The organism is Caenimonas sp. SL110, assembly GCF_001044395.1.
Taxonomy (GTDB): domain Bacteria; phylum Pseudomonadota; class Gammaproteobacteria; order Burkholderiales; family Burkholderiaceae_C; genus Ramlibacter.
Window position 1 is genome coordinate 166818 of record NZ_JANU01000006.1, and the last position, 57671, is coordinate 224488.

The following is a 57671-nucleotide window of genomic DNA, read 5'->3' on the forward strand; positions in this document are numbered from 1 at the left end:
GTAGCTTTCGGGCACCGTCTTGATGATGTCGCTCGGCCCCGCCGTCTGCAGCCACTTCAGGCCGTGGACGATGGCGTTGGTCAACGCCTGGCAGGTGTTGGGATTCTTTTGCACGAAGTCGGCGTGGGAATAGAAACACGCAGCAGGCATGGGCCCGCCGAACACATCGAGCGTGCCCTTGAGCGTGCGCGTGTCGCTGATGATGCGGATATCGCCCTTTTGTTCGAGCATGGTCATGACCGGGTCGATATTGCTCATCGCATCGATCTGGCCCGAGCGCAGCGCAGCCAGCGCGCCGGCCGATGTGCCCACGCCCACGAAACTCACTTCGCTGGCCTTCACGCCCGCGCGCGACAGCACGAGGTTGGCAACCATGTTGGTGGACGAGCCCGGTGCGCTGACGCCGATCTTCTTGCCGCGCAGGTCAGCCGGCGTCTTGTAGCCGGGCATGCCCTTGGTCGAAATGCCCATGGCGATCTGCGGCGCGCGGCCCATCAGGACGAACTCCTGGATGAACTGGTTTTTCGACTGCATGTTGATCGTGTGCTCGTAGGCACCGGCGACCACATCGGCGGAACCGCCGACAAGCGCTTGCAGCGAGCGTGAGCCGCCTGCAAAGTCAGAGATCTCGACGTCGAGTCCCTCGGCCTTGAAGAACCCGAGCTGCTCGGAAATCGTCAGGGGAAGGTAGTAGAAGCCGGCCTTGCCACCGACGGCAATGGCGATCTTTGACTTCTCGAGTTTGGGTTGGGCGCGTAGCGCTGGCGCAGCGATGACGGCTGCGCCGAGCGCGGCGGCCGAAGCGAAAGTGCGGCGCGACATCAGGGTCGTGCGCAGGGCCGTGTGGATGGGAGCGTTGTTGGTCTTGTTCATGGGTATGGCCTTCCTGCTAACGCATTCGAGGTTAGCCACAGGGGGTAGAGACCGCATCGGGAACATCCCGTGCGGGTTTCCACGTAAGTTAATCAGCGATAGCCGATGAACAGGATGCCGATATTCACGAAGAGCGCGATCGCCCAGATCGCCGAGCGGATGGTCGAAAAGCCCGCCACATACATCGCGACATAAATGATGCGAAACGTAACGAAGATCAGCGCCAGGATATCGAGCGTGGCCTGTGGGGCACCCAGCTGGTGGGCGATGATGACTGCGCCTATAAAAAACGGCAGCGACTCAAACGTGTTCGCCTGAGCCGAATTGGCGCGCCGCTGCCAGTCGGACTGCTTCGCAAGCCAGGCGCGCGGATCATCGTTGTCGTAGCCGCCCACCTTGCGCGACTTGCCGAAACCGGGGCCCTTGGCAATCCACGCACAGACGAAAGGCAAGATGGCCATGAAAAAGACGCACCAGTAGGCAATGGTGAACTTCGCGATCTGCATGTCGTAGCTGCTTTCGTGTCTGATATTTTTTCAGCGCCGGTCCACCAGCGCGTGGGCGATCGTACCCAGATCGACGTATTCAAGTTCGCTGCCCGCAGGAACGCCCCTGGCCAGGCGCGTGACGCTCAGGCCACGTTTTTTCAGTGCCTCGCCAATGACATGCGCAGTCGCTTCGCCTTCGGCGGTGAAATTGGTGGCCAATATCACTTCGTGCACCGTGCCATTGGTCGCGCGATCAAACAGCTTGGCCAGACCGATGTCGTTGGGGCCGATGCCGTCCAGCGGGCTCAGCTTGCCCATGAGCACGAAATACAGGCCGTGGAATGCGCCCGTGCGCTCCAGCGCCGCCTGGTCGGCAGGCGTTTCCACCACACACAGCTTGGTCGCATCGCGCCGGGGGTCCAGGCATGTCGCGCAGACCTCGCCCTCGGTGAAGGTGTGGCAGCGCTCGCAATGACGGATGTGGGTGGACGCCTGTTGCAGGGCCTGCGCCAGCAACTGGGCGCCGGCCCTGTCGTGCTGCAACAGGTGAAATGCCATGCGCGAAGCCGACTTGACGCCCACGCCGGGAAGGCGGCGCAGGCCTTCGATCAAGGCGTTGAGCGAGCTGTTGTCAGCCATCAGGCGTGATGAAGATGCGCGACTAGAACGGGAATTTGCCGGCCATGCCCGGCATGCCGGCGGTGATCTTGCCGAGCTTTTCTTCGGAGGTCTCTGCGACCTTGCGCACAGCAGCGTTGAACGCGGCAGCGACCAGGTCTTCGAGCATGTCCTTGTCGTCGGCGAGCAGGCTGGGGTCGATCTGCACGCGCTTGGTCTCGTGCTTGCAGGTCATCGTGACCTTGACGAGGCCTGCGCCCGATTCACCGGTGACTTCGATGAACGCGAGTTCGTCCTGCGCCTTCTTCAGGTTGTCCTGCATGGCTTGCGCCTGCTTCATGAGTCCTGCGAGCTGTCCCTTGTTGAACATGAGAGATCCTTTCGATGTGCTTGTGCTGCGACTGGTGGGGGTCTGCCCCGCTAGGCGGGCTTGATACTGCCAGGCACGATTTTCGCGCCGAAGTCGCGCATCATCGCCTGAACAAAGGGGTCGCCGTGAATGACTTCCTCGGCGGCCTTCTGTTTTTTCTCTGCTGCGGCTGCGTTGCGGCGTGCGGGGCTGTCCGTGACCGGGCCGACCTCGACGCTCAGGCTCACGGCATGGCCCGCCGCATTCAAGGCCGTCGTGAGCCGCTCGCGGCTGGCCGGCTGGTTGAGCGATTCGCGCTCGACGCGCAGCATCCAGTGACCTTCGTCACGCGCCATCAGCTGCGACTGGAGCGCGAGTTCGCGCACGAGCGCCGTCACGGCCTCGCGCGCTACCAGGTCGCCAACCACACTGAACCAGAACTCGCCTTCTTCGGTCGGGGCCAGTGCAGCAGGGGCCGCTGCTTCGCGAGGGGTGTCGGCTTGAACGCGCACCGGCACGCCGACGACTTCGCCGGAGGGTCGGTTGCTGGATGCGGGTGGGCGCGCTGGGGGCTTGTCACCCTGGGACTCCACGACGGATAACACCCTACCGGGTGGAGCGGCAACAGGAGCGGCAACAGGAGCTGTGACTGGCGCTGTGACTGGCGCGACCCGGGCGACCGTCGTGTGGGCCGGAGGTGGAGCAGCCAGGGCGGCGGATGCGGGGACTGGTGCTGGTTGCGGCGCTGGTTGAGGTGACGCCTGCGGCGCTCGTGCTAGCGCTGGAGCAACCGGCACTGCAGCCGGTCGCGTTTCACTCAGAGTTTTTTTTTCCTTGATGGCGCCCGCGCCCTGCGGTTTGAACGCCAGCAATCGCAAGAGCACCATCGTGAGCGCCGCGTATTCGTCGGGCGCGAGGCCCAGCTCGGTGCGGCCATGCAGGCACATGCTGTAGAGCAGCTGCGTCTCGTCGGCGGGCATCATCGATGCGAGCCGTGCAACCTCAGCACCTTCAGGGTCTGATTCGTCAGCCGAACCCGGCACGGCCTGGTTCACGGCCATTCGCTGCAGCACGGCGCTCATTTCTTCGAGTGTCGACGCGGCGCTCAGGCCCAGCACGCGCAAGGCATCGACGGTCTCCACCACGGTCTTGCCATCGCCCTGCGCGAGCGCCTCGATGATGCGAACCACATGCGCGCGATCGGCGCTGCCCAGCATCTGGCGCACGGCGGCTTCTTCGAGCTTGCCCGCGCCGAAAGCAATGGCCTGATCGGTGAGCGACAGCGCATCGCGCATCGAGCCGCGAGCCGCGCGTGACAGCAAGCGCAGGGCCTGCGCATCGGCCGGGACGTTTTCTGCGGCAAGCACGTGGGTGAGGTGCCCGTGCACCGTCTCGGGCGCCATCGGCCGCAGGTTGAACTGCAGGCAGCGCGACAAAATCGTGACCGGCACCTTCTGCGGATCGGTGGTGGCCAGGACGAATTTCAGGTACTCGGGCGGCTCTTCGAGCGTCTTGAGCATGGTGTTGAACGCATGCCCCGTGAGCATGTGTACTTCGTCGATCATGAAGACCTTGAAGCGCCCCTGCACCGGCTTGTACACCGCCTGCTCCAGCAGCGACTGCATGTCGTCCACGCCGCGATTGGAGGCGGCGTCGAGCTCGGTGTAATCGACGAAACGGCCGCTGTCGATATCGACGCAGGCCTGGCACACACCGCACGGCGTGGCCGTGATGCCGCCGTTGCCGTCCGCGCCCTGGCAGTTGAGCGACTTGGCCAGGATGCGCGAAACGGTCGTCTTGCCGACGCCGCGGGTGCCGGTGAAAAGGTAGGCGTGGTGCAGGCGCTGCTGCTCAAGCGCGTTGCTGAGGGCCTGCACCACGTGCTCCTGGCCCACCATCTCCGCGAAGTTGCGCGGACGGTATTTGCGGGCGAGCACGACATAAGACATGCGGTCGATTCTACGGGGCCGGACGGTGGGGTTTTTGCGATGGTGCGGGCTAAATCACTGCGGCCGCTCCACTACAATACGCGCTGACGGGCCTCCCCGCATGGTGAAGCGGCCAACCGGGTCAGGTGGGGAACCAAGCAGCCCTAACTGTGGAGCCAGTGCCGGGGGTAAGGCTCGTCAACCTTTTCCAAGCTTTTTGAGGTCCTTCGTGCATGCTTTGATCGATCAGAGACGAGCCGAAATATCCCATATCTGCGAAGCGCATCACGTGCGCAAGCTGGAGGTTTTCGGATCGGCCGCACGAGGCACGGACTTCGATCCGGCCAAGAGCGATGCAGACTTTCTGATCGAGTTCGAGCCGAGGACTACTCGACGTCTGGAGCTTTATCTGCAAGTCAAGGAAGCTCTTGAAGTTCTTTTGCAACGCAGCGTTGATCTGGTAGAGCCGGGAGCTTTGAAGAATCCATTTGTGCTCGCCTCGATCAACCGGAATCGCGAAGTTGTCTATGGAGCGTGATCCGCGCAGCTGGCTTTGGGATGTGCAAACGGCTGCCTCTGACATTGAATCGTTCGTCGCCGGACTCGACGCCGCAGGATATGCGGCTTCCGCCATCGCTCATTCTGCAGTCGAACGCAAATTCGAGATCATCGGCGAGGCACTCAATCAACTGAGCAAGGCTAACCCTGCACTCGCAAATCGAATACAGGACCTTCCCCAAATTGTCGCGTTCCGCAATCAGCTGATTCATCGCTACGCCGTGGTCGATCATGCGACCGTCTGGGATGTGATCGAGCTTTCGTTGCCACAGCTCAAAGAATCGGTGAGCAAGCTTTTGGGCGAACTCGGCTCCTGAGGCAATGAGTCTGCATCGAGCGCTCGCGCGCCTTGCCAAGCCAGCTGCGGCTGTTGGCGCCGCTGTCGCCACCATCATCTACCTCGCGGCACAGCCCGATACACCGGCGCAAGCGACCAGGACACAGGCGCCTGTACCTGCAGAGGTGTCCCTTGTTGCGGCGCCCGCAGCTTCAGCGCAGACCACAGCCGCGAGCCTGGCGCCGGTAGCACGGGCAGCATCCGGCCCTTCCAGCAAGCTCGTCGCCGAACTGCGCTCGGCCCGGGACTGGCGAGCGTTCGCGTTGAACGCACGGACACGTCCCGAGGAGGGCGGCTACTTCTACGCCATGTACGTGTCCAACATCTGCGGCATGCCCATTGCGAGCATGCCGGAGGAAGCTCAGGCGGCAAATGCGCAGGCCGTTGCCAAGCACGGAACCATCAGTACTGTGAGGATGGAACTGGCGGCAAAACTCAGCGGCCGATGCAGCTCGTTTTCAGCAGACGAGGCGAGCAGTCTTTACGACGAGACGAGGCGAGCCTCCGAGAACGGGCGCGACCCGCTGATGGCAGCGACCCGCAAGTTGCGGGGAGCGCTCAACGCCAGCAGCGATGAAAAACAGGAGGCTCTGAAGTCGCTACTGGCGCTGGATGATCCGCTTGCCCTCTTCGACGGCAACCTGCTCATGCTCGTCATGGCAAGGTCCGCTGAAACAAAGGGCGAACTGTGGTTCAACGGAACGTCATACGGGTCTGATCCGGTGAAGTATTCGACGCTTCAGGTGGCAATGGCCGTGGCCGGCTGCAGCAGTCAGGCTCCATGCGAAGTCGACACCCACATGATGCTGGCCTGCCTCGGCGGTCAGTTCTGTACAGACTCTCGGGAAGACTACTTGCGAAACCAGTTCACTGCCCAAGGCGGGATGACCGAAGCCCAGTACGCTGAGGGCTTGAACCTGGCTGCGCAGATGACTCGCGCCATCTCGAACAAGCAGGTCAGCGCATTCGTGCGCTAACACTCCCTCCCCTCGCCGACCCCATCCACCGGCGGCGTCTGACAAACTTCTCACGGCCGCGCTCCTAAAGTTCAATCACCTTACGACAGGGGTGAGTCATGAACACAACCACAGAGCGCGAAACGGCTGAACCAGAGGTCATTCACCGGGTCTGGCCGCGTATCGTCATTCCGGTTGTGTTGCTGTTCTTTGGCACGGATGGCTTTTCGCAGGTCGCTGCCGTCGCGGTTGCGAACACCCCTCAACTCGAAATCTCCACCTCATCCCTGCCCCGCTTCGAAAACATCGACGGCGCCAGCCGCACTTCGCGTATCGACATGAGCCTCATGCCAGCCGGCCGATCAGGCTTCGGCGTAGCAGTCGGTGTCAATGGCACGGACAGCCCCGGCTTTGCTCCGACCGGCGTCTCGGGCTCGGCGCCCAGCAGTGTCGATCTGGGCGTGAAATGGCGGTACACCACAGACAGCAACAACCAGGTCGACGTCGCTGCATGGCGTCGCATCGAGCAGCCCAACGCGCTCAACCTGATCCAGAGCCGCGAACCCACCTACGGCGCACGCGTGGAGATGCGCGTGCAACCGGGCCTTCAGCGCGGCCTCGTCGCAGACAAAGGCTTCGTCGGCATGCAACTGGAAAGCGGTGCCCGCATCGGCCTGCGTCGCAGCGGCGGCAAGCCAATGATGTATTACCGCACCAAGTTCTAGGCCGCGGGCTCGCCCCGCTGCAACCACTGCAGAGCGCCATTGGCCGCGACCCGGGCGCTCGCAAAGCTGGCGGTCAGCAGGTAGCCGCCGGTCGGTGCCTCCCAATCCAGCATTTCCCCCGCGCAAAAGACGCCCGGCGCATGGTTGAGCATGAGCTGGTCGTCCATCGCCGCAAAGGTGACGCCGCCCGCCGTGCTGATCGCCTCCTGCACGGGCCTCGCAGCAACTACCGTGATGGGCAGCGACTTGATCGCTGCAGCGAGTCGCGCCGGATTCTGGATTTCATCTTTGGAGAGCAGCTCGTGCAGCACCGCCAGCTTGATGCCGTCCAGGCTCAGCCTTCCCTTCAGGTGGCTCGCCAGTGACCGCGACCCACGCGGATGAGCTACCTCTGCAGCAACCTGTTCCGGTGTTCGTGAAGGCAACAGGTCCAGCTCGAAGGTCGCGCTGCCATTGGCGATGACCTCGTCGCGCAACAACGCAGATGCCGCATAAACAAGGCTGCCTTCGACACCGGTTGCCGTCGCAACAAACTCGCCCTGCCGATGGAATGAGCCGACGCGGATCGCGACGGACTTGAACGGCTGCCCCTCGTAGCGCGTGCGGAAATAGTCGCTCCAGCCGCCCCGCACATCGAAACCGCAGTTGGCCGGCAGCAGTGGCGCGACCTGGACGCCCCGCTGTGCGAGCAACGGTGCCCATGCACCATCGGACCCCAGTTGCGGCCAGCTGGCACCACCCATCGCAAGGATGGTGGCGTCCGCGTTCACTTCCACCTCGCCCGAAGGGCCAGCAAAGCGCAATTGCCCGCTATCGGTCCAGCCCCGGAAACGGTGACGCATATGAAATTGGACGCCCTGGCCACGCAGGCGATGCAGCCATGCTCGCAGCAGCGGCGCGGCTTTCATGTCCGAAGGAAAGACGCGGCCCGATGTTCCCACGAAGGTCGTCACGCCAAGCGCACCGGCCCACTCGCGCAATTGCTCCGCGCCGAACGACCGCAGCCACGGCGCTACGCTTTCCACTCGCGAGCCGTAGCGCGACAGGAAGGGATCGAACGGCTCCGAGTGCGTGAGGTTCAATCCGCCCTTGCCCGCCAGCAAAAACTTGCGTCCCACCGAAGGCATCGCGTCATACAGATCGACCTTGACGCCAGCCTGGGCCAGCACTTCTGCCGCCATCAGGCCCGCCGGTCCACCGCCGATAACCACCACCTGTGAAGTACTCATTGCCTTAGCGCTTTCAATTGCTGCGATAGAGCGTCCCAGGTGTAGATGCCCCGCGCCTCGTAAAACATGGCGCCTTGATACGGCCGCGAATCAAGGCGTTCGATCGTCACTGCTTGCGTCTGTTGCCGGCCACCCAACAGGTAATGCAGCGTCACGAACGGAAACAGACCCAGCCAGGTTTTTTTCTGGGAGGGGTATGACAGGCAGTAGCGCAGGAACCTCAAGCGGTTGCGCCACGGAACCGGTGTAGCAGTGACCGGGCCGTTCTCGGGGATCGGCTTCAGCACGCGAAAGAACGGCGCACTGCAGTGCCACGCGTTGTAGAGCGCAAACTGCCGCGTCACACCGAGCAGTCCCAGTTTAGCCAACGCAATCACGGCCAGCGCATGAAGCGCATCGTGGTCGTGATGACCGCCTTCCCATGCCAGCACATGAATAGCCTCGGGGCGCGGCAGGCCGGCTAGCCAGTCGGCAAGCCATGAAGAAGCGGCCCGCAGGTTGTGCGGCAGCGCACCGTCCGCAATACCGAGCGCCTCACCGGCGAACACCACGTCTGCGCGCGCTACGCCCAGGTCGCCCAGCACCCGGAGCGACTCCGCATTGCGCTGCGCCGATGTCACCGTGCCCACTGCCCCATTGGTCAGGTAGGCGCACACCACGCGCCGCCCTGCGGCCTGCTCGTCAAGGATCTGCTGGAAAACGCCGAACTCGTCGTCCTGGTGCGCAAAGAGAAACAGCGCAAGGCGTGTGGCGTCAGGGGCCATCTTCAATACGCGTCGAAGTCCAGGAACGAGAAGGCCACGCGGTCTTTTTCGATCGCGGCGACCCGGCCCGAAAGCGGCCGGTAGATCAGGTTCAGCGGCGACGGCCTCATGCGGTCCGGGATGCGGACATAGGTCGCGCTGATGTGCCTGGTTGCCGGAACCAGCCCGAGAAACAAGCGTACCAGCGGTGGTCCCGACCGGGTCACATGCTCTGCCTGCGCGCCCGCAAACTCATCGGCATCAAACTCGTGGTACGCCGCGATCAGGTTCCCGCGCGCCGAGGCAAAGCACTGCGTCACGCCGTGATCCGTGCGCACCCGCACCGCGTTGTGCGGATTGCTGCAACGCCACTGCACGGCCTGCGCAGAACGCATCCGGCGAAAGCTCGAATTCATGTCCTGCGAATCCTGGCGCGACAGGAGCCCGCCCACGCCGATGCGCGCTTCAAGCGGCGTGACCAGCTGGAAGCCCAGCTTGCGCACGAACCCCGGAGTGCTGTTGGCGTTGGCCACGCCATAGACAGCGTCAAATCCTGCGGCATGGCCCGCCTCGTAGGTTCTTTCGGCCAGCTTGGTGAACAGGCCCTTGCCCTGGAACTTCGGGTGCGTCGCGGTGTTGAGCGACAGCATGACCTTCACCTGCGCGCCTTCGACCAGCGCCATGGCCGGGATGCACGCGTAGTGCGCGGCCAGCTCGTCGCCTTCGAACGCGTCATAGCCCATGACTTGCCCATCGGGATTGTCCGCATAGAGCCATTGCAGGTAGGCCAGGTCGAACTTGTCCGCGCCGGGAAAGCACACCTTCATGAGCTGTGCATAGGCGCCCAGGCGATCCGCGTCTGCGCAAGAGGGTATGAAGTGCAAGGGGTGCTTTCTTTGCGCGAAGTTTCAGGTGGGGCCGCTGCCCTTGCGCGGCACGAAAACCCATGTGCGCGACAGCGTGAACCCGAGGGCGAGCACCGGCGGCAGCGACAGGAGCTTGCCAGCCAGGGGGCTCATGCCCAGTTGCTGGGTCGCGATCCACACAGCCGCCTCCGTCACCGCCAGGTTGATCGCCACCACGATGAAGTATCGGACGACCTGGTAGCCATGCAGGCGCGCGGAATCGCGGAAGGTAAAAAACTTGTGCATGACCAGGTTGACGCCGACGCCGACGAGGAAAGCAACGGCCACCGCAATTTCCTGCGCGATACCGGCTGTGAGCATCAGGTGCAGCACACCCAGGTCCACCAGCAGGCTCGTCACGCCCGTGACGATGAAGCGCACGAATTGGCCGAACGCCTTCATGGGGCCAGCGCACGCACGCGCGCGACCTGTAGCGTGACCGGCAGTTCGCCGTAGGACGCAATGCGGATCCACAGCGCGTCGGCCTTGGGCGGCGCTGTCATGCGGTAGCGGATGGCAAAAGTCCCGCCGGGCTGACCCTCGACCGGCATGCACGCCTCGATGCGGCCGGTGGAACCCAGCCCCTTGCCGTTGCGCGACCAGAACACATCCACGCCGGGACGCGCTTCGAGCTTGTCGCAAGTGCCCTGCACTTCAACCAGGATGGTCTGGCCGCCTTTGACCGGACTGTTTCCTCCGACGATGACCTTGGGGTCGACTTGCGTTCCAACCTTGTCGGCGCCCATGCGCCACAGTTCGCGCGACCAGACGATGTCGTCGTTGAGCGCAATCAAGGCGTCGTTGGCTGAATGCGCAATGACCTTGCCGTGAAGCATTCCGAACTTCATCAATTCATCGACTGGTTTCTGCACACTGGGGTGAACCTTGGCAAGTGGCTTCACAACCATGTGCGTGATCCGTTCCTTGCGCATGAATTCGCCTGCCGAAGCCTGATCGGTCACGGCCCTCATCGCTCCCAGCGCGCGAGGGTTGTACCAGTTGGCATAGACCGGCGTGCCATGCAGATCGGCGCCGTACGGATCGACCGAATACAGCACGCGCGAATGGATGCCCATGTCGGCGTTGGCCGCGCGCGTGAGCTCTCGCTCGGGCGCGTACTGGCCCAGATATGCGGTTCGACCGCGTGGCGTCAAGGCCGAATCGATCATCTCCCTGGGCTTGGTCTGCCAGAACACGCCCGGCATCCAGTACAGGTTCATCAAGATGGCCAGACCCAGCAGCGCCGACCACCAGTATTGCCACATGCGAGCCAGCTTCCGGTCGTCGGTGGGCAGCGGGTCCCATACGCGGGAGACAGCGAACATGCCAATGGCCATCACCGGGAAGAGATAGCGCAGGTACTGCTGCGAGGACAGCAGGATCAGCGAATAGACCAGCACCGCGCCCATCGCCACGCGCCGCTCGATGTCGCCCTTCCAGGCCAGCAGGATGACGGCAGCCGGCACCAGGAAGTACAGGCTCATGCCGCCGGCCGAAGCGATGGCCGTTTCCAGATGGCGCTGTCCGTCCAGGAACAGGTTGGCAAACAGGCTGCCGTTGAACTTGCCGGCATAGCCGTCGTTCTTGAAGTTGACCGCCTCGAAATACGGCGACTTGAAGACTGCGTTGAAGAGCGGCAGCACCGGGTTTCCGCTGCGAATCCACGAGGTCACGTAAGGCGTGATCACTGTGGCGAGCGCCGCCAGAATCGCCAGGCCCATCAACGGCCTGGCACGCGCATGGCGCCAGAAGGTCGGCAGCCAGACCAGTCCCAGCACCAGGCACATGACCAGGTTGCTGGACTTGGATGCGCCCAGGCTGGCCAGCATCAGGGCAGCGCCAATGGCCGGACCCGGCGACTGCGAGTCGCGCGCCAACGCCCACAGCGTAAAGATACCGATGACCAGGGCCGCGGAGATGCCTTCGGTGTGCAAGGTGTGGTTGATCGCCAGCACCAGCGGAATCGACAGGTAACCCACCAGGCACAGCACGGCCGGCCAGGGGCGCGTGCGCCTGAGCAGCAAGCCGGCCAGCAGCACGGCGCAGGCCAGGTGGTAACTGCCGTTCACCCACGCCTTGACACCTTCAGCGCCCTGCGAGATGACATACGCAATGGCGTAAGCGAGGTCCGATGCCAGGGGCGCTGCCGACCAGATCTGGTGATCGACATCGAAGGCGTAGAAATGCCGCACGAGCAGCTCGGTGGGCAGCCGCAGATGGAAAGCCAGGTCGTCGTAAGAGGCAACCGGCGTCAGCGTGCCGAGCGCGCCGTAGCCCCAGGCCAGCATCGCAAGGAAGATCGCGGCAGCTAGCGCGAACGATGGCTTGCCGCCCCGCCATTGCCGCCATTGCATGTGCAGGTCTTGCAGCAGTGCCCAGAGCGCGCCGCGTTGCCAGAACACGAGCAGCAGGCAGGCTGCGGCGTAGCTGCTGGGATAGTGGATCGCAACCGCGAGCACCGGGCTCAGCACCGCGATCATCAACGACAGGCCGACCAGGTAAGCCAGCACCGCACGTTCGATGGCCGTGAGGGAGCCCGCTCGCCCGACGATGGCAGCACCGACTGCCATCGCGCCTGCCCCAAACAGCACAAAGGCCAGTGCGGCTGACACACCGCCCGCATGAATTGCAATGAAGATCCACACCGCGACAAGCACTGCCGCAATGCGCGACACGCGCACAAAGAACGAGGCAATACCCAGCATGAGCGCAAAAGCTATTCCAGCCACCACCACTTTGGACTGGAAATCCCACGCCATCGGCACAGGCGCGGGCCACCACACGCCGATGCAAAAGAGGCTGGCAATGAATGCCGCAGTAGTTAGAAGTCGGGAAGCTGTGGTTGACATTGCAGGGGTGAAGAAGCACGGGTGAAGCGCGGGTAGGTAGGCCGGTGGTGCCAATGAAAATGTTCTCTGCCCCCGCGAAGCGCCGATTATGGCCGAGCGCCTTTGCGCAACTGGCGCTCAGGCGATGGTGACCATCCGTCCGCTGCCCGTGAGAAACGCGCTGCAAACGACTTCGCCCGGTCGGGCGGCTTGAACGGCTGCGCGGTAACTGCTCATCTGTTCGACAAGCGCCTTGTCGTCTTCGGGCCGCGAGTGCGATTTGTAATCCAGCACCCACCACTGGCCCGTGTCCCTGCGACGCACAAGTCGATCGATCCGCATGGCAATGCCCCCATGCTGCATCGGCACTTCATTGGCCTGCCAGTCGACAACGCTTGCATCCCATGCCCAGGCGCCCTCGCCCGACAGGATCGCCTGCGCTTTGGCAGCGGCAGCGTCGGCCTGCTGCGGATTCAGGCGGAACTCGCGAGCGACCCGCCGGATCGCGGTCTGGCTGAAGGTGGCGCCCTCTCCGCTCCAGCGTTCGAGCAGTCGGTGCACGGCTTCACCGAAGCGGGAGGCTTCGGACGCAGGGTCGGCCTCAGCAAGCAACTGGGCAGGCGCTGCGGTGAGGGGCGCAATCACTGCCAGCGTGAAGCTTGCAGCACCGCCATCGCCATCGCAGCGCCCCATTGCGTCCTGAACCGGATCGGGCGCGGGCAACTGCACGCAATGCGGCGCGAGCCTTCGCCACCAGCTGACCTCGGGCTCGATATAGGGCTCGACCGACGAGATGACGAGGCTGCTTTTGGCGCGGGTCATCGCCACATACAGGGCATTGAGTTCTTCCCGCTGGCGCTCGACACGCTCGGCATCAAGCGCATCTGCATTGCACGGCGGCGGACGCGATTCACTGGCGATGAACGAAAACCGCGTGGGCGCTTCGGACTGGCCGGGCCACTGCACGACGATGCCCATCGACTCGGCGCGTGGCGGCGCCCCATCGGTGTCGAGCAGAAGAACGATGGGCGCTTCGAGCCCCTTGGCTCCGTGAACGGTCAGCAGCCGCACCGCCTGCGATTCGGCGAGTGGCGGCGCCTGGATGCGCCCGGACTTGAAGGCGCGCACGAATGCATAAGGCGTTGCATAGCGCCCGCCTTCCACGTCGAGGGCGGCGCCGGGCAAGGCCTTGAGATTGGCGATGATGGAGTCGCGCATGGCCGTTGGTGCGGCGGCAGCAAACCGCTCGATCACCTGGCCCTGGCGGTAGATCGCCTCCAGCGCGTCATGGGGCGGGAGCGATTGCACCAACTCCTTCCATTCGAGCAGTCGTCTGCCCACATCCCTCAATGCGGGAAACACTTCGCTGTCGCGCTGCAGGATTTCAAACCAGGACGAGTCCTGCTTTTCTTCACGCGCCTGGCGGCTCGCCAATGCCAGCGCAACGAGTGTGTCGTCCGCCAGTGAAAACAGCGGCGACTTGAGCGCCCGTGCCAATGAAAGATCGTGTGTCGGTGACACCAGCGCATCGAGCAGCGCGATCAGGTCCTGCACTTCAGGTGCTTCGCACAGGTCGGTCTTCTCGGGTTGCTGCGCGGCGATCCGCAGCTTGCGCAACTCGCCTTCCATCGTGGACAGGCGATCACGCCGACGTGCAAGAACCATGATGTGCCTGGGCTGCTGGCCCGCTGCAATCTGTTGGGCGATCCAGGCGGCGGCCTGACGGCACTCGACTTCTGCCAGCTTCTGTTCCGGCAGGTCTCGCGGCGTGACCAGGCTGTCGCGCCACCCGGGCTCGCCGCCCTCGTCATCATCGGGCACGCCTATCGCGCTGCGCGGCACCTGGGGGAGACAGGCAACCTGGCCTTGTTCAGTCGAGCTTGTCGTATGCAGCCGAAAGCGCTCATAGCGGCCCTCTTCCTGAGCCTGGAGCATCACGCCATTGACCACATCGATCACAGCGGGCGTATTGCGCCGCGTGTGGTCGCAGCTGAGCAAGTCACCACCCAACTCAGCCACAAAGGCCTGCGCCGCAATGAACACCTGCGGCTCGGCCCGGCGAAAGCGGTAGATGCTCTGCTTGGGATCGCCGACGATAAAGATGCCGGGCGCGTCGCCACCGGCTCCTGCATAACCACTGAGCCACGAATGCAGCGACTGCCATTGCAGTGGATTGGTGTCCTGGAACTCATCGACCAGCAGGTGCCTGATGCGTGCGTCGAGCCGCTCCTGGACCCAGCCCGACAGCACCGGATCGGCCAGCATGGTTTGCGCCGCCTGCTCCACGTCGTTCATGTCGATCCAGCCGCGCTCACGCTTGAGCGCTGCGAATTCGGCGATCAGGATGCGAGCCAGCCGCGCCATGCGTTGCTGGTGCAGCCACGCACCGTGCTGGCGGCAGGCTTCGGCCAATCGAATCGCCAGGTCCTGTGCGGCGCGAATGAGGTCCAGCCCGTCGATCTTGTCGCTGAATTTGCGCGGCTCGCCCTTCTGTGTGAGCAGCGCCGCGATCACGGCATCGAGGTCACCCCCGGTGACGGCTTGTTCCAGCTCCACCCCCTTGGCCGAATGCGTCGGCGCCTTGGCACGACCGAGCGCGCGAGCCGCTGCCGCCAGTTGCTCGCGCGGCGTGTCCAGTCGCGACAGCAGGTTGCACGGCTCATCGACGCCCGCAAATTCAGGAAACTGCTGCGCGAAATGCATGACCGATTCGTCCACCGTACCGGCCGCGTCGGCAAACGAAAACTCGACGCGCTTGGCCAGTGCGGCCTCCAGCGCCTTGCGAGTCTGCGAACGGCCATGGGCGGCAATCGATGCGCCAAAGTCAGCGCGCGCAGATTCATCGGCCACGATCGCTGCGTGAAAGCGACGCCACACCAGATCAACCGCCTGCGTATCGTCTTCGAGCAACTGGTAGCTGGCGGGCAATCGCATCCGGTCCATCACCGCCATCGGTGCATTGCGCAGCAGCGAGGCAAACCACGCGTGGAAAGTGAGGATGCGAACCGGCCGGCCCGACTCCAGCACCTTCGCGTACAAGCCGGCAAGCGCCTTCACCTCATCGTCGGCCGGGTTGGCGATGCCGCGCATCTGCAACTGGATCTTCAGCTCGTCCGGTGACGCATGCGCAAACTCCTGCAGCCATTCGAGCAGGCGCTGGCGCATCTCGCCTGCGGCCTTGCGTGTGAAGGTGATGGCGAGGATGTCCTGCGGCTGCGCACCTGCAAGCAGGGCACGCAGAATGCGCGAGACCAGCATCCATGTCTTGCCTGCGCCCGCGCACGCCTCAACCGCGACGCTGCGGCGTGGATCACAGGCCACTGCGTAAAAGCGCGCGGCGTCAACGCGCTGTCCGTTGTGTTCGTAGGCCGCTTCGCTCATGACCACGAGTCCTTGCGGCAAAGGCCGCGCGCGCCACAGAATTCGCAGGCCTTGCCTTCGCCGAGCGCAGGCATCTTCTGGCCGGCGGCGATGCGTGTCATGTCATGCAGGATGCCTTCGACCAGCATGTCGCGCTCCTGCACGATCCGCTCCTGTTCGACCATGCGCGTCTCGCCCCGCTCGCCGACATTCACATAGGCCGCGCGCAGCGTGTCGTCGTGCAGCAGGGCCGCATAGAAGGCGAGCTGCGTGTCTTCTCCCGCCCGGCTCACCCGCTTGCTGCTGGCCGCTGCAGCTTCGGTTTTGTAGTCCATCACCAGCTGGCTGCCATCGCGCAATCTGTCGATGCGATCGATGCGGCCCACGAGCTTCACCGCGCCGAGTTGCAGTTCGTGCTTGCCTTCGGCTTCGACAAACGTGGCGCCTTCTTTTTCTTCGTGCCTGGCGAGCCAGTCGAGATAGCCATCGCGCACGCCGGGCCACGCGGCGGCAAAGGGCAGGAACTCGCTTTCGTCGAAGCGCATCTCGCTCGTGACCTTGTCGGCAGCTGTGTCGAGCAGCCGGACGCGCTTCGCCCCAGCAGGCTCCCAACTCTCGTGCAGCGCTTCATGAAACTCGCCAAGCACCTTGTGCAGCCAGTTGCCGAAATCGCGCTTGCCGACCTCGGTGTCGATCTCGTCGGCTTCCTGCAGCCCCAACTGACGCATCGAAAAGAAACGATAGGGGCAACTGCGCAGGTCGCTGTACGCGCTGGCAGAAAGCTGTGTGATCGGCAACAGGTTGCCGGTGGGCATCGGCCTTTCAATCGGCTGCGCTTGCGCGACCACAGCGACGCGGGGATCGGGCTGCAGATGCAATCCGAGTTCGAGTTGCAGCGCCTGCACCAGCGGGCTTGGCAACAAGGGCTCACCACTTTCATCGCTCTTGCGCCAGAGCACATCGCAATGCGGCGTCTGCACGGCGTTGCGCCAGCCGGCGCGAATCTCATCTTCTGTCGTTTCCCGCAAAGGCAGCCCCAGCACCGTGCGCTGCTCCGGCGTCCAGATGCCTGCCGGCTCCGGCGATGGCGAAAGCCGCTTCTCGTCGCAGCCTGGCATGACGAGCGCGCCGAACGGACGGCCCAGCATCTGGCTCACCGGCAGGATCACCACCTGCTCGCGCGAGGCCTGCTCGGGCTTGAAGCTCTCTGCTTCAAGAATGTCATTGACCCACGCGATGAACTCATCGAGCGTCCAGCGCCTGGCGGCTTGCGGCAGGTCGAGCAGTTCGTCTTCATCGCCTTGCGCGAGCCTGAGCGCGCCCACGACACCCGCGCCAGCCGCATCGCGAACCAGCGGCATCCACTGTCCGGAAAGCTTGAGCAACTCACGCAATGCAAGCACCCATTGCGCAACGCTCTTTTGTCCCTGCATCGTCTCGCGCCAGCCCTGTACCTCCTCCAGCAGCAAAGCCAGTGCGCCCTCTCCGTTCTCATCGCCCACATCCTGCGCACGCAGCGAGCGCCATTCGCGCACAAACTCTGCACGGCGCACGCGGCGCTCCAGGCCCAGCACCGAACCTGAAGAAAGCGCCGGAGCGTTCTTCAGCCAGTCGATCACCGCATCGGTGCTCGCGTTCCAACCGCAGGCCTTGAGCGCGAGCATCACGTCGGCGGCACGGCGCGTCGTTGAAAGTTTCCAGCCGGTCTCATCACGGACCGCAACGCCCCGGGCATCGAGCATGGCGTGGACCCTGCGGGTCAGTACCCGATCAATGGCACCCAGGGCCACCGGCACGCGGCCTGCGTTCACATGGGCAATGACGCAAGACGCAGCCTGCTCGGCTTCATTGGCCGGATCGACCGCTTCGTACAGGCGGACCTCGCCCAACGGCGCCTGAGCAAACAGGGCCAGCGCGTGCGACTTGCCAGGCAACTGGGCGGCCAATGCCTGCGCCAGCGGATCGCGCTGAAGTCCTTCGACGACGACGAGCAGTTCGACGCCATCCATCGCGCCGGGTGCAAACAGCGCGTCGGCGGCGTAGCTCGACGCTGCTGCCCACTCCAGCGCGATCCTCGCTGTCGCCGCCTCGAATGCAAGCACCGGCGAATCGAGCGAAGCCGAGATCGCGGCACGCGCGTTCGCCGCCCAGGCATCGCGCTGCGAGGGCGGCACCGCTGCGGCCGCAGGCGCGATCTGCCAGGCCGCTTCGACGAGGCGCCCCGCGAGCAGGTCGGCGTGCTGCCTGAGGCCCGCCCGCTCCAGCCACGCACGCGCGGTCAGCAGGTCGCGGCCCATGTCCATTGCAATGCTGTCGGCGTGCGGCTCGAAGCTCATGGCGCCACACCATGACCGGGTGGTCTCGAAGCGAGGCGCGAATCCGTCACCCGCTTCCAGCGCCCACGCCGTGCGCGCATGCGAGAGAACATGCACATAAGGCATGAGCACTACCGTGTGCGCAGGGTGTGCGCCGCATGCCGTCATGAGCGCGCGCACGCGGCCCATCAATAACTGCATCGCGCCTGTCGCGGGATGGTCGATTGCTATCGCATCCATAGCGTGGCGGGGGCGCGGCAGGGCCGACGTGGGGACTTGGTTTCTGTCACAATTCCCCCACTGTACTTGCACCGGCGCAAGCGTCTCCCACGCGAAGCGCAGGCAACAACCCCAAGGAACAACTTATGGCCAGCGACCTCATCAAGCACGTCTCCGACGCATCGTTCGAAGCGGACGTCCTGAAGTCCGACAAGCCCGTGCTCGTCGATTACTGGGCTGAATGGTGCGGCCCGTGCAAGGCAATCGCGCCCATCCTGGACGAGATGTCCACCAACTACGGCGACAAGCTGCAGATCGCCAAGATGAACGTTGACGAGAACCGCGACATCCCCGCAAAGTTCGGCATTCGCGGCATCCCGACCCTGATGCTCTTCGCTAATGGCGAACTCAAGGGCACGCTGGTGGGCATGAAGCCCAAGGCAGAGATCCAGGCTTTCGTGGACCAGAAACTGGCCGCCTGATATTGAATTGCGAACGGGGTCCCAAGAGGGCCCCGATTCATTTTTTCCTGTCATAATCCGCAACAGTTCACTGCCCGCCAACCTGCCGATCCAGAAGGCGGACAGTTCGAGTTTCGCAAGTTCCCCGGTCGTGAGGCAATGCCCTTCACGCCAAACACCCCCCAGAAAACTTCTACTCCGCAAGGGGTAAAACTTCAAACTCCGCAAGGAGTCTTTCCATGCAGGTAATTCCATGCACTTAAACGAACTCAAGGCACTCCACGTGTCCGAGGTCCTCAAGCAGGCCGAAGAGCTCGAAATCGAAAACACCGGCCGCATGCGCAAGCAGGAGCTGATGTTTGCCATCATCAAGAAGCGTGCGCGCGCAGGCGAACAGGTCTTCGCAGACGGCGTGCTGGAAATCCTGCCCGACGGGTTCGGTTTTCTGCGCAGCCCCGACACCAGCTACACCGCCAGCACCGACGACATCTACATTTCGCCGAGCCAGGTGCGCCGCTTCAATCTGCACACCGGCGACATGATCGAAGGTGAAGTGCGAACGCCCAAGGATGGCGAGCGTTACTTTGCCCTCACCAAGCTCGACATGGTCAACGGCGGTCCGCCCGAGAACAACAAGCACAAGGTGATGTTCGAGAACCTGACGCCGCTGTTCCCGAAGGAACAGATGAAGCTTGAGCGTGACAACTTCAAGGGCGAAGAAAACATCACCAGCCGCGTGATCGACATCATTGCGCCTATCGGCAAGGGCCAGCGCGCCCTGCTGGTTGCACCGCCCAAGAGCGGCAAGACGGTGATGATGCAGCACATCGCGCACGCCATCGCCGCCAACTACCCCGACACTTACATGATGGTGCTGCTGGTCGATGAGCGACCGGAAGAAGTGACCGAAATGCAGCGCTCGGTGAAGGGCGAAGTCATTGCCTCCACCTTCGACGAACCGGCCGCACGCCACGTGCACGTCGCCGAAATGGTGATCGAGCGCGCCAAGCGCCTGGTCGAGCTCAAGAAAGACGTCGTCATCCTGCTGGACTCGATCACGCGTCTGGCTCGCGCCTACAACAACGTGGTTCCGTCGTCGGGCAAGGTCCTGACCGGCGGCGTCGACTCCAACGCACTGCAGCGCCCCAAGCGCTTTCTGGGCGCAGCCCGCAACGTGGAAGAAGGCGGCTCGCTCACCATCATCGCCACGGCCCTGATCGACACCGGCAGCCGCATGGACGAAGTGATCTTTGAAGAATTCAAGGGCACCGGCAACAGCGAAATCCACCTGGACCGCCGCCTGTACGAAAAGCGCGTGTTTCCCTCGATCCAGCTCAACCGCAGCGGCACCCGTCGTGAAGAGTTGCTGCTCGCCCCCGAGATCCTGCAAAAGACCCGCATCCTGCGCCAGTTCATGTACAACATGGACGAGATCGAGTCGATGGAAATGGTCTTGAAGTCGATGAAGGCAACGAAGACCAACGTCGAGTTCTTCGACATGATGCGCCGCGGCGGCTGACCAGATCACACCACTTGGTATAATTGAAGGCTATTTCGCGGAAAGTAGGCCAGAAGGTTCTGGTCCCGGCTCTCGCACCGACCCCAAGGAAAAGATCATGAAAGACGGCATTCACCCCAACTACCGCGACGTCCTGTTTGTGGACCTGTCCAACGGTTTCAAGTTCGTCACACGCTCGTGCGTGCAGACCAAGGAAATGGGCAAGACAGACGACGGCAAGGAATATCCGCTGTTCAAGCTTGATACCTCCAGCGAGTCGCACCCTTTCTACACTGGCACACAGAAGTCCGTGAACGACATGGGCGGCCGTGTTGACAAGTTCTTCAAGAAGTTCGGCAAGCCGACCGAGGCGAAGAAGGCTGCACCCGCTGCCGACGAAGCCAAGTCCGCCGCTTAATTCGGAAGCCAGCGCGGCAACGACGCTAGCAACCATCCTGTCAAAAGGCAGCCCGGGAAACCAGGCTGCCTTTTTTATTTGAGGCAAACTCGCCGCCAGTGACACAGCCCACTCCCGCCATCGTCGCCCAGGAAGCCGCGGGCCGCCTTCCACGCCTCGCGCTGCTTTTGTTTTGCGTGGCGTATGTCGTGCCCGGCTTCATCGGCCGTGAGCCCTGGAAGAGCCAGGACATCACCGGCTTCGGCTACATGTTCGAGCTGGCGCGCGGCAGCGCCTCGTGGCTGGCCCCCTCGCTGCTGGGCCAGCCGCCTGAGTTCGACGGCTTGCTGCCCTATTGGCTAGGCGCGCTGGCCATCCAGGTCACGCCCAGCGGGCTGGCGCCTGACCTTGGCGTTCGGCTGGTTTTTGCCCTGCTGCTGGCACTGACCCTGGTTGCCACCTGGTATGCCGTGTACAACCTCAGCCGCACACCACTGGCACAACCCGTGCCCTTTGCATTCGGTGGCGAGGCCAGCACCACCGATTACTCCCGTGCCATTGCCGATGCCGGCCTGCTCGCGCTGATCGCGTGCCTGGGTCTCGCGCAACTGTCACACGAGACAACACCCGCGCTTGCCCAGGTTGCCTTCACCGCCGTCGCCTTCTTTGCGATGGCGGCTCTGCCCCGAAAACCAATCGAAGGCGGGTTGGGACTGGGCCTGGGCCTCACATGCCTGGCGCTCAGCGGTGCACCTGTGCTGGCGCTGCTGTTCGGCGCGGGCGGACTGGCCGTCAGCCTGTTGCCGGATGAAGAGGATGGCCTGGTGCGGCGCCGCGTCGTCGTGATGGTCTATTCGATCGCGCTGACGCTGACGCTGGCGTTGACGGCATCGCTGGACCTCTGGCATTGGCGCATCAACGACACGGCGCTGGCGCGCGACTGGACGACGCAAGGCCGGCTGTTCATCTGGTTCACCTGGCCTGCGTGGCCCTTCGCCCTCTGGACCCTCTGGCGCTGGCGTCGGCAGCTGCTTGCGCGGCATCTGGCGCTGCCGCTGTGGATCACGCTCGTGTGCGTCGTGACAGCCTTTCTGACGCCCGCCTCCGACCGATCGCTGCTGCTCGCGCTGCCGCCGCTTGCAACGCTGGCCGCATTCGCCTTGCCGACCCTGAGCCGAAGTGTCGCCGCGCTCATCGACTGGTTCACGTTGCTGTTTTTCAGCGGGTGCGCATTCATCATCTGGGTGGTGTGGATTTCGATGCAGACCGGCGTTCCGCCCAAGCCTGCGGCCAACGTCGCCAAGCTCGCGCCGGGGTTCGAACCCAGCTTTTCCTTCATCGCGTTCGCCTGTGCGCTGGCGGCAACGGTGGCCTGGGCGCTGCTCGTGAAGTGGCGTACCGGCCGTCACCGCGTCGTGATCTGGAAGAGCCTGGTTCTGCCTGCCGGCGGTGCAGCGCTGTGCTGGGTGCTCCTGATGACGCTGTGGTTGCCGGTGCTCGACTACGCACGCGGCTACACGCCGGTGGTGCGAGGCATCACCCGCCACATCGACAAACCCGGTTGCGTCGAAGTGTTCGGCCTGACGCGCTCCGAAATCGCTGCGTTCCGCTATCACGGCGACCTGGAATTGAGGCCTGCCGGGCGCAAGGGGGTGTGCCCCTGGATGCTGGTCGACGATGAACTGCAGTGGACCCTGCCCTTCGCCATCGACATGAGCGGCTGGAAGCTGGTCGTTCGGGTCCGCAGGCCAACCGACGCCAAGGACAACGTCGTTCTCTATCGCAATCTGGCATTCCCGTGAGCGAGTTGCGCGTCATTGCGCGCCACGCGGGCACGGTGCTGGTGGGCCAGCTCGCGGTGATGGCGTTCGGCATCACCGACACGATCATCGCCGGGCGCTATTCGGACCAGGCGCTGGCAGCGCTCTCGGTCGGCGCTGCGGTCTACATCACCTTCTTCGTCGCCATGATGGGCATCCTTCAGGCCATGCTGCCGATATGGGGGCAGCTGCGGGGGGCCGGGCGCAACCGCGAAGTCGGCAAGTCGGTGCGCCAGTCGCTCTACCTGGCGGGCATCGGCATGGCGATCGGATGCACGGCCTTGCTGTTTCCCGGCCCCATCCTCGACTGGACCGAAGTGCCGCTGGCCGTGCGCAAGGATGTGGAGAGCTACCTCGCGATCCTGGCGCTGGCCATGCCGCCGGCCCTGCTATTTCGCCTCTACAGCACCTTGAACCAGAGCCTGGGCAAGCCGCAGCTGGTCACATGGCTGCAGGCCGCCTCGCTCGTCGTGAAGGTGCCGTTGACCATCTGGTTCGCATTCGGCGGCCTGGGTGTTCCGGCGATGGGCGTGAACGGTTGCGCGTGGGCCACGGTGCTGGTGAACTACATCTTCCTCGGATGCGCCATGTGGCTCTTGCGCACGCAGTCGCTGTACGAGCCCTATGCGATATGGCACCGGATCGAGCGACCGCACTGGGCCACGCTGGCAGAATTCGCGCGTCTCGGAATTCCGGCTGGCCTTGCGATCATGGTCGAAGTCACATCGTTCACCCTGATGGCGCTTTTCATTGCGCGTCAGGGCACGGTCGCGTCCGCTGCTCACCAGATTGCAGCCAACCTGGCTGCGGTCATGTACATGGTGCCGCTGTCGCTGGCCATTGCGACGAGCGCGCGGGTCAGTTACTGGCTGGGTGCTGAAGACGCCAAAGCCGCCCGTGCGGCCATTCGCGCAGGGTTCCGGCTGGCGTTGATGTTGGCGCTGACGATGGCTGCCCTGCTCTTTGTCTTGAGATATGGCATCGCCTCGATCTACACCCGCAACCCGGCTGTCGCAGCGACCGCCGCGGGTCTGCTGGCCTGGCTTGCGGTCTATCACCTGAGCGATGCAACGCAGGCGATGTGCGTGTTCGTGCTTCGCTGCTACCGGGTCGCGATCGCGCCGCTGGTGGCGTACTGCGTGCTGCTTTGGGGTGTGGGCTTGTTCGGCGGCTACCTGCTGGCCTATCGGGGCCTGCCGGGCTTCGAGGCGCAGAACACGCCGTCAGCGTTCTGGATCGCAGGTGCCTTCGCGCTGGCGCTGCTGAGCGCAATCCTGGTGGCGATGGTCTGGCGGGCAGTCAGGGCCGGGCGGCACTGACGCTCTTTCGCAGGCGGTTGGCCGGAAACTGGATCGAGAAGGTCGAGCCTGCGCCCGGCGTGCTGTCGATCTTCAGTTCGGCGCCGTGCCGCTGCACCACGTGCTTGACGATCGCCAGGCCCAGGCCCGTGCCGCCGGTCTCGCGCGAACGGCTGCGATCGACACGATAGAAGCGCTCGGTCAGGCGCGAGATGTGCTCCGGCGCAATGCCAGGCCCCGTGTCGCGAACCGTGAAGTCTGCACGGCCGTCTGCCAGCATCTTCCACGCGACGTCGATTGAGCCCCCCGTAGGTGTGTACCTGACGGCATTGCTCACGAGATTGGTGAGCGCGCTTTGCAATTCGCTCGATGACCCGGCCAGCTCGAAGGCAGGTGCGTGTTCGAATCGAAGCTCCTGCTTCTTGCCGAGCACACCAGAGATGGCGCGCCCCTCTTCTTCGCACTGCGCCATGAGCAGCTGCAAGGAGGTCCAGTCGCCCTGCCCCGGCAACGGACTGCCTTCCAGCCGCGACAGCGTGAGCAGATCGCTCACCAGCGTCTGCATGCGATGCGCCTGCTGGGCCATCAGCGCCAGGTAGCGTTTTCGCTCCTGCTCATCGAGCGGCAAGGTCTGGAGCGTCTCGACGAAACCCGTGAGCACCGTGAGCGGCGTGCGAATTTCGTGCGAGACATTCGCCACGAAGTCGCGCCGCATGACCTCGGCCTGTTCAATGCCCGTGATGTCGCGCGACAGCAAAAGCCGCCGGCCTTCGCCATAAGGATGCAGGTGCACCGACAGCTTGATCGGGCGGGACGGCGTGCTGTCGCGCGACTGGATCACAGCCTCCTGCGAGTAGTCTCCGCTGGCGTAGTAGTGGGTGAAGACCGGATCGCGCAGCAGGTTGCCGATCAGTTGCAGCATGTCGCGCTCAGGGTCGATTCCCAGGTGCTGCGCAGCGGTCTCGTTGCTCCACTCGATGCGGCCCTGCGCATCGAGCAGCACCACACCGTTAGGCGAAGCCTGGATGGCGGCAAGAAAGTCCTGCAGGCGCCGCGCCGACTCGTTCAACTGCTGGTCGCGCGCGCGAAGGATGCGGCGCGCGCGGTCGGCCGCTTCGCCCCAGAGCCCCGCAGTCACCGGAGGTTCGGTCGGCGCGCCCGCGCGCAGCCAACGCACCACACGCGCCCCGCGCAGCAGGTCGATCGCGAACCATGCAAAGGCGCCGGCGATGGCACCGCCGAGCGCGCCGATTTCGCGCGCAAACCACCACCCGCCAAACGCAGGGATGGCGATGCACAGAAAGAGGCTGGTGATTCGCCAGAACATGAATGGGATTGTGGGGCCGGGCCATTGCCGGTCCGAAGCGAAGGTGTCAGCGCGCCAGACTCAGGCTGGTGACCCCTGCGTGGCGCGCACGTCATGGGTCAGGCGGTAGCCCGCTCCCCGCACGGTCTCGATCATGGTTCCCGCGCTGCCCAGCGACTCGCGCAGGCGCTTGACGTGAACATCGACCGTGCGCTCTTCGATGAAGACATGGTCGCCCCAAACCTTGTCGAGCAACTGCGAGCGGCTGTGTACGCGCTCAGGATGCTTCATGAGGAAATGCAGCAGCTTGAACTCCGTCGGCCCGACCTTGACCGGCTTGTCGTGCCAGGTGACGCGATGCGTGGCGGCGTCCAGCGCCAGGTGCCCGGCCTTGACGGTATCGCTCACCTGTTCGGGCGCGCGGCGACGCAGCACTGCACGGATGCGGGCCAGCATCTCCTGCGTGGAGAACGGCTTGGTGATGTAGTCGTCGGCGCCAGCGTCCAGCCCCGCGATCTTGTCTGGCTCATCGCCCCGGGCCGTGAGCATGAGGATGGGAACGGGCCGGGTTCGAGCGTCGGCACGCCACTTGCGCGCCAGGCTCAGGCCGCTTTGTCCCGGCAGCATCCAGTCGAGCAGGATGGCATCGGGCAGCACCGCGTCGATCTCGCGCTGCGCGGACTCGCCGTCTTCTGCCCACACGGGCTGGAACCCGTTGTGGCGCAGGTTCACGGCAATCAGTTCCGCGATGGACGGCTCGTCCTCGACGATCAAAATGCGGGGCAGATTCTTCATGGATGTCCGGTACTACTTGATGGCCGATTCGACCTGCTCCATCGTGGCGTGGCGCACATCAGCGCCCTTGACGACGTAGATGATGAATTCGGCAATGTTCTTGGCGTGATCGCCGATGCGCTCGATGGCCTTGGCAAGGAACAGCAAATCCAGGCTGGCCGAAATCGTGCGCGGGTCTTCCATCATGTAGGTGATGAGCTTGCGCACGAAACCATCGAACTCCTTGTCGATCTCGTCGTCTTCCTTGAGGATGGCAACGGCCGTCACGGTGTCCAGCCGCGCGAACGCATCCAGCGCCTTGCGCAGCAACTTGGCCGCCAGTTCAAAGGCGACCCGCAGCTCCGAGGACGGCAGCGTGCGTACAGCGCCGCTCTTGCTGATGATGGACTGCACCATGCGTGCGATCTTCTCGGCCTCATCGCCCACGCGCTCGAGGTTGGCCGTGGTCTTGGAAATCGACATCAACAGGCGCAGGTCACGCGCCGTGGGCTGGCGACGCGCGATTATCGACGACAGCTCGCGGTCGATCTCGACTTCCAACGCGTTGACCTGCAGTTCAATCTCGATCACGGTCGTCGCCGACTCGGCGCTGAACTGCGACAGCGCATACATCGCATGGCGAATCTGCGATTCGACCAGGCCCCCGAGTTCCATGACGCGGGAAGAGACACTGTTGAGTTCGCTGTCGAACTGGGTGGATAGGTGCTTGTCGGGCATGTTGTTGCTCCCCGCGTTCAGCCGAAACGGCCAGTAATGTAATCCTCGGTCTCACGGCGCTTGGGCTTGAAGAAGATCTGTTCGGTCTCGCCCACTTCGACCAGGTCGCCCAGGTACATGTAGGCCGTGTAGTCGCTGCAGCGCGCGGCCTGCTGCATGTTGTGGGTGACGATGACCACCGTGTAGTCGGTCTTGAGTTCGGCAATCAGCTCTTCGATCTTGGCCGTGGAGATCGGGTCCAGCGCCGAACAGGGCTCATCGAGCAGCAGCACCTCGGGCTTGATCGCGATGCCGCGTGCAATGCAAAGCCGCTGCTGCTGGCCGCCCGACAGACCGGCGCCGCTTTGCGCCAGCTTGTCCTTGACCTCGCCCCACAGAGCAGCCTTGCGCAGCGCCCATTCGACGCGCTCGTCCATGTCGACGCCGCCGAGGTTTTCAAACAGTCGCACACCAAATGCAATGTTGTCGTAGATCGACATCGGAAACGGCGTGGGCTTCTGGAACACCATGCCGATGCGCGCGCGAATCAGTGCGACATCTTTTTTGGAGGTGAGCAGGTTCTCGCCGTCGATGGTGATTTCGCCTTCGGCGCGCTGCTCGGGGTACAGCTCGAACATGCGATTGAAGGTGCGCAGCAAGGTGGACTTGCCGCAGCCGGAAGGTCCGATGAAGGCAGTGACCTTCTTTTCCGGGATTTCCAGGTTGATGCCCTTGAGCGCGTGGAACTTGCCGTAGTAGAAGTTCAGGTCCTTGACCGAGATCTTCGATGCAGTAGTGGAAGGCAGCGTCATCGTATTCATGGTGTTCATTGGCCCTGTGCGTCAGAGCTTGTTGCGCGTGACGACACGGGCAAGGATGTTGAGTGCAAGGACAGCGGCCGTGATGATGAAGACGCCTGCCCACGCGAGCTTTTGCCAGTTCTCGTACGGGCTCATCGCGAACTTGAAAATCGTCACCGGCAGGCTGGCCATCGGCTCGCCCAGGTTCGAGGTGAAGAACTGGTTGTTCAAGGCGGTGAACAGCAAGGGCGCTGTTTCACCCGCGATACGCGCCACCGCCAGCAACACACCGGTGACCACACCGGCGCGCGCAGCCTTGAGCGTGATGCTGGTGATGACTTTCCATTTCGGCGCGCCGAGCGCGTAGGCCGCTTCGCGCAGGCCCGGCGGAATCAGCATCAGCATGCCTTCGGTGGTTCGGATGACCACCGGAATCACGATGAGCGCCAGCGCAATCACACCGGCCCAACCGGAAAATGACTTGAAGCGCGCGACGACCACCGCATACACGAACAGGCCGATCACGATGGAAGGTGCCGACAGCAGGATGTCGTTGACAAAGCGGGTGAGGGAGCCGAGCCAGCCCTTCACGTCGTACTCCGCCAGATAGATGCCGGCCATGATGCCGATCGGCGTGCCGATGAACGTCGCCAGCATCACCATGAGGAACGATCCCCACAGCGCATTGGCGATGCCGCCTGCCTCGTTGGGCGGAGGCGTCATCTGGGTGAACGTGGCCAGCGTCAGGCCGCTGATGCCCAGGGTCACGGTCTCCCAGAGAATCCAGACCAGCCAGAACACGCCGAAGGCCATCGCCATCAGCGACAGGGTCAGCGCAACCTTGTTGACGCGCTTTCGCGATGCATACATCCGCTCGCGCAACAGCGCTGCATCGGCCTTGCGCATCAGCGTCTCGCCCGTTCCGCCCGTTCCGCTTGCCCCGCCGGTGACGTCGCTCATGACTTGGCTCCCTCGTTGCGGCGCAGCCGTGCCAGCATCAGCTTGGACAGCGACAGCACCACGAAGGTGATGAAGAACAGCACCAGGCCCAGATAGATCAGTGCTGCCTGGTGCAAGCCGCTTGCCGCTTCTGCGAATTCATTGGCGAGCGCCGAAGTGATGCTGTTGGCTGCCTGGAACAGCGACAGCGAATCGAGCTGGTTGAAGTTGCCGATGACGAATGTCACTGCCATCGTCTCGCCCAGCGCGCGGCCCAGGCCCAGCATGATGCCGCCGACCACGCCGGCCTTCGTGTAGGGCAAGACCACCTTGGAAACAACTTCCCAGGTCGTGGAGCCCAGCGCATACGCCGACTCCTTGAGCATGGGCGGTGTCACGTCGAACACGTCGCGCATCACGGACGCGATATACGGAATGATCATGATCGCCAGGATGATCCCGGCGGACAGGATGCCGATGCCCACCGGAGGGCCTGACACCAGCGCACCCAGATACGGCACGCCGGAAAAAAGCGTCTGCAGCGGTTGCTGCACGTAGGTAGCGAGGATGGGGCCGAACACCAGCAGGCCCCACATGCCGTACACAATCGAAGGCACTGCCGCGAGCAGCTCGATCGCCGTGCCCAGCGGGCGCTTGAGCCACGAGGGCGACAGCTCCGTCAGAAACAGCGCAATGCCGAAACTCACCGGCACTGCAATCACCAGCGCGATCAGCGACGTGGCGATCGTGCCGTAGATCATCACCAGGCCGCCGTACTCGTTGTTGACCGGGTCCCACACGCTGTTGGTGAGGAATCCCAATCCGTACTTTTCGATGGCCGGCCAGGCCCCGATGAACAGCGATATGAGGATGGCGAGCAGCAACCCGAGGGTAATGAGCGCAGCCCCCTTGGCCGCCCATCCGAAGAGCCGGTCGGCGATAGCGCCGAAACCTGCCGAGCGTGGCTGGGGCGGGGTCATGTCGCGGCCACGCCGTTGCACGCCAGCCGGCCGATCCGGGAATTGCATGGAGCCTTCATGGGCGGGAAGTGTAGAGGACAAGGCCCCTCCTCAGTAGTCGCTGTCAGGGATGCTGGGCCGGTGGGCTGCTCTGCTTACTTGTACGCGATCGGCTTGCCGGCGCTGTCCTTGATCTCGGACCATGCCTTTTCGATCTGCGCTTTCACGGTGACTGGCATCGGCACGTAGTCGAGGTCGTCAGCCGTCTTGTCGCCGTTCTTCATCGCCCAGTCGAAGAACTTGAGCGCTGCTGCCGCCTCTGCCGGCTTGTCCTGGACCTTGTACATGATGACGTAGGTCGGGTTGGTGAGCGGCCATGCATCCTTGCCCGGCTGGTCGGTGGTGATCTGGTAGAAAGTCTTGTTCCAGTCGGCGCCCGCTGCAGCGGCCTTGAAGGCGCTGTCGCTCGGTGGCACGAAGTTGCCGTCGCGGTTCTTGAGCAGCGTGTAGGTCATCTTGTTCTGCTTGACGTAGGCGTACTCGACATAGCCGATCGAGTTGGGAAGACGGCCCACGAAAGCGGCGACGCCTTCGTTGCCCTTGCCGCCTGCGCCCGTGGGCCAGTTCACTGCGGTGCCTTCGCCGACCTTGGCTTTCCAGTCAGGGCTGACCTTGGACAGGTAATTCGTGAAGATGAAGGTGGTGCCCGATCCGTCAGCGCGGCGCACTGGCGAGATCGCCGCGTCAGGCAACGGCACGCCCGGGTTGAGCGCTGCAATCGCGGGGTCGTTCCACTTGGTGATCTTGGCCAGGTAGATATCGGCGAGCACCTGGCCCGTCAGCTTCATCTGGCCGGGTGCGATGCCCTTGATGTTGACGACAGGAACCACGCCGCCGATCACGGTCGGGAACTGCATCTGGCCCTTCTTGGCCAGGTCTTCGTCCTTGAGCGGCATGTCGGATGCACCGAACGCAACCGTCTTGGCGTCGATCTGGCGAATGCCAGCGCCGGAGCCGACGGACTGGTAGTTGATGCGGATGCCGGTGGCCTTGTTGTAATCGGAAGCCCACTTGGCATACAGGGGCGCCGGGAAGGTTGCGCCTGCGCCGGTGACTTCCTGGGCCTGCGCCACGGATGCAAGGCCCGTCAGGGAGAAAGCTGCTGCGCCGAGCAGAGCGGTACGAATGCGAAACGTCATGGGTTCACCTCAGGTTGGTTGTGACTGCGTTGACGCGACTCTAAGAATGTTTTGTGACATCTACGTGACAGGGTTTTGTCACGATTTTGACTTGCCGCCGTCATGTATTTGTCACGGCCTTTATCTAAGCTCGGCGGCAACAAATCCACTGGAGGAACCCATGTTCAATGCCCGCCTTGCCATCTTCGCACCCCTGGTCCTTGTCGCTGCATGCGCAACGCAACCCAACAGTACCCCGGTCAGTGTCGCCGACACGATCGCCCGCGACCCGAACCTGAGCACGCTGAGCGGCCTGGTCGTCAAGGCCGGCCTGTCCGATACCCTGAAGGCTGCCGGCCCTTACACCGTGTTCGCGCCGACCAATGATGCGTTCAAATCCGTTCCGGCCAAAACAATGGATGAGCTGGCAGCCAATCCGGCACGCCTGAAGGCCGTTCTCAGTTACCACGTGCTGCCGGCCAAGGTCACCGCAGCGCAAGTCAAGCCGGGCAATGCCAAGACCGCCCAGGGTGCCAACATCGCGCTCTCCAAGGCAGGCGAGTTCGTCACGGTCGAAGACGCGATGGTCCAGAAAGCCGACATCATGGCCACCAACGGCGTCGTGCACACGGTTGACCGCGTGCTGATGCCGCCTGCAGCTCGCTGATCAGGTGAAGCGCTTTTCCATGAATCGCCGGGAGGTCCTCCTGGCGGGCGGCGCCTTGGCGCTGACAGGCCTCGCAGCCGCCCAGTCGGCCAAATCGCCGGGCGGGCGCGGCCTGGTCGTGGTGCAGGTCAGCGACACATCGGCCGGCCAGCAGGATGTCTCGAAAGACTTCGTCATCGGATCGCGCGCTGCCTGGCAGGACATCAACGCCCGGGGCGGTGTGCGCGGGCGCCAGGTGGCGCACCAGTCGATCGAAGTCGATGGCACCGCAGCAAGCATGAAGGCGGCCGTCGCCAGCATCAAGGAGAACGCCGCCTGCGTGGTCCTGTCCGGCACAGCCGGCGACATCGCCGCGGGCCAGCTCACTGCGGCGCTGCGACAGGACCAGGTAGCCATTGCACATGCCGCGCCCTGGCTGCAGAACTCCTCCGGCGAGATCGACGAGCGCACCTTCCCGATATTTGCCGCGCGCCAGCAACAGATGGCGCACGCACTGAAGTCCCTGTCGGTGATGAGCGTCCAGGAAGTGGGCGTCATCTACGCAACATCGGTGGAATACGCTGCCTACCAGGAAGACTTCTCGCGTACTGCAGCCGACCTCAAGCTGCGGCTGCAGACTTATCGGGCCAACGGCGATCTCGCGCAGCTCGGCCGCAAGCTGACCCAGACGACGCCAGCCATCTTGCTGTTTGTCGGCGGCACGCCTGAGCTGGTGCAATTCACGCAGGGGCTGGAGACGCAATCGCGCCAGCGCTATGTCGTTGCACTGGCCGATGTCAACCTGCAAACGATGGTGCAGATGGGCGCCGCTCGCCACACACCGGTGATCGCGACCCAGGCAGTGCCGATGGTCAACGCGACCTTGCCAGTCGTGCGGCAGTATCGCGAGGTGCTCGGCCGCCTGTTCGACGAGCCGCCCACGCCGCTCAGCCTGGCCGGTTTCATCGCTGCGCGCTACACCTATGAAGTGTTGAACGACATCGAAGGGGCCATGACGCGCCAGAACGTGCTGGCGGCCTTCCAGCGGCGCGCGAACGTCGACATCGGCGGTTATCGCGTGAGCTTCGATCCGCGCCGCCGCAGCGGGACCTTTGTCACGCAGAGCATGCTCACGATGGACGGACGAGTGATCGGCTGATCGCAAGCCATTGGTGTTGTCGCGCCAGCACCGACACACGGCCGGCAAGTGCGATGCTATGCTGGCCGCAACCCCTTTCCCCGCATGCAAAACGGAACCCTGCTCGCCGCCGTCGACCTCGGCTCCAACAGTTTCAGGCTTGAAATCGGTCGACTCGACCACGGCCAGATCCATCGCACCGAGTACCTCAAAGAGACCGTCCGGCAAGGCAACGGCCTGGATGAGTCACGCAACCTCACGCCCGACGCCATGCAGCGCGGCTGGGACTGCCTGGCCCGCTTCGGCGAGCGGCTGGCGGGCTTTCGCAAGTCGCAGGTGCGGGCAGTCGCCACGCAGACCCTGCGCGAGGCGCGCAACCGCGATGAATTTCTTGCCCGTGCGAACCAGGTCCTCGGCTTTCCGATCGAGGTGATTTCCGGGCGCGAGGAAGCGCGCCTGATCTATCAGGGCGTGGCCCGCCTGCTGCCGCAGTCCGACGAGCGCCGCCTGGTGGTGGACATCGGCGGACGCTCCACCGAACTCATCCTGGGGCAGCGGTTCGACGCGCAGGTCGTGGAGAGCTATCGGGTGGGTAGCGTGGCCTGGTCGATGAGATATTTTCCGAATGGTGCGTTCACCGAACAGGCGTTCGCGCAGGCCGAAATCGCCGCCAAGGCGGTGCTCGACGAAGCGCTCACAGCCTACGACCGCAGCCGCTGGGACCTCGCCTATGGCTCGTCGGGAACGATTGGCGCCGTCGCGGACATCCTGGCTGTCTCCGGCAGGCCGGGCGGCGTCGTCACGCGCGAGGGTCTTGACTGGCTGCGCGAACAGTTGCTGTCCGCACGCACCGCCGACCGCGTCCGCATCGAGGGCCTGAAAGAAGACCGCAGGCCGGTGATCGGCGGCGGCCTGAGCGTGCTGCTGGCAGTGTTCGACCTGCTGGGCATCGACAAATTGCATGCCGCCCAGGGCGCGTTACGCCACGGCGCGCTTTACGACCTGCTCGACCGCGAGCATGGCGAGTCAGACATCCGCTCCACCACCGTGAAGCGGCTCGCTGCCAAGTTTGAAGCCGACACCGCCCAGGCGCAGCGGGTCGGCAAGGTCGCGCGCCACTTCCTGAGGCAGCTGCGCGCGGGTGACGATCCGGCCGAACTCGAAGGGCTGGAGCGCAAGCTCGAATGGGCCGCGCAATTGCACGAAATCGGCAGCGTGATCTCGCACAGCGACTATCACAAGCACGGCGCCTACATCCTGGATAACGCAGACGCAGCGGGCTTCGCGCAGCCCGAACTGCACCGGCTGGGACTGCTGGTGCTGGGCCATCGCGGCAAGCTGCGCAAACTTGCAGCGGACTTCGAAGACGAGGAGTTCGTCCACCAGTTGCTGGCGCTGCGGCTGGCGGTCGTGCTGTGCCACGCGCGGCGCGAGCCGGACCTCAAGGGCATACAGGTCCGGGCGCTGCGGCGCGAAGTCACGATCGCGCTTCGCACCGAATGGAAGAAGGCGTATCCGCAATCAGCGCACCTGCTTGGCGAAGAGGTCGTTGCCTGGCAAAAAACACCCTGGGTGCTGGCAGTCTCCTGAGCACCACGGCCGTGCCTGCCAATTGGCCGTATCTGAAAACGGTATAAACTGTATAAACCGTTAATTTCAGGGCAACACCCGTGGCAACCACGAAGAAGGTCCCGGCCGGCAAAGTCAACGCAACAGCGAAGAAGGCAGCAGCAAAGAAGGTAGCGGCCAAAGCCAAACCCGCTCAGGTGGCCAAACCCGCGCGAACGGCCAAGCCAGCTCCAGAGCCTGCGCCGGCGGCCACAGCCCCGGCGCCATCCACCCGCATTCCCGCAGCCGTCCCACCTGCCAAGCCCAAAAAGGCCAAGCTCGTGCGCGACAGCTTCACCATCCCCAAGCCCGAATACGCCGTTCTCGACGAACTGAAGCAGCGGGTGGCCCGGGCAGGTTTGTCGGCCAAGAAAAGCGAACTGCTGCGCGCCGGCATCAAGGCGCTTGCCGCGATGTCCGACAGCGCCCTGCTTGCAGCCGTGGCGGCCGTTCCTGCGATCAAGACCGGACGCCCCGCCAAGGACTAGCCTCACCCAGGCATGACTTCGAACATGAAACTGTTCGGGTTCAGCTCGCCCTGGGCAACGCCAAGCAGCGTCAGGTAGTTGCCGCCGCCCAGGTCGATGACGGCATTGCCCCACTCGTAGCTGGTCGCGGCCAGCGCCTGTGATGGCGTGGCGATTGCGCTCTTGTTCAGGCCCATCTCCAGCAGGATGCGGTCGTCCGCGTCGAAGTCGGTCACCACATCGATTCCGCTACCCGAGCTGAAGCTGAAGAGGTCGGAGCCGCGTCCGCCCGACAGGCGGTCAGCACCTGCGCCGCCATCGATGGTGTCGTCGCCCTGGCGGCCCTGCAGCACGTTGTCCAGGTCATTGCCCTGCAGCCAGTTGTCCAGCTTGTTGCCGATGCCTTCCACGCCGCCGCCGACAAGCACCAGGTCTTCGACATTCCTGGCCAGATCGACGCTTTGCGCGCTGCTGTAGACGGTGTCATGACCCGCATCTTCCAGTTCCTCCACGCGATCGGGGCTGCCATCGACAAAGTAGCTGTCATCGCCCTCGCCGCCGCGCAGCGTGTCACGCCCGCCGCCGCCACGCAGCTCGTTGTCGCCTGAGTTGCCGTCGATGCGGTTGGGACCTGCATTGCCGGTGCCGGCGATGTCGCCGTCACCCAGCAGGATGAGCTTTTCGACGTTGGCGCCCAGCGTGTAGGTGATGTAGCTGTATACGGTGTCCTTGCCCTCTGCCTCGAATTCGATGACCTCGTCGCCCACCTCGCGCACGATGAACCTGTCGTTGCCGGAGCCACCCGCCATGCTGTCGATCCCCGCGCCGCCATCGATGGTGTCGCGACCGCTGCCGCCCTCCAGCGTGTCGCTGCCAATGTCGCCCAGCAGGAAATCATCGTCCGATGTCCCGCTGATCACCGTTCCCGAATCGAGGTTCAGGCCGATGAGGATGGGGTTGTGGTCGCTGGAGCGATACGCATCGGGCGAATAGAACAGCGAGTCCTGTGTTGTGCTCTTGAACTCGGTGTTGTAGTCGAGCACGCCCGGCTCCTGCGCGTTGATGCCCCACTTGTAGGTACCCGCGACCTGGCCCGTCAGCGAGTCGCTGGACAGGGCGTGATCGAGCGAGCCCCAGAGGCCGTCGAACGAATAGGAGTAGCCGGTCGACACCTTGTCGTAGCCATTGGCTTCGAGATAGGTGATGGGGTCTTCCATGCCGTAAGCGTTCAGGTCACCGATGAGGAGCACGTCCGAATCGGCGGTGCCAGTCGGGTTGGTCGCCAGCCACGCGGTGAGTTGCTGAGCCGCTTCCATTCGCGCCAGGTTGTTGGCGCCCTGCCCGTCGCCGATGTCGGGGTCGATGACGCTGCCCTTGGACTTGAAGTGATTCACGACCACGGTGAAGATTTCGTCGTCAGCATTCGAGCGGAAGGTCTGCGCAACCGGCACGCGACTGCCGTACGTTGCAGTGAACGCATCCCACGCAGGATCGGTCACGTCCGGCACGGCGGCGCTGCCCACTGGCGTGACGCTTGCGGGCTTGTACACGATGGCAACCATGATCGCGTCGTCACCGGCCGTCGGCGCAGGCGCGCCGTTGCCGTCGATGTAGGCACCGGAGATGTAGGCGTACGTTCCCGCGCCTGCAATCGCGTTGAGCGCATCGACCAGCGAGTCGATGGCGCTTGAGCCATCGGCAAAGCCGTTGTTCTGCATCTCCATCAGTCCGACGACATCGGCATCGAGCGACAGCAGGTTCGCAACGATCTTGTCTTGCTGGCGATCGAACTCCAGGGCGTTGTTGGCGCCGCGTCCTTCGTGCGTGGTGCCGTTGGGTGTCGTGAAATTCGCCGAACCCAGCGTGGTGAAGTAGTTCAGCACATTGGCCGAAGCGATCTTGATTTCCGCGTTGGCAATCGCATCGGGTATGTCATCTACGGTCGGGCGCGCATCGCCCTGGAAGTTGACGGTGGTCGTCGAATGGATGCGATAGGTCGTCTCGTAGCCCAGCTCGCTGCCACTGGCGAACTGATCGACCACGCCTGTCACCGACTGCACCCAGTCGCCCGCGCGCAAGGTGTTGGCAGCCGTGAGCGGATTGCCGCCTCGTCCCAGCGTCAGGGGATCGGGGTTCTGCGCGGAGTTGCCGTCGTCCAGGATGATCTGGTCGCCCTGAACCTGCGCAAGCCATGCCGCGTAGCCGCTGGTGCTGGGCGCATGCGTTTCGCTGTAGGTCGCGATCAGCTCGTCCGAAGTCAGCGTGACCTGGCCGTATCGTGCGAGGTTGAAGTTGTCAGTGACGACGAGCTTGCCGCCATCGGATGCAGAACTGATGCTCACCAGCATGCCTTCCACCGCCTCCCAGTTGACCTGGCTTGCCTGTGGCAGCGTGATGCCCATTGCAGCCGGCAGCATGGCTGCGCCGCTGTGATCAGTGACGACAGAAAAGCCCGTCAGCGTGGTCATTTCGGTGACGCCGCTGAACTCGGCAACCGAACCGGTGACACGCACGATATCGCCCACCGTGCCCCCTGTCAGGCCCGCAGGAACCGTGTTGCCGTAGAAGACGAAGACGCCCTCGGAGGTGGCGGCATTGCCGTCGACATCAGCCGCTTCCTCCTGCACATAGAACCCCTTCAGGTTGGGCATCCATGCGGTGACCACACCTTCAATCGTCACGCCGCTCTGGCCTGCCATGGCCGAAGCCGTGCCCGATCCCTGCACCGCAGAGATCTTCGTGACGAGCACATCGTCGGTCACGATGGTGCCGACTGCTGTTGCCTGGACCAGCGACGCACCGGCAGCGCCGGAGAGCGTCACGGTGAATGCTTCGGATGCCTCGATGTCGAGGTCACCTGTCACATTGACCGTGATGGTCTTGACCGTCTCGCTTGCGCCGAAGTTCACCGTGCCGGACGGCAGCGTGCCGCCAAAGTCGGCTGCGCTCACCGCTGATCCGCTCACAGCCCAGTTGGCCGACGACGTGCCGGACACATCGCCTGCGCGCGTCACCGTGAAGCTGAATGATCTGGAACCCGAGTCGCCCTCTGGCTTGCTGGCATCTGCCGCAGCGATCGACATCACAGCCCCGTCGTAGCCTTCGATCTTCACGTCATCGACGCGCCACAGCGATGCGCTATCGCCAGCCGTGCCCGAGGACGTGTACTGGAACGCGAAGAACACGTTGTTGCCCGTGATCGCCGACAGGTTGATCAGGCCGGAGGGCGTGATGGTTTCGCTGTCCGTCGGTGAAGGCGTGTAGCTCAGTTCCGTCCAGGTCGCGGCGCTGGGCGTGCCGCTTCCGCTGTAGTTGCTGGACCAGAGCACGCGCAGCTCGGGGTCGGCCCCGGCTGCATCCGCGAAGTTGGTGAAGGTGGTGAAGCTCAGGTATTCGACATCGGTTTTCGTGAGGTCGAAGCCGCGCGAAATCAACCAGTCGTTGGCCGGGGCGGAGTCGCCGAAACCGTTGACTTCGGCGGTGCTGGTCGCGGAACTGCGCGTCCATGTGCGGGCGGCGTCTGCGTCCACACTGAACACGGTGAAGTCGCCCAGGGTCGTGCTGAAAGATTCCGTGTAGGGCGTCGTCACGCCCGCGCCGGCCGGTGCGCCGGGCGAGCCGACATTGCTGCCGGCCGCAAAGCCGCCGAGCTGGCCCGCTGCGGCTGCCTTGTAGGTCGCACCATCGACGGACTGCTCGCTCCAGACAATCGATGTGGTCGCGGTCGCGCCAACCGAGATACCGGCATGACCTGCCACCAGCGCATTGCCATCCGCACGCACGGCAGCCGAGATGGTCGAACCATCAGAGGCCGTGATCGTTGTCGACTTGTAGCTGAGCGACGCAACCAGCAGGCCGCCCGCATCAAAGACCGCCACTGCATCGCCGGGTGATCCGCCAAGGCCCGGCCCCCCGGTCGCAACGACCTTGATTCCATCGGACAAGCTACCCCAGCTGGTCCTGAAGGCGGCAGCATCAGCCGTGTTGACCACGATCATCTTCTGGCCAGCCGCAAGCGTCGTGCCGGAGGCAAACGAGGCGGCGGCTGCGTCATTGAAATTGGCGCTGTCGTCATCCCACTTCCAGCCTGTGAGGTCGATGGGCGTCGTGCCGTAGTTGTAGAGCTCGAAGAAGTCACCGCCAGCCGAATTCGAATTGAGTTCGGTGATGAGCAAACGAGGTGGCGGGCTCGTGGTGAAGTTGAAGCTGGTGTTGGCCAGGCCGGTCCATGCATTGCCCGCGTGGTCCATCACCGCGCCGTTGTCCGCGTGAACGTAGTAGGCCGTGGTCGACAGCAGGTTCGCAGACGGATTGATCGTGACCGCGTTGTAGTTGAACGCAACGTTCGCCGCATTCACCGAAATCGTCTCGACGATGCTGTCGTCAGCGGCCTTGCGAATGACGAAGTTGCCCGTGCCACGCACCACGCCCTCGTCGAACTGCAGCACGATGTTGGCTGCAACACCAACTGTGGCGGAGCCGGTGGATGGACTGGTGCCTGCCAGCACCGGCGCCGCTGTGTCGGTGACGTTCGCGCCGAGCGTGACCCAGTTGCCCTGGAACTGTTGCAGGCCCGGCGCGAGGTCTTTGGAGACCAGCGTCTGTCCAGCCCAGATCGTGTCGCCGTTGTCCTGCAGCAGTTGCACCAGCGTGCCCTGGGCGGTGCTCTGCACTTCCACGATGGACTCGAAGCTGCCGCCTGTCGTGTCGCGCAGCGCGTCGAGGTTGACATCGAGTTGCGTCGCCGTGCTGCTCGTGCCGTCCCAGCGGAAGATGCGAAAGTCATGGGTGACCAGCGATGTCGCGCCGGCAGCCGGACCGGCAACGATCAGGTAATCGCCGCCCGTCGCGGCCTTCTCGATGGAGCGGATGCCCCGGCCGCCCAGATCCAGTTCGAAGGGCGCGCCGAAAACCGGCGATCCTTCCAGCAACCCCGCAAGGTTGACCGGCACGATCAACGCATCGGTGCGAGCCACGCCGTCAGCTTGCGGCGCGCGAAATGCGATGAACAGCTGCGTGCCGTCCTGCGATGCAGTGAGGCCCTCGATCGAAAACCCGTTCACGCCTTCGGGCACCACACCGGCGGCAGCGGAAGCCGTGAAGCCGAAGTAATTGGCGCCAAGGGCGTGTGCATTGGAGCTGTCCCAGGTGGCCAGCGCTGCTTCGAGACCGGTGAACTTGCCCACGTAGTTGAACTGCGTGGCAGCGCCCGTGCCGCTGACAGTCACAGCAAAGATCGCTTCACGTGCGTTGTCTTCCCCGCCCGACTTGGTGTTGCTGTGGGAACCGGTGAAGTACAGCGTGTCGCCGATGCGCGTGCCACCTTCCAGGTCCAGTTCGCCTGCCAGCATCGGGCCGTTGGTTTCGTAGCTCCACTCGGCGACTGCCGGGCCGCCACTGCGTGGGTAGACGCGCAGCACATTGGCCTCGTCATCGGCCACCACCATCCAGCTGGCATCGAGCGCAAGGGCCGTCGACGCGTCCGAGCTGCCTTCAGTCGTGCTGGCATTCGGCGTGAACGTCTGCACGGCCACGGGTGCGACGGTGGGGCTGCTGGTCACGCTGATGTCGTCGATGCCGACCCACTCGTCGCTGCCGGTCGCATTGGTCGTGATGATGCGAACTTCAACCTGCGCCTGCCCGTTCACTTCAGCGGGCAAGACGACCGAGATGCTGTTGGTCTGGGTCGCCACGCTGGGGCCGGTGGTCGCGTCGGCCACATAGGCGGCAGGCACGTTGACGAATGAACCCGTGCCGCCAATGCGGTACTGCAATGCGACCTGCTGCACGGCGTTGTCCACCGCGCCATCGACGTCGCGCAGCAGGTAGCTCACGGTGACGCTCTCACGTCCTGTCGCATTGAGATAGATCACCAGGTTGGGCGCATCGGCGGTGCCGGAGCCTTGCAGGGCGACAACCGGATTGGTGATCGCAAACTCGGCGACGCCACCGGAGGTCAAGGTGCTGGGGTTCGCCTGGTTCGCGATGACGTCCACCGTCACCATCGCACCGGTCACGGCCTGCGCATTCACATCAACAAGCGTGCCGGCGTCGTAGTCACCGAGGTAGCCGACGATGGAAGGCACGCCGGTCCACGAATCATTGGCGGTGATCAGGCCAGCGTTGGTCCAGTCCTGGCTGAAATTGCCGGATGCGAGGTCGAAGTAATCTGCGGACAAGTCTTTTCTCCTTGGTGAATTCATGCGGCGACAAATGCGTCGACGGCGCACCGAACCATAGGAGAGTTGTGTGACAGTACGCAGTCATTCACGAGTGAATGCGCGCCAAAAAAAATGCCCTGACCGATGGATCAGGGCATGAAAGATCGGGAGGCCGATCTGGAGACAAGCATGAAGGCTAACGCGCCAACATGTCATCTCCACGACACTTGAATCACGACTTGCTCGCCTCCTGCAATTCACGCAGTTGCCACGAGACGTCAAAGAGCTTTGCCTTGCTCATGTAGTACCTGTCAAGCCGCCAGTCGCGCAGCACGTCGATCGCGAGGTCGAAGTGCTCGGGACTGAGCGAGTACAGGTCATTGAGCTTGAAGGGGCCTTCGGTTTCCAGCGACAACACCAGCCTTGCGAGGATGCGTGCGGCCGGCTCGTCAGGGCTGGTTTCGATAAGGCGTCGAGCTGATTTGATGGTTCTCATGAGACGGTTCCGGGTTTGTCTGTCGCCAGACAGATGGTGAGTCGATTGCGCGCATCGCGCCGCTCATAAGTGACAGATTGCGCAAACTTGCGAACCAGTATGAGGCCCAGGCCGCCCGGCACTGCATCGTGCAGCGATGTGGGTCGCGCGGGTTCGGGTGCCTGCGTGGGATCGAAAGCGACGCCGTCGTCAGAGATCACGATCACGAGCTGCGACCCGTCAAGCTCGATCCCGATTTCCACCTCGTGTTCGAGGTCGTCATCGAAGGCATGCCACGCAAGATTGACAAATGTTTCTTCAAGGATCAGCTCGACCTTGAAGACGGTTGCGCTGTCCACGCCCGACCGGTTCAGAAATTGCAGCACCGCCTCTCGGACCGCACCGCTCTCATCACGGCCTCGTGCGACCTTCTGGCGCAGCGCAATCGCCGGCATCACATGCATCACGCTGCGGCGGCGAGCCGCGCAAGCGCTTCTTCTTCGGTGGCGACAACCGGCATGACCTGGTCCAGTGCCACATGCTCCAGCACCGTTTGCACCATCTCGGATGCGCCGAACAGGACCATTCGGCCGCCCTTCTGGTTCAGCGCGCGCGCGCTCGTGATGAAAAGGCGTATGCCCATGGACGCGAGGAAGCTGATGCCCGACAGGTCGACTGCGGTGTCCTTGCCCCTGGCGACGACAGCGGCAGAAAAACGGGTCTCGCCCTGGTCGACTCCGGCCGAATCGAGCCGGCCGCGCAACCTCACGACATTCACTGGCGCCGAACCCTGATCAACTTCGATTTCCATACGTGCTCCTGGAGGCCAACTCAGCCTATGTCCGTGGTGTTACGAAAATGTGACAACCACCATTGAAAAATCATCGTCCAGCGGGCCGGCTCGCGCGGCTTCGCGCACCTTGCGGTACAGCCTTTGCGATTCAGTGACACCCGCTTCGGGTTGCGCCTGGAGCAACGGGATGATGTCTTCGAGGCCCCATTGCGCGCCGTCGCGCGTCACGATCTCGAACACACCGTCGCTGAAGACGTAGAGACGCGCGCCGGGCGATACCGCCACGCGCGCAGCGCTGAACCGTGCGGCAGGCGTTGCGCCAATGATCAGGCTGCGCGTTTTCAGGGCGACCAACGCCGGGTCTGCGGGCGTTGCGAGGTAGGCCGGATGATGGCCGCCGGAGGCATAGACCAACGACCGGCTCACGGTGTCGTAGACGCCGTACCAGATCGAGAAGTACATGCCGTCGTGGCTCTCCATCTGAAACATGGTGTTCAGGCTGGCCAGCACCTGCGCCGGATCGGAGAAATCGGTCGAAGGCAGCGCACGCTGTCTCATGACGTTCATCACCGAGACGCTGTGCATCGCGGCGCCCACGCCGTGGCCGGAAACGTCGATCAGGTAAGCCGCCAGCAGGCCGCCGCCCAGGTCGAGATAACCGAACGCATCGCCGCCGAGCTGGGTGGACGGCTCGTACACCCAGTCGGTGAGCACAGGGCCGCTGCTGATCGGTGGCGGCAACAGCGACTGCACATAGTGCCTTGCCTTTTCGAGGTCACGGCCCAGCTCCTGCGCCTTGTGCGCTTCGCCCTTGAAGAGCCACTCGTGCCGGAACACGTGGCGCCCGACCTGGAGCAGCGCGCCACTCGCAAGACGCGCAGCACCCTCGATGCGACGGCCTTCGACATAGCATCCGTTGGTGGAGCGCAAGTCGGTCACCAGCGCCTCCACGTCGGACGCGCCGGCGCTGATCTCGCAGTGCTGGCCCGATGCCTCGGTATCGGGCACCACGAAGTCGCACGAGGCAGCCCTGCCAAATCGCAGCGGCGTGGATTGCAGCCGGATACGCTCGCCGGCCCGCGCACCTTCGACCACCACCAGGTAATGCTCGCGCTCCTCCACCGGCGCCGCCGGGCTCTGGAAGGCCCCGGTCATGAAGACGCGGGTGCGATTCATGTCGCCGCTTGTGTCGTCGCTCACGGTGCCTGTCCTAGACCGTTTCGGGCGATTGCACGGCGACCAGGATGGTCTGGCCATGCCCATCGCGCTCGCGGGTGCGAAACCACCACACGGCGCCTTTGCGCACCGGGCACGACGGCAGCTGGAAACCCATGAGGTGAGCGATCGTCTCGCCCAGCACCGGCTGGTGACCCACGATCAGCACGGCTTGCCGGGCGTCGGGCCACTGCGCGGTTTCCAGGATGTCCTTTACCGTGGCTTCCGGCGCGAGTTCATTTCGCACCTTGAACTTGCGGTCCAGCGCAATGGCGGTCTGTTCGCAGCGCACCGCCGGGCTGCTGAGCACGCGCGTGCCTTCGGGCAGTTGCCGGTCCAGCCAGCTTGCCACGCGAGCGGCCTGCTTTTCGCCGCGGCTGGTCAATGCACGCTGCAGGTCGTCGCCGTCGGGCGCTTCGTCCTGCGCTTCCGCATGTCGCCAAAGTATCAGGTCCATATCAGTTCCCGTCCTGTCCTTCCGGCGCGGCGTACCGCGCCATCAGCGCGCGCTGCGCGCCATGCGCCTGCGGATCGGTCGCGCCCTTCGTTCGCTTGTAGTGCCCGTCGGCCATCAGGTCCCATGCGTCGCGGTCGTCGTGCAGGTAAGCCACGAGACACTCGTCGATGACCCGCTGCCGGAGCACCGGATCGTTCACAGGCCATGCCAGCTCGACCCGGCGCAGCATGTTGCGGTTCATCCAGTCGGCGCTGGACAGATACACCTGCTCTTGCTCGTCCAGGCGAAAGTAGAAGACGCGCGAATGCTCCAGGAAGCGGCCGATGATGGAACGCACACGGATGTTGTCCGTCACCCCCGGCACGCGCGCGGGCAGCATGCAGGCCCCGCGCACGATGAGGTCGATGCTCACGCCGCGCTGCCCTGCGCGAACCAGCGCGTGCATCAGCGGCTGGTCGGTCAGTGCGTTCATCTTGAGCACGATGCGCGCGGTCTTGCCCTGCGCTGCGCCTTCAGCCAGCAGGTCGATCTGCTCGATCAGCTTTCGGTGCAGGTGAAATGGCGCAAGCCACAACTGGTTCAGGCGCGGCAGACGGCTGTGGCTGGCCAGATGGACGAAAACGTTTTCGATATCGGCGGTGAGCCCGGTATCGGTCGTCAAAAAGCTGAGGTCGGTGTACAGCCGCGCCGTTCGCGGGTTGTAGTTGCCGGTTGAAAGATGCGCGTACCGCACCAGCCGCTTGCCTTCGCGCCGGGTCACCAGCAGCATCTTCGCGTGGGTCTTGAGGCCGACCACGCCATAGACAACCTGCGCGCCGATGGCCTCCAGGCTCTCGGCCCAGTTGATGTTGGCCTCTTCGTCAAAGCGCGCCTTCAGCTCCACGACCACAGTGACTTCCTTGCCGCGCCTCACGGCTTCGCGAAGCAGGTCCATCAGCTCCGACTCCGCGCCGGTGCGATAGATGGTCTGCTTGATGGCCAGCACCTGCGGGTCGCGCGCGGCTTCGGCAAGGAACCCGAGGACGCCATCGAAGCTTTCGAATGGCTGGTGAATCAGCACGTCGCTCTTTTGGATCTGCTCGAAGAACGACCGGCCCGGCTGCAGTTGCGCCGGAAAGGTCGGCCGGTAAGGTGGAAACAGCAGTTTCGGTTCATCCACCAGGTCGATGAGCTGCTGCATGCGCACCAGGTTCACCGGACCGGGCACGCGATACAGCGCGCCTTCGGGCAGGTGGAACTGCTGCAGCAAGAACGAGGACAGGTGTTCCGAGCACCCCGCCGACACTTCCAGGCGCACGGCCTGGCCGTAATTGCGATGCTGCAGGCCCAGCCGCAGGGCAGTGCGCAGATCGCGAACATCATCTTCATCGACTGCGAGGTCCGAGTGACGCGTCACGCGAAACTGCGAGAACTGCCCCACGCCCCGCCCTGCAAACAACAGGTCCAGGTGGGCGCGAATCACACTGGACAGCGAAACGAAAAGCGCCTTGCCGCCCGACACCTTCGCCGGCATGCGGATGAGCCGGGGCAGCACACGCGGCACCTTGACGATTGCAATGTCGTTCTCGCGCCCGAACGCATCCTTGCCGGACAGCTGCACGATGAAGTTGAGCGACTTGTTGGCAACCTGCGGGAATGGATGGGCCGGGTCCAGCCCCACGGGAATCAGCAGCGGCCTGACTTCGCGCTCGAAGTACTCGTGCACCCATGCCTTTTGCGACGCGGAACGGTCGCCATTGGAGACGATCTCGATTCCCTTTTTTGCGAACGCGGGCATCAGCTCTTCGTTGTAGAGCTTGTACTGGCGGTCCACCAGCGTGCGGGCCGCGCGCGCCAGGCCCTCGAACGACTGGACGGAATACTCACCCTTCACATCGCCGGCCTGCATGGCCGTGAGGTGCGGTGCCTTGCGAACCTCGAAGAACTCGTCGAGGTTGGAGGACACGATGCACAGGTAACGCAGTCGCTCCAGCAGGGGCACTTCCTTGCGGTGCGCCCAGTCGAGCACGCGCTCATTGAAGGCGAGGATGCTGTGGTCGCGGTCGAGGAACGCGACGCTAGGTGCAGGTTTCTGCGGATGCGGCGCTGGCGTTGCTTCTGGGGGCATGGGTGTGAGTGTGACGATTCGGTGACAGTGTGGGTCCATGCGATGACAATTTCGTGACAGGAATTTGACGCTGGGATATTGGACGCTGGGATGGCGGAGCCTGGTGCTGCCAGGCATTGACCAGGAAGGTTTCAAAAAGAAGTGCCGCATGTGCCCAGCCGAATTCGAGCGCCCGGGCCCGCGCTTCGTGGCGAGAAACGCCCATGGCGCCGAAGCAGGCCTGCTGCAGATCCTCATGCATGGCCCCGCCCAGGCTGCGGCCGGCGTCGTTCTTGCGGCCCAGCACGGTGAGCGGCCCATCCACCGGAAACGCAGCCACAGGCGTGCCGCAGGCCATCGCCTCCAGCATGACGAGGCCGAATGTGTCGGCATGGCTGGCAAACACGAACACATCGGCTGCGCCATAGATCCGGGCAAGCCGGTCGCGCGCCTGCAGGCCCAGCCAGCGCACCTGGGGAAATCGCTGCTGGAGCTGCGCCTGGACAGGCCCGACGCCGCAAACCACCTTGGTTCCTGGAAAGTCGGTTTCCAGGAATGCCTGGATATTCTTTTCGTACGACACCCGCCCCACATAAAGCAGGATGGGCCGCGGCATGCCCTGGAACTCTGCGATGTCCAGCGGCCGGGGCTGGAAGTCGAACAGGCGGGTGTCCACGCCATGCGTCCAGCCGCGCAGGTTTCGAAATCCCCGCGCCTGCAGCATTCGCAGCACGCTCTCGGTAGGCACCATCACACCCGATGAGGGCTTGTGAAAGTGACGCAGCAGCGCATAGCCCCATGACACCGGTAGCCGCAGGGCTGCATGGGCGATCTCTGGGAACTTGGTATGAAACGCGGTGGTGAAGGCGAGTTTGCGATCGATGCAGTACCTGCGTCCCGCCCAACCCAGCGGTCCCTCGGTGGAGATGTGGATGGCGTCGGGCGCAAACTCATCCATCCGCCGTGTCAGCTCACGTTTTGGCCGGATGGCCAGATCGATGCCCGCATATCCAGGGCATGGGCGGGTCGCGAACATGCCGGGCTCGATCACCAGCAGTTCGTGCCCTGCTTCGGTCATCTCGCGGCCCAGCTCGACCAGTGTCGTCACGACACCATTGACCTGCGGTTTCCAGGCGTCCGTGATCAGGGCGATCTTCATGCGGTCTCCTTTTCCAGGCGCTTTTGCGCACGGGTCGATGGCGCGATGCGCGGCGACCAGCTGATGATTTCGAGCCGGCCGTCGAAGTGCTCGACCAGCGCCGTGCGGCTTTCGACCCAGTCGCCGTCGTTGCAATACAAGGTGCCGTCAATCAGGCGCATTTCGGCGCGGTGGATATGGCCGCAGACCACGCCGTCATGGCCGCGCCTGCGCGCTTCGTGCGCGACGGCCTGCTCGAAATCGGTGACGTAGTTCATCGCTTTTTTCACCTTGTGCTTGAGATAGGCCGACAGCGACCAGTACGGCAGCCCCAGCCGGATGCGCAGGTGGTTCAGGTGGCGGTTCAGGCGCAGCGTGAATTCATAGAGGTTGTCGCCCACATGGGCCAGCCACTTCGCGCACTGCACCACACCATCGAAGTAATCGCCGTGGATCACCCACAGCTGGTGGCCGTCCGCTGTGACATGGACTGCCTCGCTGCGCACCTGGATACCGCCGAACTGGTGCCCCACGAACTGCCGCGCGAACTCGTCATGGTTGCCCGGCACAAACACGACGCGGCAACCCTTGCGCGCAGCGCGCAGCACCTTCTGGACCACATCGTTGTGGGCCTGCGGCCAGTACCAGCGCCTGCGCAACTGCCAGCCGTCAACGATGTCGCCGACCAGGTACAGGTTGTCGCAGCGGTGGTGCTTGAGGAAGTCCAGCAGCGCCTCGGCCTGGCAGCCGGGAGTGCCCAGGTGGATGTCGGAGATGAAGACGGTGCGCAGTCGCGTGTGCAATGGTGAGTCGTCGAGGTCGGCGTTGCCGCCGCCTGCACGCCCATCGATCAGCGATCCGAAGGCGTCCCAGGCGGCACGCATCTCAGGCTCCGTGAAAGTGGCGGCGATATCGGGACGGCAGGTCCGACACGCGCATCATCATCGGAAGATCGGCCGAATTGAAGTCCGGGTCCCAGGCCGGTGGGCCCAGCACCTTCGCACCCAGGCGCAGGTAACCCTTGATGAGCGCGGGCGGCTCGACGTTGAGGGAATCGTCCAGTCGCTCGATGGGCAGCGGCAGGCGCGGCAGCACGTGGTATTCGATGGGCGCGAGACTCGTCTGGCGCACCTGCCGCCAGATGCTCGCGGCCGCATCGCCGCTCACCACGCCGTTGTGCAGCATCGGAATGCTGGCGCAGCCGATCATCATGTCCAGCTTGTTGCGCGCCATGAACTCGGCCAGAGCACCCCACAGCGCGAGGATCACGCCGCCGTGCCGGTGGTCGCGGTGAACGCAGCTGCGGCCCAGTTCGACAAAGCGATCGCGCAGTCCGCGCAAGCGCGTGAGGTCGAATTCGGTATCGCTGTAGGTGCTGCCGGCACGCGTGGCCTGCGCCGGCGTCAGCACGCGATAAGTGCCGATGACTTCGAGCGATTCGGGGTCGCGCACCAGCAGGTGCTCGCAAAAATCATCGAAGAGGTCGGCGTCGTGGCCCTCGATCTTCGTCTCCAGCCTGGCGCCCATCTCCTGCGCAAAGACCTGGTACCTCAGGCGCTGCGCCTGACGGACTTCGTCCTGGTGACGAGCCCACGAAACCAGCGCAGCGCCGCGCCCGTTCGGGTGGGCAGTTTGTTCAGGGCGGTGAAGTGACCCCCGTGGCAGGGATACCGGTGACAGCGCAAATGTTGGATTCGGGAGTTCGTTCATCGAGGGTCTCCTTGGGTTTCTGGTGAGCCCGAGTCTGCAAACGATGGGTGACGCGTTTGTGGCAGTCGCGCGGCAGTTTGATGACAGCCGCCCGCAGGTTCAGGCAGCGCGCGAGTACCAGCGCGCAAGCGCCTGCTCGTGGTGCTGCGCCAGTGCCTGCCCCTGCGGCACCCAGCGCGAAGCAGACGCCGCAGCGCGCAATGAAAAATCCAGCAGGGCCAGGTGCCTTCGCAGCACACGCTCCTGCCGGTGCGCAATCAGCGGGTTGAAGATGCCGTGGCGCGAAAAGAGCTGGCGCGGGTTCTTGCGCACCCACAGCCACGAGCCCATCTCCAGCGTCAGCGGCAAGAACACATGGCCGGGATTTGCCGCCTGCGCCCGGATCACCAGGTGATCCCACAAGTCGCCGTGCGCGAGGTACTGCAGGCTCTGCGGCTCCATGACGTACTGGTGGTTCGGGTTGCTGCTCTCGAAGATTTCGTGGAGTGCATGCAACTGCCCGAGGCAATGGAAGGGCTGGCGGCGATGCGCCATCGGAAACCAAAGCCGGTCGCGCATGCCGAAGCCCGAGTGGCAATCCAGCGCCAGCGAGAACGCACGACCCGAGAGTTCGCGCTGCACCGTCGCACACATCGCCGTGCTCTCAGCTTCCATCGGCTGGCCCGCCCTGCCCCTGTACCACGGCAGCCCCGAGCTGATGCGCTGGCCGCCAATCAGGAAAGGCACCGGCTCGCTCGCCTCGACGGGCGCATTGCGCATCAGGTCCACGCCGTTGGGGTTGGCGCGCGTGCCGCGCAGCATGCCGCCCGGATTGACGATCGGCATGAACACCACACGCACGGCCGCAAGGATGTCATGCAGCGACGAATCCCATTCAAGCCGCCCCACCAGGCTGCGAAGCCACGCAATCAAAACCGAGGAGCCGATACGTTCAAGGCCGTGAACGCCGCCGAAGTAGCCAACGGCTGCCGGCGCATGCGGGTTGCCCAGCGTGACCAGATGCACCGGCAAGCTTGCACCGTGCGGTCCCTGCACCTCGCACGCGACCTCGACATCAATGCGCCCCCTTGCCAGCGCAATCACGCTGGCGAGTTCTTCGAGCTCGCTGATCCCGGCGCTGCCAGTCAGCGCAAGCCCCGCTCATTCATCCATGCCTGACGCAGCCGCCAGCGCTGCAGCGAAGCGAACTCGGCAAGGCCACGGATCGCAGCGACAACCAGGGCAGCGAGGTGAAGCGGACGTACTTTCATGAGGCCGCATCGTCACCTTGCTTTGTTGCAGGACGATGAAAGCCCCTGACTTGTGATTTAACAGTCCTGTCATCACTCCTTTCTACGCTCGCGGGTTGCTTCTTCACGCAAATCAAGTCATTCACACAACGCGCCCACAAGAAAGGCAACAGCCCATGAGCTCAGAAATCTCGCACCACGAAGAAAACTCCAACACCAGCGACAACCCGTCATTCAACGACGTGCTCGACGCACGCCTGTCACGCCGCGGCATGCTGCGCGTCGGCATGGGTAGCGCAGGCGCCGCGGTGCTTGCCACCTTGCCGTTGACCGGCTGTGGCGGCGGTGACGGCGATGCCGTCGCAGCTCCACCTGCAGCCGATCCGGCCCTGCGCCTGAGCTTCTCGCCAGTGGCCAAGAGCACCGCCGATGTGCTGTCCGTTCCGGCTGGCTATACCGCGACGGTGTTGTATGCCGTGGGCGATCCGCTGAACGCCGTGACGCCTGCCTACAAGAACGACGGCACCGACACCGACTTTGACAACCGCGCCGGCGATCACCACGACGGCATGGAGTACTTCGGCCTGAACGCAGCCGGCACCGCACGCGATGTCGCCGGCTCCGAGCGCGCCATTCTCGCGATGAACCACGAAGCGCTGACCGACCAGTTCCTGCACGCAGGTGGTGTCACGGCCAACCCGCGTCCTCCGGCAGAAGCCGACAAGGAAATTCCGGCACACGGCCTGTCGTTCGTCGAAGTGCGCAAGGTCAGCGGCAAGTTCGCCTACCAAAAGGATTCGGCCTACAACCGCCGCGTCACGCCATTCACGCCCATGCTGATCAACGGTCCGGCCCGTGGCAACGCGCTGATGAAGACGAAGTTCTCGGTGACCGGCAATGATTGCCGCGGCACCATCAACAACTGCGGCACGGGTTACACGCCCTGGGGCACGTTCCTGACCGGCGAAGAGAACTGGGCCGGCTACTTCACGCGCGGCGCGGCAGATGACGCAGCGCGCGGTGGCTCCACGGCAAAGAGCGTGGTCTCGCTTGTCCGCTACGGTCGCAACCAGGGCGCGGCCAGCCGTCACGGCTGGGAAACAGCTGGCGCTGGCGACAAGTACGCACGCTGGAACATCAGCAAGCTGGGCGTTTCGGCAGACGGCTCCGACGACTATCGCAATGAGCTCAACACCTTCGGCTACATGGTCGAAGTCGATGCCTATGACAAGACGCAGGCGATTCGCAAGCGCACGGCCCTGGGCCGTTTCGCGCACGAGAGCGGCGCGTTCGGCAAGCAGATCGTGGGCAAGCCGCTGGCCGTCTACATGGGCGACGACTCGCGCGGCGAATACATGTACAAGTTCGTGTCCGCTGCCAACTGGGTCGCAGCAGACGCCAACCCGGCCAACCGCATCACCACCGGCGACAAGTACCTGGACAACGGCAAGCTGTACGTCGCGAAGTTCAACGTCGATGGATCGGGCAACTGGATCGAGCTGGACATCGGCAACGCAGCGATCGCGGCTCATGCCACGTACGACTTTGCAGACCAGGCCGACGTGCTGGTGAATGCGCGTCTGGCAGCCGATGCTGTCGGCGCCACCAAGATGGATCGCCCCGAGTGGTGCGCCGTGCATCCGGTCACCGGCGAGGTGTACTACACGCTCACCAACAACAGCAACCGCAAGATCGATCCGAGCGGCAGCAGTCAGCAAGGCGTTGATGCAGCCAACCCGCGCGCCTACACCGACGCGCCAACGGCAGCATCGGCACCTGGCAACATCAACGGCCACATCATCCGCATGAAGGAAAACGCGGGCGAGCCGGCCGCCGTGGCCTTCACCTGGGACGTGTACCTCTTTGGCGCGCAGTCCGATGCAGACACGTCCAGGGTCAACCTCTCGTCACTGACGGCGGACCAGGACTTCTCCAGCCCTGATGGCTTGTGGTTCAGCCCCAAGACGGGCCTGTGCTTCATCCAGACCGATGACGGCGCCTACACCGATGTCACCAACTGCATGATGCTGATCGGCAAGGCCGGACAGGTCGGCGATGGTGTGGCGCAGAACATCAACTACACCAAGGCCGACGGCAGCGCGCTGGTCGTGACAACGCGCATCGGCGCCAAGCCCACGCCCGATACGCTGCGCCGCTTCCTGGTGGGACCGAAGGACTGCGAAATCACCGGCATCGTCGAGTCGCCGGACGGCAAGGCGATCTTCGTGAACATCCAGCATCCGGGCGAGACGATCAGCAAGGCCAACATTGCCGATCCGACCAAGTACCTGAGCCACTGGCCGGGCAATGCCGGTTACGGCGCTGGTGGTGCGGCGGCGCGTCCGCGTTCGGCCACGGTGGTGATCACCCGGAACGACGGTGGGTTGATCGGTGCTGACGGCACTGCGGTGTTGAACAACTACTGATCTGGGATGTCATGCCGGACTTGATCCGGCATCCACCGCGTAGCGGCTACGGCCGTCGAATACATGGATTGCGGGTCGAGCCCGCAATGACAGCCAGACGTCAAACCGGCGCAAGCGGCACATGAGGCAAAGCGGGGAGCAACACTTCAACCGTGTCCCCCGCCTTCACCTCGCCGCCCGCTATCACCACCCCCATCACCCCCGCCTTGCGCACGAGCTCGCCGCGTTCACCCTGGCCCAGCACGGCTTGCATCAATCCGCGCTGGAACTTGTCGATTTGCGAACACGGATTGCGCAAGCCGGTGACTTCGACGACGGCATCTTTGCCGATTCGCAAACGGGCACCTGTCGGAAGCGCCAGCAGATCGACGCCGCGCGTCGTGATGTTCTCGCCCATGTCGCCGGGCCAGACCGCGTGATCGACGGCCATCAACTCATCGAACAGCTCTGCGTGAATCAGGTGCACCTGCCGCAAATTGGGCGCGTGAGGATCGCGCTTGACGCGTGATCGGTGCTTGACCGTTTGGCCGGCGTGCGCATCGCCCCGCACGCCAAGCCCTGCGACCAGTTCGATGGAATCTGCAGCGAATTTGCTGAAACTGTGCGCGGCGCTCGAATGCACAGCGACAACGCTTGCCTGCCCCATCAGCCTTCCTTTACCGCTCGAACCAGGCGCTCGGCCGTTGACTGCGCGACCGTGGCATCGCGCGCCTCGACCATGATCCGCAGCAAGGGCTCTGTGCCGCTCGCGCGAATAAGGACGCGCCCCGTGCCTTCGAGTTCAGCCTCTGCACGCCGGGTCTCGCGCGCGAGGGCCTCGCTTTTTTTCCAGTCCTGTCCGGGCGCGAGCCGCACGTTGAGCAGCGTCTGCGGAAAGAGCTGAACATCCTGCAGCAATTGCGCAAGCGTCTTGCCGCTGCGCACCACGGCCTGCAACACCTGCAACGCGCTGATCAGGCCGTCGCCCGTGGTGTGCCTGTCGAGTGCGAGCAGGTGGCCGGAGCCCTCACCGCCCAGCAGCCAGCCGCGCGCATGCAGTTCTTCCAGCACATAGCGGTCGCCGACCTTGGCGCGAACGAACTCCACACCGCGCTTGTTCAAGGCGACTTCGACCGCCATGTTCGTCATCAGGGTGCCCACGACGCCGGGCACCGGTTCACCGCGATCCAGGCGCTCGACAGCCATCAGGTAAACCAGCTCGTCGCCGTTATAGAGACGACCGTCGGCATCCACCAGCTGGAGCCGGTCGGCATCGCCGTCGAGCGCGACGCCAAAGTGCGCCTTGCTCGCCTTGACCTGCGCGACCAGCGCCTCTGGATGGGTCGCACCCACGTTGTCATTGATGTTCAAGCCATCGGGCGAACAACCGATGCACACGACCTCGGCGCCCAGTTCATGGAACACCTTGGGTGCGATGTGATAGGCAGCGCCGTGCGCCGCATCGACCGCAATCGTCATGCCGCGCAAGGTGAGGTCGCTCGCAAACGTGCTCTTGCAAAACTCGATGTAGCGTCCGGCTGCATCATCGAGCCGCTTGGTCTTGCCCAGGTTGGGCGAGTCGGCCCAGACCGGCGGCTCGTCCAGCGCGGCTTCTACTGCAAGCTCCCATTCATCGGGCAGCTTCGTGCCTTTGGCACTGAAAAACTTGATGCCGTTGTCGGGGAACGCGTTGTGGCTCGCGCTGATCACCACGCCCAGACTCGCGCGTTGCGCGCGCGTGAGATACGCGACGCCTGGCGTCGGCAATGGCCCGAGCAACACGACATCGACGCCTGCCGAATTGAAGCCGGACTCCAGCGCGCTCTCCAGCATGTAGCCGGAGATGCGGGTGTCCTTGCCTATCAGCACCGTCGGGCGGTTCTCGGTTCTCTTGAGCACACGACCCACGGCATGCGCCAGCCTCAACACGAAGTCCGGTGTGATCGGCGCCTGGCCCACCGTGCCTCGAATGCCATCGGTGCCGAAATACTTTCTGCTCATCAGGGTGTCTCCGTGTTCTCTTTGTCAGCCGGCGTCAGCCGGTCTTGCTCACTCTTCAACGCGCGCAGCACCTGGAGCGCCGCCAGCGTTTCCTTGACGTCATGCACTCGCACAACACGCGCCCCCCGATCGACCGCAAGCACCGCCGCGGCAATGCTGGGAGCGAGCCGCTCGTTCAGCGGCAGCCCCGTGACGGTACCCAGCGACGACTTGCGCGACCAGCCCGCGAGCAGGGGGTAGCCCTCTTCCATCAATTCGTTCTGGCGGGCGAGCAAGGCAAAGTTCTGCTCCACCGTCTTGCCAAAGCCAATGCCGGCGTCCCACATGATGCGACTGCGCCGCACGCCGGCCTCCAGCAACCTTCGGGACGCTGCTTCCAGGAAAGCTCTGACCTGGGGGACGGCATCGCCTCCCATGGGAGAGCGTTGCATCGTGCGCGGCTCGCCGTGCATGTGCATCAGGCAGATACCGCAGCTGGCGTGGGCCGCAACGGCGGCCACCGCACGCGGTTGGCGCAGCGCCCAGATGTCATTGATGATGTCCGCGCCCAGGGCCAGCGCCTCGCGCATCACTTCCGGCTTGTAGGTATCGACCGAGACCGGCACACCCAGCTCGACCGCTTCGCGCAAGACCGGCCGCAGCCGGGTCAGCTCTTCTTCCAGTGAGACGGGCGGGGTGCCGGGGCGGCTCGATTCGCCACCGATGTCCAGGATGTGCGCGCCTTCCGCCACCAGCTGCTCGCAGTGCGCCAGGGCAGCCCGGGTCGTCGCATAACGCCCTCCATCCGAAAACGAATCGGGCGTGACGTTGACGATGCCCATCACACGCGGTTGCGTGAGGTCAATGAGGTAGCGGGAGGTTTGCCATTGCATGGCCGCGATTTTGCCGTCAGTCCTCATGGAAAAAGGGGCCGTGAGGCCCCTTTTCTTCTGGATGCATGTGAATCAGGCTGTGGTCGGCGCCGGGTCGGCAACCGGCGATCCGCCCGAATCCCCGCTGCCGCTGCTGCCTGGGGGCTGCGTGCGTGGGGTCCAATCCTTGGGAGGACGTGGCACCTTGCCTGCCATGATGTCGTCGAGCTGTTCGCGGCCGATGGTTTCCCACTCCAGCAGAGCCTTGGTGATGGCCTCGACCTTGTCGCGATTGGTCTCGATGATGCGGCGCGCCATGGCGTACTGCTCATCAATGATGCGGCGCACTTCCGAGTCGACCTTTTGCATCGTCGACTCGCTGATGTTCGTGGTCTTGGTGACCGAACGGCCCAGGAACACTTCGCCTTCATTGTCTGCATAGACCATCGGGCCCATCAGGTCGGACATGCCATAGCGCATGACCATGTCGCGTGCGATGGAGGTCGCGCGCTCGAAGTCGTTGCTGGCACCGGTGGTCATCTGGTTCATGAACACTTCTTCGGCGATACGCCCGCCGAAGAGGCTGGCGATATTTGCCAGCATGAATTCCTTGTCCTGCGAATGACGGTCTTTCTCGGGCAGGTAGAAGGTGACGCCCAGTGCCCGGCCGCGCGGCATGATCGTGACCTTGTGCACCGGGTCATGCTTGGGCATGTTGAGCATGACGATGGCGTGACCCGCCTCGTGGTAGGCCGTGTTCTTGAGCTCTTCGGCGTCCATCACCGCGCTCTTGCGCTCCGGGCCCATGAAGATCTTGTCCTTGGCCTTTTCGAAGTCCTGCATTTCCACCACGCGCGCATTGCGGCGTGCGGCCATGAGAGCTGCTTCGTTGCACAGGTTCGCCAGATCGGCGCCGGACATGCCAGGCGTGCCACGCGCAATGACGTTGGGGTTCACGTCCTGGCCGATCGGGATCTTGCGCATGTGCACGTTCAGGATCTGCTCACGACCGCGAATGTCGGGCAACTGCACATACACCTGGCGGTCGAAGCGGCCGGGACGCAGCAGCGCTGCATCAAGGATGTCGGGGCGGTTGGTCGCAGCGACCACGATCACGCCGAGGTTGGTTTCGAAACCATCCATCTCGACCAGCATCTGGTTGAGGGTCTGCTCACGCTCGTCGTTGCCGCCACCCAGGCCTGCGCCACGCTGGCGGCCGACCGCGTCGATTTCGTCGATGAAGATGATACAGGGTGCGTTCTTCTTGGCGTTCTCGAACATGTCACGAACACGGGCCGCGCCCACGCCGACGAACATTTCAACGAAATCAGAGCCGGAGATGGAGAAGAACGGAACCTTGGCCTCGCCGGCGATGCCCTTGGCCAGCAGCGTCTTGCCGGTGCCGGGAGGTCCGACCAGCAGCAGGCCGCGCGGGATGCGTCCGCCGAGCTTCTGGAATTTTTGCGGATCTTTCAGGAAGTCCACGACTTCCTTGACTTCTTCCTTGGCCTCGTCGCAGCCAGCCACGTCAGCGAAGGTGACCTGGTTGTTGTTCTCGTCGAGCATGCGTGCCTTGCTCTTGCCGAAGCTGAACGCACCGCCCTTGCCGCCGCCCTGCATCTGGCGCATGAAGTAGATCCAGACGCCGATGAGCAGGAGCATCGGGCCCCAGCTGACCAGCAGTGTCATGAGGAGCGAACCTTCTTCGCGTGGCTTGACGTCGAACTTGACCTTGTTGCTCACCAGGTCGCCGACCAGGCCGCGGTCGAGGTAGGTGGCTGTCGTGCGGACCTTGCGGTCGTCTTGCGTGACGGCGACGATTTCGGTGCCGCCCTGCCCGCCTTCCTGGATCACGGCGGTCTTGACACGGCCGTTACGCACTTCTTCCAGAAAATCGGAGTAGCCAATGACCGTTGCGCCTGCCGCGCCTCGCGTGTCGAACTGCTTGAAGACGGTAAAGAGCACGAGGGCTATGACAAGCCACACGGCGATTTTCGAGAACCACTGATTATTCAACTGCGTCTCCGGAAAGAGTTCTGCACTAGTTGCTGACCATTCTAGGCGTTTCAAGCCTGTGACTGATGTATTTTCGCTACGGACGAGTCAGGCGAAAGGCCTTTACTCCGCAGGGTCTGCGCGGCCGACTTTTTCGGGCTTCAGGCCCATGCCAATGACAAAAGTTTCGGATGACTTGTCGCGCGATGCCTTGGGTTTTAGAGGCTTGACCACCCGGAAAGTTTCCTTGAAGGTCTTGACAAGCTGGCTATACCCGCTGCCATGAAACATCTTGGTCACCAGGGCGCCCTCGGGCTTCATGTGGGCCTGGCTGAAATCGATGGCCAGCTCGATCAGGTGGGCCATCCGCGCGGCGTCGGCCGATTCGATGCCTGACAGGTTGGGCGCCATGTCGGAGATGACCACATCGGCCTTGCGCCCCTGCAGGGCCTGGGCGACCCGGGCCAGCACATCCGGCTCGCGAAAGTCGCCCTGGATGAAGGTCACGCCCTCGATCGGCTCCATGGGCAGGATGTCCATGGCAATGATCGTGCCGTTGAGTTCTCCGGCAGCCGCGCCCCCCGGCGAAAACTTGCGCCGCACGTACTGGCTCCAGGCGCCGGGGGCCGAGCCGAGGTCCACGACCAGGTAGCCGGGCTTGATCAGGCCCAGCTGCTCATCAATCTCCTTGAGCTTGTACGCAGCGCGCGCGCGATAG

General features: G+C 63.8%; 50 protein-coding genes and 1 other RNA gene (2 of these 51 cut by a window edge). 15 read left to right on the top strand and 36 right to left on the bottom strand.

All coding sequences use genetic code 11. The features are described from left to right. From AQ12_RS04465 to dnaX, 5 genes are all read right to left on the bottom strand, one after another. Window positions 1-825 carry the 5' portion of an ABC transporter substrate-binding protein gene (locus AQ12_RS04465; protein WP_048438744.1) on the bottom strand. The gene continues 210 nt to the left of window position 1, outside the view, so 825 of the gene's 1035 nt are visible here — the first part of the coding sequence; its start codon is at window positions 823-825; its stop codon lies off the left edge, out of view. Window positions 826-965: 140 nt separating this feature from the next. Then, window positions 966-1379 carry an MAPEG family protein gene (locus tag AQ12_RS04470; RefSeq protein WP_048438650.1) on the bottom strand — a complete coding sequence of 138 codons (414 nt, stop codon included), beginning with the start codon at window positions 1377-1379 and terminating at the stop codon, window positions 966-968. 30 nt (window positions 1380-1409) lie between these two features. Next, on the bottom strand, window positions 1410-2000 hold the full coding sequence (recR, locus tag AQ12_RS04475; RefSeq protein WP_048438651.1) for a recombination mediator RecR: 591 nt from the start codon (window positions 1998-2000) through the stop codon (window positions 1410-1412). Window positions 2001-2022: 22 nt separating this feature from the next. After that, window positions 2023-2349 (bottom strand): YbaB/EbfC family nucleoid-associated protein, encoded by a 327-nt coding sequence (locus AQ12_RS04480; RefSeq protein ID WP_048438652.1) that lies wholly within the window; start codon window positions 2347-2349, stop codon window positions 2023-2025. 50 nt (window positions 2350-2399) lie between these two features. Continuing rightward, window positions 2400-4277 (bottom strand): DNA polymerase III subunit gamma/tau, encoded by a 1878-nt coding sequence (gene dnaX / locus AQ12_RS04485; RefSeq protein ID WP_048438653.1) that lies wholly within the window; start codon window positions 4275-4277, stop codon window positions 2400-2402. Window positions 4278-4362: 85 nt separating this feature from the next. Here dnaX and ffs point away from each other — a divergent pair. From ffs to AQ12_RS04505, 5 genes are all read left to right on the top strand, one after another. Continuing rightward, window positions 4363-4459, top strand: an RNA gene (gene ffs / locus AQ12_RS22405) — signal recognition particle sRNA small type. Window positions 4460-4485: 26 nt separating this feature from the next. After that, window positions 4486-4794 (top strand): nucleotidyltransferase family protein, encoded by a 309-nt coding sequence (locus AQ12_RS04490; protein WP_048438745.1) that lies wholly within the window; start codon window positions 4486-4488, stop codon window positions 4792-4794. Next, entirely contained in the window at window positions 4784-5131 is a 348-nt protein-coding gene (locus AQ12_RS04495; RefSeq protein WP_048438654.1) for a DUF86 domain-containing protein, read from the top strand. Before AQ12_RS04490 ends, AQ12_RS04495 begins: the two co-directional genes overlap by 11 nt. A gap of 4 nt (window positions 5132-5135) precedes the next feature. After that, window positions 5136-6128: a hypothetical protein gene (locus tag AQ12_RS04500; RefSeq protein ID WP_048438655.1), complete on the top strand. Its 993-nt coding sequence runs from the start codon at window positions 5136-5138 to the stop codon at window positions 6126-6128. A gap of 98 nt (window positions 6129-6226) precedes the next feature. Next, window positions 6227-6832: a hypothetical protein gene (locus tag AQ12_RS04505; protein WP_048438656.1), complete on the top strand. Its 606-nt coding sequence runs from the start codon at window positions 6227-6229 to the stop codon at window positions 6830-6832. Here the strand turns inward: AQ12_RS04505 and AQ12_RS04510 are convergent. The 7 genes from AQ12_RS04510 to AQ12_RS04540 form a co-directional block, all read right to left on the bottom strand. Beyond that, a complete protein-coding gene (locus AQ12_RS04510) occupies window positions 6829-8061 on the bottom strand; it encodes a TIGR03862 family flavoprotein (protein ID WP_048438657.1) in 1233 nt (410 codons plus the stop codon). The genes AQ12_RS04505 and AQ12_RS04510 overlap by 4 nt on opposite strands. Beyond that, window positions 8058-8825 (bottom strand): PIG-L deacetylase family protein, encoded by a 768-nt coding sequence (locus AQ12_RS04515; RefSeq protein ID WP_048438658.1) that lies wholly within the window; start codon window positions 8823-8825, stop codon window positions 8058-8060. Before AQ12_RS04515 ends, AQ12_RS04510 begins: the two co-directional genes overlap by 4 nt. A 2-nt stretch (window positions 8826-8827) precedes the next feature. After that, the gene (locus tag AQ12_RS04520; RefSeq protein WP_053076555.1) at window positions 8828-9688 is read right to left on the bottom strand and encodes a GNAT family N-acetyltransferase; all 861 of its coding nucleotides are present in this window, start codon (window positions 9686-9688) and stop codon (window positions 8828-8830) included. Between the two features lie 24 nt (window positions 9689-9712). Further along, entirely contained in the window at window positions 9713-10111 is a 399-nt protein-coding gene (locus AQ12_RS04525) for a GtrA family protein (protein ID WP_048438660.1), read from the bottom strand. Beyond that, the gene (locus AQ12_RS04530) at window positions 10108-12558 is read right to left on the bottom strand and encodes a hypothetical protein (RefSeq protein WP_152682670.1); all 2451 of its coding nucleotides are present in this window, start codon (window positions 12556-12558) and stop codon (window positions 10108-10110) included. The genes AQ12_RS04525 and AQ12_RS04530 overlap by 4 nt, the downstream gene beginning before the upstream one ends. Window positions 12559-12675: 117 nt before the next feature. Next, window positions 12676-15918 (bottom strand): exodeoxyribonuclease V subunit beta, encoded by a 3243-nt coding sequence (locus AQ12_RS04535; RefSeq protein WP_048438662.1) that lies wholly within the window; start codon window positions 15916-15918, stop codon window positions 12676-12678. Next, complete coding sequence (locus tag AQ12_RS04540) at window positions 15915-18452, bottom strand: PD-(D/E)XK nuclease family protein (protein WP_048438663.1); 2538 nt, start codon at window positions 18450-18452, stop codon at window positions 15915-15917. Before AQ12_RS04540 ends, AQ12_RS04535 begins: the two co-directional genes overlap by 4 nt. A gap of 125 nt (window positions 18453-18577) precedes the next feature. Here AQ12_RS04540 and trxA point away from each other — a divergent pair, with 125 nt between their 5' ends. The 5 genes from trxA (at window position 18578) to AQ12_RS04565 (ending at window position 23926) form a co-directional block, all read left to right on the top strand. After that, a complete protein-coding gene (trxA, locus tag AQ12_RS04545) occupies window positions 18578-18913 on the top strand; it encodes a thioredoxin (protein WP_048438664.1) in 336 nt (111 codons plus the stop codon). 232 nt (window positions 18914-19145) lie between these two features. Then, window positions 19146-20411 carry a transcription termination factor Rho gene (gene rho, locus AQ12_RS04550; RefSeq protein WP_048438665.1) on the top strand — a complete coding sequence of 422 codons (1266 nt, stop codon included), beginning with the start codon at window positions 19146-19148 and terminating at the stop codon, window positions 20409-20411. 97 nt (window positions 20412-20508) lie between these two features. Continuing rightward, window positions 20509-20808 (top strand): type B 50S ribosomal protein L31, encoded by a 300-nt coding sequence (locus tag AQ12_RS04555; RefSeq protein WP_048438666.1) that lies wholly within the window; start codon window positions 20509-20511, stop codon window positions 20806-20808. Window positions 20809-20906: 98 nt separating this feature from the next. Next, window positions 20907-22589: a membrane protein gene (locus AQ12_RS04560; RefSeq protein ID WP_048438667.1), complete on the top strand. Its 1683-nt coding sequence runs from the start codon at window positions 20907-20909 to the stop codon at window positions 22587-22589. Then, window positions 22586-23926 (top strand): MATE family efflux transporter, encoded by a 1341-nt coding sequence (locus tag AQ12_RS04565; RefSeq protein ID WP_048438668.1) that lies wholly within the window; start codon window positions 22586-22588, stop codon window positions 23924-23926. The genes AQ12_RS04560 and AQ12_RS04565 overlap by 4 nt, the downstream gene beginning before the upstream one ends. On the opposite strand, the gene phoR is transcribed toward AQ12_RS04565, so the two are convergent. The 7 genes from phoR to pstS form a co-directional block, all read right to left on the bottom strand. After that, a complete protein-coding gene (gene phoR, locus AQ12_RS04570; protein WP_048438669.1) occupies window positions 23907-25232 on the bottom strand; it encodes a phosphate regulon sensor histidine kinase PhoR in 1326 nt (441 codons plus the stop codon). The genes AQ12_RS04565 and phoR overlap by 20 nt on opposite strands. A gap of 60 nt (window positions 25233-25292) precedes the next feature. After that, entirely contained in the window at window positions 25293-26006 is a 714-nt protein-coding gene (phoB, locus tag AQ12_RS04575) for a phosphate regulon transcriptional regulator PhoB (protein WP_048438670.1), read from the bottom strand. A gap of 12 nt (window positions 26007-26018) precedes the next feature. Then, window positions 26019-26723, bottom strand: coding sequence for a phosphate signaling complex protein PhoU (gene phoU, locus AQ12_RS04580; protein WP_048438671.1), 705 nt, complete (start codon window positions 26721-26723; stop codon window positions 26019-26021). 17 nt (window positions 26724-26740) lie between these two features. After that, window positions 26741-27514, bottom strand: a complete 774-nt coding sequence (gene pstB, locus AQ12_RS04585) for a phosphate ABC transporter ATP-binding protein PstB (RefSeq protein WP_193387959.1) — start codon at window positions 27512-27514, stop codon at window positions 26741-26743. A gap of 30 nt (window positions 27515-27544) precedes the next feature. Next, on the bottom strand, window positions 27545-28408 hold the full coding sequence (gene pstA / locus AQ12_RS04590) for a phosphate ABC transporter permease PstA (RefSeq protein ID WP_048438746.1): 864 nt from the start codon (window positions 28406-28408) through the stop codon (window positions 27545-27547). A gap of 50 nt (window positions 28409-28458) precedes the next feature. Continuing rightward, complete coding sequence (gene pstC / locus AQ12_RS04595; protein WP_082151403.1) at window positions 28459-29469, bottom strand: phosphate ABC transporter permease subunit PstC; 1011 nt, start codon at window positions 29467-29469, stop codon at window positions 28459-28461. 86 nt (window positions 29470-29555) lie between these two features. After that, window positions 29556-30599: a phosphate ABC transporter substrate-binding protein PstS gene (gene pstS / locus AQ12_RS04600; RefSeq protein ID WP_048438673.1), complete on the bottom strand. Its 1044-nt coding sequence runs from the start codon at window positions 30597-30599 to the stop codon at window positions 29556-29558. A 160-nt stretch (window positions 30600-30759) separates the two neighbouring features. Between pstS and AQ12_RS04605 the strand changes: the two genes are divergently transcribed. The 4 genes from AQ12_RS04605 to AQ12_RS04620 all read left to right on the top strand — a co-directional run bounded on the left by AQ12_RS04605 (window position 30760) and on the right by AQ12_RS04620 (window position 34458). Continuing rightward, window positions 30760-31245, top strand: a complete 486-nt coding sequence (locus AQ12_RS04605; protein WP_048438674.1) for a fasciclin domain-containing protein — start codon at window positions 30760-30762, stop codon at window positions 31243-31245. A 19-nt stretch (window positions 31246-31264) separates the two neighbouring features. Beyond that, window positions 31265-32383, top strand: coding sequence for an ABC transporter substrate-binding protein (locus AQ12_RS04610; RefSeq protein WP_048438748.1), 1119 nt, complete (start codon window positions 31265-31267; stop codon window positions 32381-32383). 84 nt (window positions 32384-32467) lie between these two features. Next, window positions 32468-33952 carry an exopolyphosphatase gene (ppx, locus tag AQ12_RS04615; protein ID WP_048438675.1) on the top strand — a complete coding sequence of 495 codons (1485 nt, stop codon included), beginning with the start codon at window positions 32468-32470 and terminating at the stop codon, window positions 33950-33952. Window positions 33953-34032: 80 nt separating this feature from the next. Further along, a complete protein-coding gene (locus AQ12_RS04620) occupies window positions 34033-34458 on the top strand; it encodes a hypothetical protein (protein ID WP_048438676.1) in 426 nt (141 codons plus the stop codon). 2 nt (window positions 34459-34460) lie between these two features. Here the strand turns inward: AQ12_RS04620 and AQ12_RS21925 are convergent, their stop codons facing one another. The 12 genes from AQ12_RS21925 to AQ12_RS23400 all read right to left on the bottom strand — a co-directional run bounded on the left by AQ12_RS21925 (window position 34461) and on the right by AQ12_RS23400 (window position 49722). Beyond that, window positions 34461-40616, bottom strand: a complete 6156-nt coding sequence (locus AQ12_RS21925) for an ExeM/NucH family extracellular endonuclease (protein WP_053076556.1) — start codon at window positions 40614-40616, stop codon at window positions 34461-34463. A 214-nt stretch (window positions 40617-40830) separates the two neighbouring features. Continuing rightward, complete coding sequence (locus AQ12_RS04635; RefSeq protein ID WP_048438677.1) at window positions 40831-41094, bottom strand: hypothetical protein; 264 nt, start codon at window positions 41092-41094, stop codon at window positions 40831-40833. Further along, window positions 41091-41528, bottom strand: coding sequence for an ATP-binding protein (locus AQ12_RS04640; protein ID WP_048438751.1), 438 nt, complete (start codon window positions 41526-41528; stop codon window positions 41091-41093). Before AQ12_RS04640 ends, AQ12_RS04635 begins: the two co-directional genes overlap by 4 nt. 8 nt (window positions 41529-41536) lie before the next feature. Then, complete coding sequence (locus tag AQ12_RS04645) at window positions 41537-41884, bottom strand: STAS domain-containing protein (RefSeq protein WP_048438678.1); 348 nt, start codon at window positions 41882-41884, stop codon at window positions 41537-41539. 39 nt (window positions 41885-41923) lie between these two features. Beyond that, on the bottom strand, window positions 41924-43066 hold the full coding sequence (locus AQ12_RS21930) for a PP2C family protein-serine/threonine phosphatase (RefSeq protein WP_053076558.1): 1143 nt from the start codon (window positions 43064-43066) through the stop codon (window positions 41924-41926). A gap of 10 nt (window positions 43067-43076) precedes the next feature. Further along, entirely contained in the window at window positions 43077-43538 is a 462-nt protein-coding gene (sixA, locus tag AQ12_RS04655) for a phosphohistidine phosphatase SixA (protein WP_048438679.1), read from the bottom strand. Window position 43539: 1 nt separating this feature from the next. Continuing rightward, window positions 43540-45645 (bottom strand): polyphosphate kinase 1, encoded by a 2106-nt coding sequence (ppk1, locus tag AQ12_RS04660; RefSeq protein ID WP_048438680.1) that lies wholly within the window; start codon window positions 45643-45645, stop codon window positions 43540-43542. Continuing rightward, on the bottom strand, window positions 45596-46783 hold the full coding sequence (locus AQ12_RS04665) for a glycosyltransferase family 1 protein (RefSeq protein WP_082151407.1): 1188 nt from the start codon (window positions 46781-46783) through the stop codon (window positions 45596-45598). Before AQ12_RS04665 ends, ppk1 begins: the two co-directional genes overlap by 50 nt. Beyond that, window positions 46780-47646, bottom strand: a complete 867-nt coding sequence (locus AQ12_RS04670) for a UDP-2,3-diacylglucosamine diphosphatase (protein WP_048438681.1) — start codon at window positions 47644-47646, stop codon at window positions 46780-46782. The genes AQ12_RS04665 and AQ12_RS04670 overlap by 4 nt, the downstream gene beginning before the upstream one ends. Window position 47647: 1 nt before the next feature. After that, window positions 47648-48472 (bottom strand): GNAT family N-acetyltransferase, encoded by an 825-nt coding sequence (locus tag AQ12_RS04675; protein WP_048438682.1) that lies wholly within the window; start codon window positions 48470-48472, stop codon window positions 47648-47650. Between the two features lie 99 nt (window positions 48473-48571). After that, complete coding sequence (locus AQ12_RS04680) at window positions 48572-49555, bottom strand: DUF2817 domain-containing protein (RefSeq protein ID WP_369798964.1); 984 nt, start codon at window positions 49553-49555, stop codon at window positions 48572-48574. 41 nt (window positions 49556-49596) lie between these two features. Then, a complete protein-coding gene (locus AQ12_RS23400) occupies window positions 49597-49722 on the bottom strand; it encodes a hypothetical protein (protein ID WP_255352444.1) in 126 nt (41 codons plus the stop codon). 155 nt (window positions 49723-49877) lie between these two features. On the opposite strand from AQ12_RS23400, the gene AQ12_RS04685 reads away from it, so the two are divergent. After that, complete coding sequence (locus AQ12_RS04685) at window positions 49878-52127, top strand: PhoX family phosphatase (RefSeq protein ID WP_048438684.1); 2250 nt, start codon at window positions 49878-49880, stop codon at window positions 52125-52127. A gap of 100 nt (window positions 52128-52227) precedes the next feature. Here AQ12_RS04685 and AQ12_RS04690 read toward each other — a convergent pair whose 3' ends face one another. From AQ12_RS04690 to AQ12_RS04710, 5 genes are all read right to left on the bottom strand, one after another. Continuing rightward, window positions 52228-52773, bottom strand: a complete 546-nt coding sequence (locus AQ12_RS04690) for an MOSC domain-containing protein (protein WP_048438685.1) — start codon at window positions 52771-52773, stop codon at window positions 52228-52230. Continuing rightward, window positions 52773-54107, bottom strand: a complete 1335-nt coding sequence (gene glmM, locus AQ12_RS04695) for a phosphoglucosamine mutase (RefSeq protein WP_048438686.1) — start codon at window positions 54105-54107, stop codon at window positions 52773-52775. The genes AQ12_RS04690 and glmM overlap by 1 nt, the downstream gene beginning before the upstream one ends. Next, window positions 54107-54979 (bottom strand): dihydropteroate synthase, encoded by an 873-nt coding sequence (folP, locus tag AQ12_RS04700; RefSeq protein ID WP_048438754.1) that lies wholly within the window; start codon window positions 54977-54979, stop codon window positions 54107-54109. The genes glmM and folP overlap by 1 nt, the downstream gene beginning before the upstream one ends. Before the next feature lie 72 nt (window positions 54980-55051). Beyond that, on the bottom strand, window positions 55052-56974 hold the full coding sequence (gene ftsH / locus AQ12_RS04705; protein WP_048438687.1) for an ATP-dependent zinc metalloprotease FtsH: 1923 nt from the start codon (window positions 56972-56974) through the stop codon (window positions 55052-55054). Window positions 56975-57076: 102 nt separating this feature from the next. Beyond that, a protein-coding gene (locus AQ12_RS04710) for an RlmE family RNA methyltransferase (protein ID WP_048438688.1) crosses the window boundary here: on the bottom strand, window positions 57077-57671 show its 3' portion. The gene runs 89 nt beyond the window's last position; the window shows 595 of its 684 coding nt (coding positions 90-684); its start codon lies beyond the right edge, outside the window; its stop codon occupies window positions 57077-57079.

Coding starts and splice junctions, on each gene's coding strand:
- trxA (WP_048438664.1), top strand. CDS start 18,578: ATGGCCAGCGACCTCATCAAGCACGTCTCCGACGCATCGTTCGAAGCG.
- phoU (WP_048438671.1), bottom strand. CDS start 26,723: ATGCCCGACAAGCACCTATCCACCCAGTTCGACAGCGAACTCAACAGT.
- pstC (WP_082151403.1), bottom strand. CDS start 29,469: ATGCAATTCCCGGATCGGCCGGCTGGCGTGCAACGGCGTGGCCGCGAC.
- AQ12_RS04640 (WP_048438751.1), bottom strand. CDS start 41,528: ATGCCGGCGATTGCGCTGCGCCAGAAGGTCGCACGAGGCCGTGATGAG.
- phoR (WP_048438669.1), bottom strand. CDS start 25,232: ATGTTCTGGCGAATCACCAGCCTCTTTCTGTGCATCGCCATCCCTGCG.
- folP (WP_048438754.1), bottom strand. CDS start 54,979: ATGCAATGGCAAACCTCCCGCTACCTCATTGACCTCACGCAACCGCGT.
- AQ12_RS04665 (WP_082151407.1), bottom strand. CDS start 46,783: ATGAAGATCGCCCTGATCACGGACGCCTGGAAACCGCAGGTCAATGGT.
- ppk1 (WP_048438680.1), bottom strand. CDS start 45,645: ATGCCCCCAGAAGCAACGCCAGCGCCGCATCCGCAGAAACCTGCACCT.
- dnaX (WP_048438653.1), bottom strand. CDS start 4,277: ATGTCTTATGTCGTGCTCGCCCGCAAATACCGTCCGCGCAACTTCGCG.
- AQ12_RS04505 (WP_048438656.1), top strand. CDS start 6,227: ATGAACACAACCACAGAGCGCGAAACGGCTGAACCAGAGGTCATTCAC.
- AQ12_RS04480 (WP_048438652.1), bottom strand. CDS start 2,349: ATGTTCAACAAGGGACAGCTCGCAGGACTCATGAAGCAGGCGCAAGCC.
- sixA (WP_048438679.1), bottom strand. CDS start 43,538: ATGGACCTGATACTTTGGCGACATGCGGAAGCGCAGGACGAAGCGCCC.
- AQ12_RS23400 (WP_255352444.1), bottom strand. CDS start 49,722: ATGAAAGTACGTCCGCTTCACCTCGCTGCCCTGGTTGTCGCTGCGATC.
- glmM (WP_048438686.1), bottom strand. CDS start 54,107: ATGAGCAGAAAGTATTTCGGCACCGATGGCATTCGAGGCACGGTGGGC.
- AQ12_RS04500 (WP_048438655.1), top strand. CDS start 5,136: ATGAGTCTGCATCGAGCGCTCGCGCGCCTTGCCAAGCCAGCTGCGGCT.
- phoB (WP_048438670.1), bottom strand. CDS start 26,006: ATGAAGAATCTGCCCCGCATTTTGATCGTCGAGGACGAGCCGTCCATC.
- AQ12_RS04495 (WP_048438654.1), top strand. CDS start 4,784: ATGGAGCGTGATCCGCGCAGCTGGCTTTGGGATGTGCAAACGGCTGCC.
- AQ12_RS04610 (WP_048438748.1), top strand. CDS start 31,265: ATGAATCGCCGGGAGGTCCTCCTGGCGGGCGGCGCCTTGGCGCTGACA.
- rho (WP_048438665.1), top strand. CDS start 19,146: ATGCACTTAAACGAACTCAAGGCACTCCACGTGTCCGAGGTCCTCAAG.
- AQ12_RS04535 (WP_048438662.1), bottom strand. CDS start 15,918: ATGAGCGAAGCGGCCTACGAACACAACGGACAGCGCGTTGACGCCGCG.
- AQ12_RS04515 (WP_048438658.1), bottom strand. CDS start 8,825: ATGGCCCCTGACGCCACACGCCTTGCGCTGTTTCTCTTTGCGCACCAG.
- AQ12_RS04645 (WP_048438678.1), bottom strand. CDS start 41,884: ATGGAAATCGAAGTTGATCAGGGTTCGGCGCCAGTGAATGTCGTGAGG.
- AQ12_RS04470 (WP_048438650.1), bottom strand. CDS start 1,379: ATGCAGATCGCGAAGTTCACCATTGCCTACTGGTGCGTCTTTTTCATG.
- AQ12_RS04530 (WP_152682670.1), bottom strand. CDS start 12,558: ATGTCAACCACAGCTTCCCGACTTCTAACTACTGCGGCATTCATTGCC.
- AQ12_RS04670 (WP_048438681.1), bottom strand. CDS start 47,646: ATGCGTGCCGCCTGGGACGCCTTCGGATCGCTGATCGATGGGCGTGCA.
- pstB (WP_193387959.1), bottom strand. CDS start 27,514: ATGACGCTGCCTTCCACTACTGCATCGAAGATCTCGGTCAAGGACCTG.
- AQ12_RS04525 (WP_048438660.1), bottom strand. CDS start 10,111: ATGAAGGCGTTCGGCCAATTCGTGCGCTTCATCGTCACGGGCGTGACG.
- recR (WP_048438651.1), bottom strand. CDS start 2,000: ATGGCTGACAACAGCTCGCTCAACGCCTTGATCGAAGGCCTGCGCCGC.
- AQ12_RS04555 (WP_048438666.1), top strand. CDS start 20,509: ATGAAAGACGGCATTCACCCCAACTACCGCGACGTCCTGTTTGTGGAC.
- AQ12_RS04675 (WP_048438682.1), bottom strand. CDS start 48,472: ATGAACGAACTCCCGAATCCAACATTTGCGCTGTCACCGGTATCCCTG.
- AQ12_RS04685 (WP_048438684.1), top strand. CDS start 49,878: ATGAGCTCAGAAATCTCGCACCACGAAGAAAACTCCAACACCAGCGAC.
- AQ12_RS04510 (WP_048438657.1), bottom strand. CDS start 8,061: ATGAGTACTTCACAGGTGGTGGTTATCGGCGGTGGACCGGCGGGCCTG.
- ppx (WP_048438675.1), top strand. CDS start 32,468: ATGCAAAACGGAACCCTGCTCGCCGCCGTCGACCTCGGCTCCAACAGT.
- AQ12_RS04540 (WP_048438663.1), bottom strand. CDS start 18,452: ATGGATGCGATAGCAATCGACCATCCCGCGACAGGCGCGATGCAGTTA.
- pstA (WP_048438746.1), bottom strand. CDS start 28,408: ATGCGCAAGGCCGATGCAGCGCTGTTGCGCGAGCGGATGTATGCATCG.
- AQ12_RS04605 (WP_048438674.1), top strand. CDS start 30,760: ATGTTCAATGCCCGCCTTGCCATCTTCGCACCCCTGGTCCTTGTCGCT.
- pstS (WP_048438673.1), bottom strand. CDS start 30,599: ATGACGTTTCGCATTCGTACCGCTCTGCTCGGCGCAGCAGCTTTCTCC.
- AQ12_RS04635 (WP_048438677.1), bottom strand. CDS start 41,094: ATGAGAACCATCAAATCAGCTCGACGCCTTATCGAAACCAGCCCTGAC.
- AQ12_RS04690 (WP_048438685.1), bottom strand. CDS start 52,773: ATGGGGCAGGCAAGCGTTGTCGCTGTGCATTCGAGCGCCGCGCACAGT.